Origin of the sequence: Crystallibacter degradans, from assembly GCF_012952295.1 — a bacterium.
GTDB classification, from domain to species: domain Bacteria; phylum Actinomycetota; class Actinomycetes; order Actinomycetales; family Micrococcaceae; genus Crystallibacter; species Crystallibacter degradans.
Map to the genome: position 1 here is coordinate 1 of NZ_JABBCH010000005.1, position 57,671 is coordinate 57,671.

General features: G+C 63.8%; 50 protein-coding genes, 1 tRNA gene and 1 rRNA gene (1 of these 52 running past the window's edge). 39 read left to right on the forward strand and 13 right to left on the reverse strand.

Going from position 1 to position 57,671, the window contains the following annotated elements:
• The 12 genes from rrf to HGO92_RS10305 all read left to right on the forward strand — a co-directional run.
• Window positions 1-73 (forward strand): 5S ribosomal RNA (gene rrf / locus HGO92_RS24735); the annotation flags it as partial.
• 382 nt (window positions 74-455) lie between these two features.
• On the forward strand, window positions 456-1,328 hold the full coding sequence (locus tag HGO92_RS10255; protein ID WP_169994465.1) for a hypothetical protein: 873 nt from the start codon (window positions 456-458) through the stop codon (window positions 1,326-1,328).
• Window positions 1,329-1,468: 140 nt separating this feature from the next.
• Complete coding sequence (locus HGO92_RS10260) at window positions 1,469-2,284, forward strand: tetratricopeptide repeat protein (protein ID WP_346768914.1); 816 nt, start codon at window positions 1,469-1,471, stop codon at window positions 2,282-2,284.
• A 4-nt stretch (window positions 2,285-2,288) separates the two neighbouring features.
• Window positions 2,289-3,272: an HAD-IIA family hydrolase gene (locus HGO92_RS10265; RefSeq protein ID WP_169994467.1), complete on the forward strand. Its 984-nt coding sequence runs from the start codon at window positions 2,289-2,291 to the stop codon at window positions 3,270-3,272.
• Between the two features lie 44 nt (window positions 3,273-3,316).
• Window positions 3,317-3,538: a hypothetical protein gene (locus tag HGO92_RS10270; protein ID WP_169994469.1), complete on the forward strand. Its 222-nt coding sequence runs from the start codon at window positions 3,317-3,319 to the stop codon at window positions 3,536-3,538.
• Between the two features lie 7 nt (window positions 3,539-3,545).
• Window positions 3,546-4,400 carry a TlyA family RNA methyltransferase gene (locus HGO92_RS10275; protein WP_169994470.1) on the forward strand — a complete coding sequence of 285 codons (855 nt, stop codon included), beginning with the start codon at window positions 3,546-3,548 and terminating at the stop codon, window positions 4,398-4,400.
• A complete protein-coding gene (locus tag HGO92_RS10280; protein ID WP_169994472.1) occupies window positions 4,397-5,389 on the forward strand; it encodes an NAD kinase in 993 nt (330 codons plus the stop codon). Before HGO92_RS10275 ends, HGO92_RS10280 begins: the two co-directional genes overlap by 4 nt.
• On the forward strand, window positions 5,386-7,110 hold the full coding sequence (gene recN / locus HGO92_RS10285; RefSeq protein WP_169994474.1) for a DNA repair protein RecN: 1,725 nt from the start codon (window positions 5,386-5,388) through the stop codon (window positions 7,108-7,110). The genes HGO92_RS10280 and recN overlap by 4 nt, the downstream gene beginning before the upstream one ends.
• A 124-nt stretch (window positions 7,111-7,234) precedes the next feature.
• Window positions 7,235-8,941 (forward strand): CTP synthase, encoded by a 1,707-nt coding sequence (gene pyrG / locus HGO92_RS10290; RefSeq protein WP_169994476.1) that lies wholly within the window; start codon window positions 7,235-7,237, stop codon window positions 8,939-8,941.
• Window positions 8,942-8,943: 2 nt separating this feature from the next.
• Window positions 8,944-9,627 (forward strand): NUDIX domain-containing protein, encoded by a 684-nt coding sequence (locus tag HGO92_RS10295; protein WP_169994478.1) that lies wholly within the window; start codon window positions 8,944-8,946, stop codon window positions 9,625-9,627.
• Between the two features lie 6 nt (window positions 9,628-9,633).
• A complete protein-coding gene (gene xerD, locus HGO92_RS10300) occupies window positions 9,634-10,614 on the forward strand; it encodes a site-specific tyrosine recombinase XerD (protein ID WP_169994480.1) in 981 nt (326 codons plus the stop codon).
• A gap of 39 nt (window positions 10,615-10,653) precedes the next feature.
• Window positions 10,654-11,142, forward strand: a complete 489-nt coding sequence (locus HGO92_RS10305) for an 8-oxo-dGTP diphosphatase (RefSeq protein ID WP_169994482.1) — start codon at window positions 10,654-10,656, stop codon at window positions 11,140-11,142.
• A gap of 94 nt (window positions 11,143-11,236) precedes the next feature.
• On the opposite strand, the gene HGO92_RS10310 is transcribed toward HGO92_RS10305, so the two are convergent.
• From HGO92_RS10310 to HGO92_RS10325, 4 genes are read right to left on the reverse strand one after another with little or no spacing between them, the layout of a single operon-like run.
• Window positions 11,237-12,379 carry a bifunctional 2-methylcitrate synthase/citrate synthase gene (locus HGO92_RS10310; RefSeq protein ID WP_169994484.1) on the reverse strand — a complete coding sequence of 381 codons (1,143 nt, stop codon included), beginning with the start codon at window positions 12,377-12,379 and terminating at the stop codon, window positions 11,237-11,239.
• A 30-nt stretch (window positions 12,380-12,409) separates the two neighbouring features.
• A complete protein-coding gene (gene prpB / locus HGO92_RS10315; RefSeq protein WP_169994486.1) occupies window positions 12,410-13,315 on the reverse strand; it encodes a methylisocitrate lyase in 906 nt (301 codons plus the stop codon).
• Window positions 13,316-14,851, reverse strand: coding sequence for an MmgE/PrpD family protein (locus HGO92_RS10320; protein ID WP_169994488.1), 1,536 nt, complete (start codon window positions 14,849-14,851; stop codon window positions 13,316-13,318).
• Window positions 14,848-15,504, reverse strand: a complete 657-nt coding sequence (locus HGO92_RS10325; protein ID WP_169994490.1) for a GntR family transcriptional regulator — start codon at window positions 15,502-15,504, stop codon at window positions 14,848-14,850. The genes HGO92_RS10320 and HGO92_RS10325 overlap by 4 nt, the downstream gene beginning before the upstream one ends.
• A 167-nt stretch (window positions 15,505-15,671) precedes the next feature.
• On the opposite strand from HGO92_RS10325, the gene HGO92_RS10330 reads away from it, so the two are divergent.
• Window positions 15,672-17,588 (forward strand): acetate--CoA ligase, encoded by a 1,917-nt coding sequence (locus HGO92_RS10330; RefSeq protein WP_346768929.1) that lies wholly within the window; start codon window positions 15,672-15,674, stop codon window positions 17,586-17,588.
• Window positions 17,589-17,605: 17 nt separating this feature from the next.
• Here HGO92_RS10330 and HGO92_RS10335 read toward each other — a convergent pair whose 3' ends face one another.
• Both HGO92_RS10335 and HGO92_RS10340 read right to left on the reverse strand, forming a co-directional pair.
• Window positions 17,606-18,319 carry a response regulator gene (locus tag HGO92_RS10335; protein ID WP_169994492.1) on the reverse strand — a complete coding sequence of 238 codons (714 nt, stop codon included), beginning with the start codon at window positions 18,317-18,319 and terminating at the stop codon, window positions 17,606-17,608.
• The gene (locus HGO92_RS10340; RefSeq protein WP_169994494.1) at window positions 18,312-20,006 is read right to left on the reverse strand and encodes a sensor histidine kinase; all 1,695 of its coding nucleotides are present in this window, start codon (window positions 20,004-20,006) and stop codon (window positions 18,312-18,314) included. The genes HGO92_RS10335 and HGO92_RS10340 overlap by 8 nt, the downstream gene beginning before the upstream one ends.
• Window positions 20,007-20,130: 124 nt before the next feature.
• Here HGO92_RS10340 and HGO92_RS10345 point away from each other — a divergent pair, with 124 nt between their 5' ends.
• The 14 genes from HGO92_RS10345 (at window position 20,131) to HGO92_RS10410 (ending at window position 32,281) form a co-directional block, all read left to right on the forward strand.
• The gene (locus HGO92_RS10345) at window positions 20,131-21,531 is read left to right on the forward strand and encodes a cation:dicarboxylate symporter family transporter (RefSeq protein ID WP_240974557.1); all 1,401 of its coding nucleotides are present in this window, start codon (window positions 20,131-20,133) and stop codon (window positions 21,529-21,531) included.
• Between the two features lie 266 nt (window positions 21,532-21,797).
• The gene (locus tag HGO92_RS10350; protein ID WP_139007443.1) at window positions 21,798-22,685 is read left to right on the forward strand and encodes a ParA family protein; all 888 of its coding nucleotides are present in this window, start codon (window positions 21,798-21,800) and stop codon (window positions 22,683-22,685) included.
• Entirely contained in the window at window positions 22,685-23,602 is a 918-nt protein-coding gene (locus HGO92_RS10355; protein WP_169994496.1) for a segregation and condensation protein A, read from the forward strand. The genes HGO92_RS10350 and HGO92_RS10355 overlap by 1 nt, the downstream gene beginning before the upstream one ends.
• Window positions 23,599-24,231 carry an SMC-Scp complex subunit ScpB gene (gene scpB, locus HGO92_RS10360; protein WP_169994498.1) on the forward strand — a complete coding sequence of 211 codons (633 nt, stop codon included), beginning with the start codon at window positions 23,599-23,601 and terminating at the stop codon, window positions 24,229-24,231. Before HGO92_RS10355 ends, scpB begins: the two co-directional genes overlap by 4 nt.
• A gap of 31 nt (window positions 24,232-24,262) precedes the next feature.
• Window positions 24,263-25,375: a pseudouridine synthase gene (locus HGO92_RS10365; protein ID WP_169994500.1), complete on the forward strand. Its 1,113-nt coding sequence runs from the start codon at window positions 24,263-24,265 to the stop codon at window positions 25,373-25,375.
• 3 nt (window positions 25,376-25,378) lie between these two features.
• On the forward strand, window positions 25,379-26,497 hold the full coding sequence (locus HGO92_RS10370) for a prephenate dehydrogenase (RefSeq protein WP_169994502.1): 1,119 nt from the start codon (window positions 25,379-25,381) through the stop codon (window positions 26,495-26,497).
• A complete protein-coding gene (gene cmk / locus HGO92_RS10375; protein ID WP_169994504.1) occupies window positions 26,494-27,198 on the forward strand; it encodes a (d)CMP kinase in 705 nt (234 codons plus the stop codon). The genes HGO92_RS10370 and cmk overlap by 4 nt, the downstream gene beginning before the upstream one ends.
• A 126-nt stretch (window positions 27,199-27,324) precedes the next feature.
• The gene (gene der, locus HGO92_RS10380; RefSeq protein ID WP_169994506.1) at window positions 27,325-28,881 is read left to right on the forward strand and encodes a ribosome biogenesis GTPase Der; all 1,557 of its coding nucleotides are present in this window, start codon (window positions 27,325-27,327) and stop codon (window positions 28,879-28,881) included.
• Between the two features lie 88 nt (window positions 28,882-28,969).
• Window positions 28,970-29,043: transfer RNA gene (locus tag HGO92_RS10385), tRNA-Pro, on the forward strand.
• Window positions 29,044-29,248: 205 nt separating this feature from the next.
• Complete coding sequence (gene gcvH, locus HGO92_RS10390; protein WP_139007436.1) at window positions 29,249-29,635, forward strand: glycine cleavage system protein GcvH; 387 nt, start codon at window positions 29,249-29,251, stop codon at window positions 29,633-29,635.
• Window positions 29,636-29,715: 80 nt separating this feature from the next.
• Complete coding sequence (locus HGO92_RS10395; protein WP_169994508.1) at window positions 29,716-30,198, forward strand: FHA domain-containing protein; 483 nt, start codon at window positions 29,716-29,718, stop codon at window positions 30,196-30,198.
• Between the two features lie 21 nt (window positions 30,199-30,219).
• The gene (gene ftsR / locus HGO92_RS10400; protein ID WP_169994849.1) at window positions 30,220-30,951 is read left to right on the forward strand and encodes a transcriptional regulator FtsR; all 732 of its coding nucleotides are present in this window, start codon (window positions 30,220-30,222) and stop codon (window positions 30,949-30,951) included.
• Between the two features lie 11 nt (window positions 30,952-30,962).
• Window positions 30,963-31,469 (forward strand): bifunctional nuclease family protein, encoded by a 507-nt coding sequence (locus HGO92_RS10405; protein ID WP_169994510.1) that lies wholly within the window; start codon window positions 30,963-30,965, stop codon window positions 31,467-31,469.
• A gap of 221 nt (window positions 31,470-31,690) precedes the next feature.
• Window positions 31,691-32,281 (forward strand): MerR family transcriptional regulator, encoded by a 591-nt coding sequence (locus tag HGO92_RS10410; RefSeq protein ID WP_169994512.1) that lies wholly within the window; start codon window positions 31,691-31,693, stop codon window positions 32,279-32,281.
• A 102-nt stretch (window positions 32,282-32,383) separates the two neighbouring features.
• Here the strand turns inward: HGO92_RS10410 and HGO92_RS10415 are convergent, their stop codons facing one another.
• On the reverse strand, window positions 32,384-33,223 hold the full coding sequence (locus tag HGO92_RS10415; protein ID WP_169994513.1) for an AAA family ATPase: 840 nt from the start codon (window positions 33,221-33,223) through the stop codon (window positions 32,384-32,386).
• A gap of 305 nt (window positions 33,224-33,528) precedes the next feature.
• On the opposite strand from HGO92_RS10415, the gene HGO92_RS10420 reads away from it, so the two are divergent.
• Complete coding sequence (locus HGO92_RS10420) at window positions 33,529-36,954, forward strand: pyruvate carboxylase (protein ID WP_169994515.1); 3,426 nt, start codon at window positions 33,529-33,531, stop codon at window positions 36,952-36,954.
• A gap of 18 nt (window positions 36,955-36,972) precedes the next feature.
• Entirely contained in the window at window positions 36,973-38,388 is a 1,416-nt protein-coding gene (locus HGO92_RS10425) for a mycothione reductase (RefSeq protein WP_169994517.1), read from the forward strand.
• 24 nt (window positions 38,389-38,412) lie between these two features.
• Here HGO92_RS10425 and HGO92_RS10430 read toward each other — a convergent pair whose 3' ends face one another.
• The 3 genes from HGO92_RS10430 to HGO92_RS10440 all read right to left on the reverse strand — a co-directional run bounded on the left by HGO92_RS10430 (window position 38,413) and on the right by HGO92_RS10440 (window position 41,654).
• Window positions 38,413-40,227: an AMP-dependent synthetase/ligase gene (locus HGO92_RS10430; RefSeq protein ID WP_346768915.1), complete on the reverse strand. Its 1,815-nt coding sequence runs from the start codon at window positions 40,225-40,227 to the stop codon at window positions 38,413-38,415.
• Window positions 40,228-40,402: 175 nt separating this feature from the next.
• A complete protein-coding gene (locus HGO92_RS10435) occupies window positions 40,403-40,888 on the reverse strand; it encodes a hypothetical protein (RefSeq protein ID WP_169994519.1) in 486 nt (161 codons plus the stop codon).
• Window positions 40,881-41,654, reverse strand: a complete 774-nt coding sequence (locus HGO92_RS10440) for an alpha/beta hydrolase (protein WP_169994521.1) — start codon at window positions 41,652-41,654, stop codon at window positions 40,881-40,883. Before HGO92_RS10440 ends, HGO92_RS10435 begins: the two co-directional genes overlap by 8 nt.
• A gap of 157 nt (window positions 41,655-41,811) precedes the next feature.
• On the opposite strand from HGO92_RS10440, the gene HGO92_RS10445 reads away from it, so the two are divergent.
• Entirely contained in the window at window positions 41,812-42,768 is a 957-nt protein-coding gene (locus HGO92_RS10445; protein ID WP_169994523.1) for a 1-acyl-sn-glycerol-3-phosphate acyltransferase, read from the forward strand.
• A gap of 103 nt (window positions 42,769-42,871) precedes the next feature.
• Window positions 42,872-44,257: a class II 3-deoxy-7-phosphoheptulonate synthase gene (locus HGO92_RS10450; protein WP_169994525.1), complete on the forward strand. Its 1,386-nt coding sequence runs from the start codon at window positions 42,872-42,874 to the stop codon at window positions 44,255-44,257.
• Between the two features lie 27 nt (window positions 44,258-44,284).
• Here the strand turns inward: HGO92_RS10450 and pknB are convergent, their stop codons facing one another.
• A complete protein-coding gene (gene pknB / locus HGO92_RS10455) occupies window positions 44,285-46,339 on the reverse strand; it encodes a Stk1 family PASTA domain-containing Ser/Thr kinase (RefSeq protein WP_346768916.1) in 2,055 nt (684 codons plus the stop codon).
• Between the two features lie 99 nt (window positions 46,340-46,438).
• Entirely contained in the window at window positions 46,439-47,995 is a 1,557-nt protein-coding gene (locus HGO92_RS10460) for a lytic transglycosylase domain-containing protein (RefSeq protein ID WP_169994527.1), read from the reverse strand.
• A 218-nt stretch (window positions 47,996-48,213) separates the two neighbouring features.
• On the opposite strand from HGO92_RS10460, the gene HGO92_RS10465 reads away from it, so the two are divergent.
• The gene (locus tag HGO92_RS10465; RefSeq protein ID WP_169994529.1) at window positions 48,214-48,567 is read left to right on the forward strand and encodes an Rv2175c family DNA-binding protein; all 354 of its coding nucleotides are present in this window, start codon (window positions 48,214-48,216) and stop codon (window positions 48,565-48,567) included.
• A 69-nt stretch (window positions 48,568-48,636) separates the two neighbouring features.
• On the opposite strand, the gene HGO92_RS10470 is transcribed toward HGO92_RS10465, so the two are convergent.
• Window positions 48,637-49,746 (reverse strand): polyprenyl synthetase family protein, encoded by a 1,110-nt coding sequence (locus HGO92_RS10470; RefSeq protein WP_240974558.1) that lies wholly within the window; start codon window positions 49,744-49,746, stop codon window positions 48,637-48,639.
• A gap of 167 nt (window positions 49,747-49,913) precedes the next feature.
• Here HGO92_RS10470 and dinB point away from each other — a divergent pair, with 167 nt between their 5' ends.
• The 7 genes from dinB to HGO92_RS10505 all read left to right on the forward strand — a co-directional run.
• On the forward strand, window positions 49,914-51,182 hold the full coding sequence (dinB, locus tag HGO92_RS10475; protein ID WP_169994857.1) for a DNA polymerase IV: 1,269 nt from the start codon (window positions 49,914-49,916) through the stop codon (window positions 51,180-51,182).
• 179 nt (window positions 51,183-51,361) lie between these two features.
• Window positions 51,362-51,742, forward strand: coding sequence for an SCO2097 family morphological protein (locus HGO92_RS10480; protein WP_169994531.1), 381 nt, complete (start codon window positions 51,362-51,364; stop codon window positions 51,740-51,742).
• Between the two features lie 335 nt (window positions 51,743-52,077).
• Window positions 52,078-52,509, forward strand: coding sequence for a division/cell wall cluster transcriptional repressor MraZ (gene mraZ / locus HGO92_RS10485; protein ID WP_074703443.1), 432 nt, complete (start codon window positions 52,078-52,080; stop codon window positions 52,507-52,509).
• Between the two features lie 200 nt (window positions 52,510-52,709).
• A complete protein-coding gene (gene rsmH / locus HGO92_RS10490; RefSeq protein ID WP_205834383.1) occupies window positions 52,710-53,699 on the forward strand; it encodes a 16S rRNA (cytosine(1402)-N(4))-methyltransferase RsmH in 990 nt (329 codons plus the stop codon).
• On the forward strand, window positions 53,696-54,424 hold the full coding sequence (gene ftsL / locus HGO92_RS10495) for a cell division protein FtsL (protein ID WP_169994535.1): 729 nt from the start codon (window positions 53,696-53,698) through the stop codon (window positions 54,422-54,424). The genes rsmH and ftsL overlap by 4 nt, the downstream gene beginning before the upstream one ends.
• Before the next feature lie 36 nt (window positions 54,425-54,460).
• A complete protein-coding gene (locus HGO92_RS10500) occupies window positions 54,461-56,239 on the forward strand; it encodes a peptidoglycan D,D-transpeptidase FtsI family protein (protein WP_346768918.1) in 1,779 nt (592 codons plus the stop codon).
• Window positions 56,239-57,671, forward strand: partial view of a UDP-N-acetylmuramoyl-L-alanyl-D-glutamate--2,6-diaminopimelate ligase gene (locus HGO92_RS10505; protein WP_169994537.1) — the 5' portion only. The gene runs 214 nt beyond the window's last position; only the first 1,433 of its 1,647 coding nucleotides appear in the window; its start codon is at window positions 56,239-56,241; the stop codon falls past the right edge of the window. The genes HGO92_RS10500 and HGO92_RS10505 overlap by 1 nt, the downstream gene beginning before the upstream one ends.

Below are 57,671 nucleotides of genomic sequence, written 5' to 3' on the forward strand. Positions count from 1 at the left end.
CCCGGAAGCTAAGACCCACAGCGCCGATGGTACTGCACCCGGGAGGGTGTGGGAGAGTAGGTCACCGCCGGACATCTTTTGAAAGTGAAGGGCTCCACCATGACGGTGGAGCCCTTCACCCATTTAAACGGCACATGAGATCGGTCGACCCCGTCCGATGGCCGGAGCTGTGATCCGCCGTCGTAAGTGGTATCACAGCCCAGTCAGCCGGCGGCGTTGGCGGTCTGCACTAGACTGGTCTGGTGGCACATGACGTGTTGCATCCTGACCAATAGATCAACAAATCACCAGATAAATAGAGATGGCGGCTGAAGGCTCCTTTGAGGGGTGCCAGGCCCGCACTGAGAGGAGCTCCGGCATGGCTGATTTCCGTGGTCGTGGGGAACGAGACGACAAGGGCGGTGCCGGACGAGGCAACTTCGGCGGCCGCTCAGGATCCGACAAACCTGCTAGACGTGGCGAGGGTCCACGCCGGGACAGCGAAGCACGCGGCCAAAGCGGCGCCTACCGCGGCACAAGCAATTCGGGTGGAGACCCGCGCGGCTTCCGTGCACGCGACGATCGCCGTGGCAGCAGCGGTGAAGGCGCAGCAGGTCGGGATCGATCCGGTCCTCGTCGCGAGTATGGCGATCGTCCGCGTCAGGATCGCACTGATGGTCCTCGTCGTGAGTACGGTGATCGTCCGCGTCAGGATCGCACTGACGGACCGCGGCGGGAGTACACCGATCGCCCACGTCAGGACCGTGGCGCCCCTCGCGGCTCTAGCCAGGGCGGCGAGGGTTATAAGCCTCGTCGTGAGTACACGGATCGTCCACGTCAGGATCGCGATGGCTCTCGTGGGGCTGAAGGTTATAAGCCGCGCCGTGAGTATGGTGATCGCCCGCGTCAGGACCGTACTGATGGTCCTCGTCGTGAGTACACGGATCGTCCACGTCAAGATCGTGGCGCCGAGGGCTATAAGCCGCGCCGTGAGTATGGTGATCGCCCGCGTCAGGACCGCGCTGATGGTCCTCGTCGCGAGTACACCGATCGTCCACGTCAAGATCGTGGCGCCGAGGGCTATAAGCCGCGCCGTGAGTATGGTGATCGCCCGCGTCAGGACCGTACTGATGCTCCTCGTCGCGAGTACACCGATCGTCCGCGCCAAGACCGTGGCGGTTCCCGCGGCGCTGAAGGTTACAAGCCGCGCCGCGAGTACGGCGACCGTCCGCGCCAGGACCGTGGCTCCGACCGCGGCGCTGAGGGGTTCAAGCCGCGCCGCGATGGGGAAGAGCGCTTCGGCGAACGGAAGTATGGTTCTGGCCGAGGCGATGGCCAGCCTCCGCTGAAGAATGCGCAGGATCTGCGCAGCTCTAACAGGGCCGATCGTCCCCGCTCACCCCAGATCGACGAGGACGTTACCGGACAGGAGCTGGACCGCGTCATCCGTGCACAGCTCCGGACGCTGGAATCAAAGAGCGCAGAATGGGTGGCCAAGCACCTGGTGATGGCCGCGCGGCTGATGGACGAGGATCCCGAGCTTGCGTTCCAGCATGCCCTGGCTGCCAGCCGTCGTGGCGGCCGGATGGCTCCGGTCCGCGAAGCTGTAGGACTGACTGCCTATGCTGCCGGCCATTACGGTGAGGCCCTGCGGGAGTTCCGTACCTACAGGCGCATCAGTGGCTCCAATGCGCACCTGCCCGTGATGGCGGACTGTGAGCGCGGGCTTGGCCGCCCGGACCGCGCCCTCGAGATGATTCGTTCCGAGGAAGCTACGGACCTGGACGCTGCCGGCAAGGTGGAACTGGCGATTGTGGCGTCGGGCGCACGGATGGATCTGGAGCAGCATGACGCTGCCGTGGCCGCGCTCGAGATTCCGCAGCTCGACAAGAACCGGGCATTCTCATACAGCCCCAGATTGTTCCGGGCCTACGCCGACGCACTTGAGTCCGTCAACCGTGCCGAAGAAGCCGAGCAATGGCTTCGCCAGGCGCGGCTGGCGGAGAGCGCGTTGGGTGTAGGAGAGTTTGCCGAGCCTGAAATCTTCGACCTCGTTGATGAAGATGAGGAGCCGGGAGCCCGGCGTCCGCGCGACGTGTCCAACGGACACGATGCGGTTCCGCGTGAGGCAACAGGCGTCGCCGGACCAGCTGAAGAGGCTTCAGGCCTTGTGGAAGCCGATACCGCGGGCAGCGACGTAGGACCGCGGGTTTCCGAGGCAGCGCTTGAGGACGAAGACCTCCATGAAATCGAGGACCCGGCTACAGCGGAACAGGACGTCAAGCACCCCGGAGACGAAGACTGAACCGATGTTGATTGACGGTTATGACGCTCTGCTCTGCGACTTGGACGGGGTGGTTTACGCCGGTGCCGGTGCCATAGAAGGAGCGACTGAGGCTCTCGACAGGCTGCCGGCTGCCGGCGTCAAACTGGGCTACATCACCAACAACGCGTCCCGTTCCTCCGAACAGGTCGCGGCCCACCTTCGCGAACTGGGCGCGCCGGCGCGGGCCGACCAAGTATTTGGCTCCGCGCGTGCCGGCGCCGCTCTGCTGGCAAAGCATGTGCCGCCGGGAGCCAAGGTTCTGGTGACCGGGAGCCGTACATTGGTCCAGGAAATCGAAGCTCTGGGTTTTGTCCTGGTGGACTCTGCCGACCAACGGCCCGACGCTGTCATCCAGGGGTTTGATCCTGCGGTGAGCTGGCTGGATCTGGCCGAGGCATCGTATGCGATAGCAGCTGGTGCCTTCTGGGTAGCCACCAATACGGACCTGACGATTCCCCGCGCCGAGGGGATAGCACCGGGAAACGGTTCGCTGGTGGCTGCTGTCCAAACCGCCACTGGGGCGACGCCGCTGGTGGCGGGTAAGCCTGAGGCGGCTCTCTTCACGACGGCGGCGCAAAGCCTCCAGGCGCAGACACCGCTTGTCGTTGGAGACCGTTTGGACACTGACATCCTTGGCGGCAACAACGCGGGCATGGATACGGCGGTGGTACTGACCGGCGTCGATACCCTGGAAACGATCCTCGCCGCCCGGTCAGCCGAAAGGCCGAGGTACCTGCTGGCCAACCTGGGCGATCTGTACCAGCCGTATCCGCAGGTAACTTCTGCCGATGGAATTTTCACCTGCGGCAGCTCGAGCGCTACGGTCGAGAACGGCGTTGTCCGTTATAGCGGTGACCGCAACGAGCTCGACACCTGGCGGGCCGCCTGCGCCGCATGGTGGAACACCCACCCCGAAGCGGCAGCCCCGTTCATGCCGGAGCTGGCGGCGCACGCGTCGATAGACTGAAGCAGGTCCGGCGAACAACCCTTGATGGTGGAAGGAACTGACCGATGGATCCGATGACCGACCTGATCACTTCCGATGGACAGCCCTCGCCGAAATCAGCCGTTACACAGTGGCCGGTCTCCGTTGCGTCCACCGAGGACGAGAGCGTGGATGAAATCATCGAGCCGTTGACGTCGCTGCCGCAAGTCCCGGTAACCGAACATGCTGCCGTCTTTACCTGCATGCATGATGGCCTGCTGGCTGATCTGGATGCTGGAGCAGACTGAGGCAGGAATGAAAAGACTGGATCAGGAACTGGTAGCCCGCGGACTGGCAAGGTCCCGGACCCATGCCGCAAAGCTTATCTCCGCCGGCTTGGTGAGCCGCGAGGGGACTGTCGTACGGAAGGCCGCCGCCGCCGTGGGAGCCGATGACAAGCTGGAGGTGGAGACCGGGGGCGAACCTGAATACGTCAGCCGGGCCGGACATAAACTGGCCGGCGCGCTCCGTGCCTTCCCGGCGGTAGAGCCCGAGGGCCGCCGATGCCTGGACGCCGGGGCGTCCACCGGCGGCTTCACCCAGGTGCTCCTTGAAGCCGGCGCCCGGGAGGTAGCCGCTGTCGACGTCGGCCATGGCCAGATGGTGCCGCAACTGCGCGCCGATGAGCGGGTCCATCTCTTCGAGGGCGTGAACGCCCGGTATCTAGACAGCGCCAATATCGGCGGGCCGGTCTCGCTGACGGTTGCGGATCTGTCCTTTATCTCGCTGACCTTGGTGATGGCGGCCCTCAGCGCGGCCACTGAGCCCGACGGCGACATGGTGCTGATGGTGAAGCCCCAATTCGAGGTGGGACGTGAGTCATTGGCGAGCACCGGCGTCGTTAGCTCGGAAGCCGAACGGCGGCGGGCGGTGGAAAAGGTGGTGCGCAGCGGGCTGGAGCACGGACTGCACATCAAGGGGCTGGCCCGCAGTCCGCTGCCCGGCCAGGACGGTAATGTTGAATTCTTCCTGTGGATGAAGGTGCCCGCTATGCGCGCCCCGGCTAGGATCGGAACGGAGCTTGATGCCGCCGTCCGCAACGCTATGGAACAGTATCCGGTACCGCCGGATGCGGAACAGCCCAACGAACTACCGGGAGTAAACGCATGAGCAGACGGATTCTGGTTTTGGCCCACACCGGGCGCCACGACGCTCTGGCCGCCGCCCAGGAAACGTGTGCCCAGCTCCATGCCTCCGGGCTGGTTCCGGTGATGCGGCGCAAAGAGGCGGAACACATCCGCCAGGTCTATTCCCACCTCGCGGCCCCCCTCGAGATCCTGGACGAAGACGTGAAGCTCAAGGACGTGGACCTTGGCATGGTGCTCGGTGGGGACGGTACCATTCTGCGCTCCGCCGAACTGGTCCGGGACTCCGATGTGCCCTTGCTGGGCGTCAACCTGGGCCACGTGGGCTTCCTGGCTGAAAGCGAACGTGCGGACCTTGCCCAGACCGTCCATTGGGTGGTAGAGCGCCAGTACACCGTTGAAGAACGGATGACCATCGACGTGCAGGTCTGGCTGGACAAACGCAAGATCGGCCACACCTGGGCGCTGAACGAGGCCACCGTGGAAAAGGGGGACCGCCAGCGGATGGTTGAGGTCGTCGTCGAAGTCGACGCGCTGCCCATCAGCTCCTTCGGCTGTGACGGGGTGGTGATGGCCACGCCCACCGGCTCGACGGCGTATGCTTTCTCGGCCGGGGGACCGGTGGTCTGGCCCGAGGTGGAGGCCCTGCTGATGGTCCCGATCAGTGCCCATGCGCTGTTTGCCAAACCGCTGGTGGTGGCCCCGGACTCGGTCATGGCCGTGGAATTGCTGAACCGCACGGATGCCAATGGGGTCCTCTGGTGCGACGGCAGGCGCAGCCTCGATCTGCCGCCCGGTTCCCGCGTCGAGGTAACCCGCTCTGACAAGCCGGTCCGATTGGCCCGGACCAGGCGCACGCCCTTTGCCGAACGGCTGGTGCGCAAGTTCGAGTTGCCGACCAAGGGTTGGCGCGGTCCGATCAGCGCGGACGAGGCGCAGCCGCAGACGACGCCGCTGGATACCATCCGGACGGTCGAACCGCACCACACCCCGCCCGAGGAGGAGCGTCGATGATTGAGGAAATCAGAATCAGCAACCTCGGTGTCATTACCGATGCCGTGCTGCCGCTGGGTCCCGGGCTTTCCGTGGTCACGGGTGAAACCGGTGCCGGAAAGACCATGGTGGTGACTGCGCTGGGGTTACTGCTCGGTGCCCGTTCGGACGCCGGGGCAGTGCGCACCGGTGCTTCCTCCGCCGTCGCCGAGGCGGTGGTCCGGCTTGCCCCGGACAGTCCCGCCATCGCCCGCGCGCAGGATGCCGGTGCGGATATTGAAGAGTACGACGGCGAAGCAGAACTGATGCTGGCCCGTACCGTTAACGCTGACGGCCGCAGCCGGGCGCATGTCGGCGGCCGTTCGGCTCCGGTGGGTACCCTGGCTGAAATAGGTGAACAGCTGGTGGCGGTCCACGGCCAGTCGGAACAGCTGCGGCTGAAGAGCCAGAGCGCCCAGCGGGAAGCCCTGGACAAGTTCGGCGGGCCCAAGCTGGCCAAGGCGCTGGCGGCGTTCCGCCAGTCCTATGACCGTTGGCGGCAGGCGGCCGGGGAACTGCAGTCGCTGCGGACCGAGGCCCGTGAACGGCTGCGCGAAGCGGAATCATTGCAGCTGGCCCTGGAAGAGATCGACGGCGTCGACCCCCAGGCGGGTGAAGACCTGGCGCTCAAGGCGGAGGCCACCAAGCTGGCCAACGTAGAGCAGCTGCGCGCTGCGGCACAGCTGGCGCACCAGGCGTTGATCGCGGAGGAATTCGCGGACGCCGGCGATGCGACATCGCTGGTGGACGCGGCCAAACGCTCGCTGGAGCAGGTCCAGGCGGATGATCCGGAACTGGGCAAGGCCGCGGGCCGGCTCGCAGAAGTCGGCTACATTCTGGCCGACGTTGCTGCCGATCTGGCCAGCTACTCCGCATCACTGGACAACGAAGGCCCCGAACGGCTGGCGGAGCTTGAGGCGCGCAGGGCCAGCCTCGCCGGACTCGTGCGCAAGTATGCGCCAAGCATCGACGAGGTGCTGGACTGGAGCGCAACCGCCCGCCAGCGCCTAGACGAGCTGACTGACGATTCCAGCCGGATCGAGGCGCTGGAAACGGAAATTGCGGCGCTCGAAACGGAACTCACCGAAACCGCCGGCAAGATCACCGCCATGCGCGGCAAGGCCGGCGGCGAGCTCGGCCGCAAGGTGGGCAAGGAGCTGGCGGCACTGGCCATGCCGGACGCCGAACTGCACATCCAGCTCGAACCTGCCGAGGAGCTGGGGCCACACGGGGCGGACAACATCGCCTTCCTGCTGAAACCGCACCCCGGAGCACCGCCGCGGCCGCTGGGCAAGGGTGCCTCCGGCGGCGAGCTCTCCCGGGTCATGCTTGCCATCGAAGTGGTGCTGGCCGCGGTGGATCCGGTACCGACGTTTGTCTTCGATGAGGTTGATTCCGGCGTCGGCGGCAAAGCAGCGGTGGAGATCGGGCGCCGGCTTGCCATGTTGGCCAAGTACGTCCAGGTCATTGTGGTTACGCACTTGCCGCAGGTTGCGGCCTTCGCGGACCAGCACATCCGCGTCTACAAAACCTCGGCCGCCGCGGCCAAGAATTCCGAAGGCGTTACGGCCAGCGACGTCACCTTGCTCTCGGATGAAGAGCGGGTGACGGAGCTGGCCCGGATGCTGGCCGGCCAGGAAGAATCCGAACTGGCCCGTGCCCATGCACAGGAACTGATCGAAGGGGCCAAAGGAAGCCGCTAAGCTGTACGATCGGCTGGAGGAAAAGACTTCCGCCGCCGCGGTATTGGCGGCGGGAAGCTGAGGCTGTGTCATCCAACACGAAAGGGTGGCCGTAGCGGTTCTGGCAGTCGGAGCCGTTGGAAAGGTGATAGGCTCGAATTCCGTGGTGCAGCGAACTAATTCCCGGTTTTCCAAGTCGTCCAAGACGACCAAACATATCTTCGTCACCGGTGGCGTGGCGTCTTCTCTCGGGAAGGGTCTGACAGCTTCCAGCCTCGGACACCTGCTCCGGGCGCGTGGACTCTCGGTGACCATGCAGAAGCTGGATCCCTATCTGAACGTGGATCCAGGCACGATGAACCCCTTTCAGCACGGCGAAGTCTTCGTGACCGACGACGGCGCCGAAACGGACCTGGACATCGGACACTACGAGCGCTTCCTGGACGAGAACCTGGACGGGCTGGCCAACGTGACAACAGGCCAGATCTACTCCACGGTCATCGCGAAGGAACGCCGCGGCGAGTACCTCGGGGACACCGTACAGGTCATTCCCCACATCACCGATGAAATCAAACGCCGGATGCGCCTGCCCGCCGAGGGCAAGAAGGCACCGGACGTCATCATCACCGAAATCGGCGGCACCGTCGGCGACATCGAGTCCCAGCCGTTCCTCGAGTCCGCCCGCCAGGTCCGGCAGGACGTCGGGCGCAACAACGTCTTCTTCCTGCACGTCTCACTGGTGCCCTACATCGGCCCGTCCCAGGAACTGAAGACCAAGCCGACGCAGCACTCCGTGGCGGCGTTGCGCTCCATCGGCATCCAGCCGGATGCCATCGTCATCCGTTCGGACCGTGAAGTTCCGGAGGCCATGCGGGAGAAGATCGGCCGCATGTGCGATGTTGACGTGGACGCCGTGATCGGCTGCCCGGACGCCCCGAGCATTTACGATATCCCGAAAACCCTGCATGCCCAGATGCTGGACGCATACATCGTCCAGCACCTCGACCTGAAGTTCAAGGACGTGAACTGGACCAAGTGGGACCGGTTGCTGGAGGCCGTCCACAATCCCAAGCACGAGATCGAGATCGCGCTGGTCGGGAAGTACATTGACCTGCCGGACGCCTACCTCTCCGTGACGGAGGCGCTGCGTGCCGGCGGCTTCGCCAACCAAACCAAGGTCAAGATCCGCTGGGTTCCCTCGGATGACTGTGCCACTGCGGAAGGTGCGGCCAGGTCGTTGGCCGGCGTCCACGCCATCTGCGTTCCCGGAGGCTTCGGCATCCGCGGCCTGGAAGGGAAACTGGGCGCGCTGAAATACGCCCGCGAACGCAAGCTGCCGACGCTGGGCCTGTGCCTGGGCCTGCAGTCCATGGTGATGGAATACGCCCGTAACGTGGTCGGGCTGGAGGACGCCTCGTCCACCGAATTCGACCCCGATACCAAGCACCCGGTGATCGCGACCATGGAAGAACAGTTGGACATCGTCGAGGGCAAGGGCGATCTTGGCGGCACCATGCGGCTGGGGCTCTACGAGGCTGCGCTCAAGGGCGGCTCCGTGGTGGCCGATACCTACGGCTCCACCAAGGTCAGCGAACGCCACCGCCACCGCTATGAGGTGAACAACAAGTACCGGGAACAGCTGGAAGCGGCGGGCCTCGTGTTCTCCGGAACGTCGCCGGACGGCAAGCTGGTGGAATTCGTCGAGCTGCCCAAGAAGGTGCACCCGTACTACGTGTCGACCCAAGCGCACCCGGAACTGAGCTCCCGTCCGACCCGGCCGCATCCGCTCTTCGCAGGTCTGGTTGCCGCTGCGCTCAACCACGGCAAGCCGGTCCCGAAAGCCGGAGCATAGCCATGTCCGCTGCCGGTCCGAAGGTGTTTGCCGACCAGCCTGATCCGCGCACGCTAGTTGCTTCCGAGACGCTGTACGAGGGCCGGATCTGGAACGTCGTCAGCGATACCTTCAGCCTCACCGGCGATGCCGAGGATGTCCTGGTCCGCGACTACATTGCCCACCCGGGTGCGGTAGCCGTTGTGGCCATGGACGACCGCGGCCGCATCCTGCTTCTGAAGCAGTACCGGCAGCCGGTCCGGATGTCCCTGTGGGAGATCCCGGCCGGTCTGCTGGACGTCGAGGGCGAGGACTTTGTGGTTGCGGCTGCCCGGGAGCTGGCTGAGGAAGCGGATCTCGCGGCCGGACGTTGGGACGTGCTGGTGGATTTCTTCAACTCGCCGGGCTCATCAAGCGAAGCCATCCGCATCTACCTGGCCAGAAACCTGACGGAAGTTCCCGAAGCAGACCTGCACACGCGGACGGACGAAGAAGCGGAAATCGAGCACCTGTGGGTGGATCTTGACGAGGCCGTTCAGGCTGTCATGGCAGGCCGTCTGCACAACCCATCGGCCGTGGCTGGCGTGCTTGCTGCCGCCGAAGCGTCCCGGCAAGGGTTTGAAGGACTGCGTCCGGCTGACGCACCTTGGCCGGAACATCCCTCACAGCAGAACCACCCGGCGCCGGCCGCCGGAACGGGGCAGTGAGCTTGCATGGCCGGAAGCGTGCAGGCCGCCACCACGGCCGGTGATCTAGGGGCGACGGCGCTGGGCAGGGCTATATCGGACTACCTGCTGCACATGGCGGTCGAACGCGGACTGGCGGCCAATACGGTGGCCGCCTACCGCCGGGACCTGAAGCGGTACCAGCACTTCCTGGAACAGCGGCTGGTCGATGACCCGGGGAAAATCACCAGGCATGACGTCACCGCGTTCGCGCAGGTTCTCTCCGACGGATCGGATGGTGCGTCGGCACTGAGCGTCCGTTCCGCGGCACGGACGATCGTCGCGGTGCGTGGCCTGCACAAGTTCTGGAGTCTGGAGGGGATCAGCGCCACGAATCCGGCCACCGACGTCCACCCGCCGATGCCGGGCAAACGCCTCCCCAAAGCCATCTCGGTCGGGGAAGTCACCCGGATCCTGGAAGCGGTCAGCACCGAGACGCCCGCGGGTCAGCGAGACCGCGCGCTGCTCGAATTCCTCTACTCAACCGGGGCACGGATCAGCGAGGCCGTCGGGCTCGACGTCGATGACGTGAGCGTCGAAACCATCGACGAGGGACCCGCCGTCGTACGTTTGCTGGGCAAGGGGTCGAAGGAGCGGCTGGTGCCGCTGGGATCCTTCGCTGCCAAAGCCATTGACGACTATCTGGTCCGCGCCCGGCCGGGCATTGCCGCCAAAGGCCGCGGCACGCCTGCGCTCTTCCTGAACGCCCGCGGCGGACGGCTGAGCCGCCAGAGTGCCTGGACCATCCTGAAGACGGCGGCCGAGAAGGCAGCCATAGGCCGGGACGTCTCACCGCACACGCTGCGGCATTCGTTTGCGACCCACCTGCTCGAAGGCGGCGCGGACGTGCGCGTGGTGCAGGAGTTGCTGGGGCACGCTTCGGTCACCACCACACAGGTGTACACCCTGGTCAACGCGGACACGTTGCGCGAGGTCTATGCTGCGGCCCATCCCCGCGCCCTGGGCTAGCATACCCGGGCTGCACTAGAGGAAGGATAGACTCGGCTCATGACTGAAGTGGCCGTGGCTCTGTGCTTCCTGGTGCTGGAAAAGGACGGCGGACTTGCGGTCCTGCTGGGCCACAAGAAGTCCGGCTTCGGCACCGGAAAGGTCGTCGGTGTCGGCGGAAAACTCGAGCCGGGGGAGACAGCACCGGAGGCTGCCTGCCGCGAAGTCATGGAAGAGACGGGCGTGACGGTCCGGCAGGAGGACCTGGAACCTGCGGGACGGATCCTGTTCGACTTTCCGTCACAGCCGCTCTGGAACATGGATGCAGCGCTTTTTGTCGCGCGCCGCTGGTCCGGCGAACCGGCGGAGTCCGAGGAGATAGCGCCGAAATGGTTCGGGCTGGACGCGCTGCCGCTGGGACTCATGTGGCACGACGCCGGCACGTGGCTGCCCATGGCACTCACTGGCGGGATGCCCAACTTCCGCATCGTGCTCAACGACGACAATGAAACCGCGGCCAGATTCGACCCCCTGGAACCCCTCCCATAGAGCTCGGCGCTCTGCGTAGACGCCGCACAGAGGCCCGCAACGCAGGATGCCTGCCGGAAGTACGGCGGGCATCCTGCGTTACGGGTTTTATCGGTCAGAGCGAACGCTGGTCCGGTCCGTTGTACTCGCTCAGCGGACGGATCAGGGAGTTGGCTTCGCGCTGTTCCATGATGTGTGCTGTCCAGCCGGTGATGCGGGCGGCGACGAACAGCGGAGTGAACGTCTGGGTATCGAAGCCCATCAGGTGGTACGTCGGTCCGGCCGGATAGTCCAGGTTCGGCTTGATGTTCTTCTTCTCGGCCATGGCCGATTCCAGCGCCGTGTACAGCTCGGCCAGGTCCGGCCGGTCGTAGTAGGCGATCATCTTGTCCAGGGCGGCCTTCATGGTCGGGACGCGCGAATCGCCCTTCTTGTAGACACGGTGTCCGAACCCCATGATCTTCTTCTTGGTGGCCAGGGCATCCTCCAGCCACGCCTGCGCGCGCCGGGTGATGTCCCCGCCTTCGGTGCCGATCTCTTCAAAGGTGTCCATGACGGCCTCATTGGCGCCGCCGTGGAGCGGGCCCTTGAGCGCCCCAATGGCCCCGGTGACCGCGGAATGAAGATCCGCCAGGGTTGAGGTGATGACGCGCGCCGTGAAGGTCGAGGCGTTGAACGAGTGCTCGGCGTAGAGGATCATCGAGACGTTGAAGGCTTCGATCACCTCGGGGGCGGCTTCCTCGCCGAAGGTCATGTAGAGGAAGTTGGCCGAGTAGTCCAGATCCTCGCGGGGCTCGACGACGTCCTGGCCGCGCCGGCGGCGCTGGTCGTAGGCGACAACGGCGGGGAACGCGGCGAAGAGGTCCTTGGCCTTGGCCAGGTTCGCTTCCGGGGACGAGTCCTCCGAGCGCGGATGCCTTGCCCCGATGACGCTCGCCGCAGTCCGGCACACGTCCATGGGGTGGGACGATGTTGGCAGCGTATCGATGACGGACTTGACCACCGGGTCCAGCGCCCGCCCGGAGCGCTCGTGAGCGGTAAATTCAGCCAGCTCCGCGTTGGTAGGAAGTTCGCCGTGCCAGAGCAGATAGGCAACCTGCTCGAAACTGCACTGGGCTGCCAGATCCTGGACCGGGTAACCCCGGTAGAGGAGGGAATTTGTGTCCGCGTTGACTTTGGAAATGCGGGTGGTGTCGGCGACCACGCCGGCAAGTCCCTTATGTATCTGCGGTGCTTCTGTGGTTGCTTCGCTGGTCATAGCGACTCCTTTATCAAGACAGCGATGCCGTCAGTGTTGTCCGGGTACCTGGAAGTTGAAGACCGAAGTGTCGAAGTGGTTATAAGCTTCATAATCCACCAATTCGTACAAACGTGCACGGGTCAGCATGTTTTCCACGTCGGTTTGCTGCGAACCCTTGGCCTGGATGGTGTCCAAAGTGCGTTCCGCGGCACCCATGGCGCTGCGCAGCAGCGTTACCGGATAGATGACAATGTTGACGCCGGCAGAGGCCAGTTGCTCGGTGGTGAACAGTTCGCTCTTGCCGAACTCGGTCATATTTGCCAGCACCGGTACGTCCACCGCGTCGCGGATAGCCTGGAACTCCTCCAGGCTGCGCATTGCTTCCGGGAAGATGGCGTCGGCACCCGCATCCACCAGCGCCTTGGCACGATCTTGCGCTGCCTCGATGCCGTCCACGGCCCGGATATCGGTCCGGGCCATGATCAGGAAGTTGCGATCGCGGCGGGCATCGGCGGCGGCCCGGATGCGCTTGGTGGCCGTGTCCAGATCCACCACGTTCTTGCCGTCCAAGTGGCCGCAGCGCTTCGGATTGAACTGGTCCTCGATATGGCAGCCGGCCAGCCCGGCGTTTTCGAGTTCTTGGATGCTGCGGGCCACGTTCATGGGCTCGCCGAAGCCGGTGTCGGCGTCGACGATGGCAGGTAGCTCGGTCATCCGCGCGATCTGTCCTGCGCGGGTAGCCACTTCGGTCAGCGTGGTCAGCCCGATGTCCGGCAGGCCCAGGTCATTGGCCAGGACGGCGCCCGAAATATAGACACCGTTGAAGCCCTTCTCTTCGATCAGGCGGGCCGACAGCGGGTTGAAGGCACCCGGAAACTGCTGGATGGTGCCTGAGGCCAGGCGTTCGCGCAGCGCTACGCGCTTCTGCTCGGGGGTGGTTTTGGCGTAGAGCATTTAGAAAATCCCCTTCGGTCCGGCGCTCAGGTCGATCACGCCGTCGGCCGCAGCAATGTTGAGCTGGTCCAGCTCGCCCGCGCCAAGTTCAGGCAGACGTTCGACGGCGGCGAGGAACCTATCGATCTCAGCCTCCTCGACCAGGCGGTTGCCGTTCTGGCCGGCAGCCAGCGTGCGCAGTTTATTGATGTACTGCTCGCGGGCAAACGGGCGGGCACCCAACGGGTGGGCGTCGGCAACGGCAATCTCATCGACAATGGTGCTGCCGTCCTTGAGCGTGATCTCCACGCGGCCCCCGAAGGCCTTTTCGCTGATGTCCAGCGAATGGTAGCGGCGGGTCCATTCCTGGTCTTCTTCCGTAGTCACCTTGTGCCAGAGGTCCACGGTGTCGGAACGGCCGGCGCGTTCCGGGCTGTAGGAATCGACGTGGTGCCACTTTCCGTCCTGCAGGGCGACGGTGAAGATGTACGGGATAGAGTGGTCCAGCGTTTCCCGCGAGGCCTTCGGATCGTACTTCTGCGGGTCGTTCGCACCGGAGCCAATGACATAGTGTGTGTGGTGCGAGGTGTGGATGACAATCTTGTCCACGTTCGCCGGGTCCGTGGCTTCCGGGTGCTCAGTGTGCAGCTTGCGGGCCAGGTCAATCAAGGCCTGTGCCTGGTATTCGGCCGAGTGCTCCTTGGTGTAGGTATCGAGGATGGCTCGCTTGGCTTCCCCGTCGGCGGGCAGCGGCACCTCGTAGGCGGCCTCCGGACCGTCGAGCATCCAGGCAATCACACCGTCTTCGCCTTCGTAGATCGGCACCGGCGAGGTCTGCCCGCGCATGGCCCGGTCAACGGCTTCCACGGCCATCTTGCCTGCGAAGGCCGGTGCGTGGGCCTTCCAAGTGGAAATCTCGCCCTTGCGGGACTGGCGGGTCGCCGTCGTCGTATGCAGGGCCTGGCCCACGGCCTGGAAGATGGTTTCGACGTCGAGACCCAGCAGGGTGCCGATGCCGGCTGCGGCGGACGGGCCGAGATGGGCGACGTGGTCGATCTTGTGCTTGTGCAGGCAGATGGCCTTCACCAGATCCACTTGGATTTCGTAGCCGGTGGCGATCCCGCGCACGAGCTCGCGTCCGTTGGCGCCGGTGTGCTGCGCGACGGCGAGAATGGGCGGAATGTTATCGCCCGGGTGGGAGTACTCGGCGGCGAGGAAGGTGTCGTGGTAGTCCAGTTCGCGCACGGCGACGCCGTTGGCCCAGGCCGCCCACTCCGGCGAGGTCTTGCCGGCCACGCCGTAGATCCCTGCTCCGTTGCCGTTCACCGAGACCGGATGGCTCAGTGCCTGGGAGCGGGCAGCAACGATCGGGCCGCGGTTCAGCGAGGCAACAGCCACGGAGGCGTTGTCGATGATGCGGTTGATGACCATATCGGTCACGTCGTCGCTGACTTCCACCGGATCGACGGCGACCTTGGCGATCTTGTAGGCAAGCTGGTCCTGCCTCGGAAGGTTCTCTTCACTGCGGTAGACACGGACTTTATGGTTGACGGTCATGAGGCTGTCCTCTCGGCTGACGGTTGGGTGGTTTTGAGATGTTCAAGGCTTTGGTACAGATGTACTGCGGTGGCCGCGGCAGCGAGCTGCCCGTCCCCGGCGGCGATGGCCCCGGCGATGTTGGCGTGCTCAGTGGCTGCTGCCAGCAGGCGTTCGGGATTGTCCTTGGCCAGCCGGCGGATCCGGACCAGATGCACCCGCAGGTTTTTCAGGGCCTGCAGCAGGTAGGCGTTGCCGATGGCTTCGTCAATGGCCCGGTCCAGCCGGCCCACGAGTGCGTAGTAGTCATGGCGGGCCGGATCATCCCCGCGCAGTAGCTGGGCCGCCGAGGCGAACTCCTGCTGCAGGCGATTGAAGACGGACGGATCCCCACGCCGTGCCGCCAGAGACGCGGCCTGGCACTCCAGCGCGGTGCGGAGTTCGAAGAGTTCGGCAGCGGTATCCAGCGAGATGGCTGTGACGACGACGCCGCGGCCGCTGTGCGGGGCAGCCAGGCCTTCGGCAGTCAGCCGTCCTAGCGCTTCACGCAGGGGAGTGCGGGAGACCCCGAGCCGCTCGGCCTGTTCCACTTCGCCGAGGACAGTGCCCGGCGGCAGCCGCCACTCGACGATGTCTTCGCGCAAGGCCCAATAGGCACGTTCGCTGGCACGCATTGGCACCTCCCGTTCTGCAGGTCGTGGTGAATTCGACTACAGCACCAGTGTATACACAGCAGGGCGGGAATCAAGGGTTCATGGGAATTTCTTGGTGAAACAGCGCAAAAATGTATACAGAGGTCTTGTTTGCCGCCGGTTTGGACCGATAGTATGGCGAGCATCACATCGAAGCTTCGAAAGGGATCAGCGTGGACAGTTACCGCACTATGTACGAGGCCAGTTGCGATGAGCCGGAGAAGTTCTGGCTGGACGCAGCCTCGGCCATCCAGTGGGACCAGGCGCCTGCCCAAGCGCTCGACAATGGCAACCCACCGATCTACCGCTGGTTTCCGGACGGCGAGCTCAACACCAGCGTCAACGCCCTGGACCGCCATGTTGCTGCCGGCCGCGGCGGGGATACCGCCCTGATCTATGATTCGGCGATGCTGGGGCTGCAGCGCAGCTACACCTATCAGGAAATGCTGTCCGAGGTAGAGCGCTTTGCGGGGGTGCTGCGCGGCCGGGGAGTGGGGCGCGGCGACCGGGTCATCATCTACATGCCCATGATTCCCGAGGCCGCCGTGGCCATGCTGGCGGTAGCCCGGCTCGGTGCGATCCATTCAGTGGTGTTCGGCGGATTTGCGGCACAGGAACTCGCCGCCCGGATTGATGATGCACGCCCCTCGGCCATTGTGACCACCAGCGGCGGAATCGAACCGTCGCGCAGGATCGAGTACCTGCCGGCGGTCGCCGAGGCCATCGCGCTGGCAGGTCACACCGTTGCCGATGTGATCGTCAAGGCACGGGAAGGTTTCAAGTACGGCGTCGAGGACTTCATGGCCGCCGGCACCGTATGGCATGACTGGGACGCGCTGGCGGCAACAGCCGAGCCGGCCGGGCCGGTATCCGTCAAGGCGACCGATCCGCTTTACATTCTCTATACCTCCGGCACCACCGGGGCACCAAAGGGCGTGGTGCGGGACAACGGCTCCCATGCGGTGGCCATGACGTGGTCGATGAAGAACATCTACAACGTTGGCCCGGGCGACGTCATGTGGACCGCATCCGACGTCGGGTGGGTGGTGGGGCACTCCTACATCGTTTATGGACCCCTGATCGCCGGGGCCACCACAGTGCTGTACGAAGGCAAGCCGGTAGGTACCCCGGATGCCGGCGCATTCTGGCGCGTGGTCCAGGACCATCGTGTGGATGTTCTCTTTACCGCCCCCACTGCGCTGCGGGCCATCCGGAAGGCTGACCCGGCCGCCGAGCGGGTCAAGGACTATGACATCTCCTCCCTGCGGACGCTGTTTGCGGCGGGGGAGCGGTTGGATCCGGAGACCTACGAGTGGATTTCGGCTGCCCTGCAGGTGCCAGTGATCGACCACTGGTGGCAGACGGAGACCGGCTGGGCGATCGCCGCGAATCCGCTCGGCGTGGAACAGCTTCCGGTCAAGGCCGGATCGCCCACCGTGCCGGTGCCGGGGTACCGGCTGGAAATCGTCGACGCCGGCGGGCAGCCGGTGCCGCCCGGCACTGAAGGCAACATCGTGCTGCGGCTGCCGCTGCCGCCGGGAACCCTGACAACGCTGTGGGGCAACGACGAGCGGTATATCCGGTCCTACCTGGATATCTTCGACGGGTACTACACGACGGGGGACTCAGGCTATCTGGACGAGGACGGCTATCTGTTCGTGATGGGCCGCACCGACGACGTCATCAACGTCTCCGGCCACCGGCTTTCCACCGGGGCCATGGAACAGGCCGTGGCGCGGCACCCGGTGGTGGCCGAATGCGCCGTCGTCGGTATCGCAGATGACCTCAAGGGGCAGCGTCCCAGCGGGTTTGTGGTGCTCAAAGCCGGGAGCGAGATGGAGCAGGACCAGCTTCAACGGGAACTGGTGGACCTGGTGCGCTCGCAGATCGGGCCGGTGGCGGACTTCAAGGAGATACGGATCGTGGCCGCACTTCCGAAGACGCGGTCAGGCAAGATCCTGCGCAAAACCATGCGGCAGATCGCCGACGGCGAGGCGTACACGGTGCCCTCCACCATCGAGGATCCGCTGGTGATTGACGACCTGGTGCGCCTGCTGCGTTCCTAGCCCCGCGCTCGCCGGCATCACGCCCGGCGCCAGGTGTATTCGAATTCCGGGCGCCCCCGCGTGCCGTAGCGGGGAGACCGGACGGCAGCGTTCTGCTCCGCAAGGTGCTCCAAGTAGCGGCGTGCGGTCACCCGCGACATACCCAGCTGTTCGGTAACCTCAACCGCCGAGATGGGGGACTGGCTGCTTTTCAGCAGCGTGATGACGCTTTGCAGGGTCTCTTCGGAAAAGCCTTTGGGCAGGGTGGCCGCGGCCGGGGTGCGCAACGCGGCGAACGCGCGGTCCACAGCCTCCTGGGTCGTGGCGCTGCCGTGCTGGGCTAGGCTGTCCCGGAACTGCCGGTAGTGATGGAGTTTGTCGCTGAAGGCAGCAAAGGTGAACGGCTTGATCAGGTACTGCGCAATGCCGGAAGAAATCGCCTTGCGGACAATCGGCAGCTCCCGGACCGCGGTCACGGCGATGATTTCCACGGGTAGGCCGGAACCGCGGATTCTGCGCAGGATGTCCAGTCCGTGCATATCCGGCAGGTTCATGTCCAGGAGCACCAGATCGACGGCGACGGCGGACTCCTTCTGCCGTCCGGGGGACAGCCCGAGGAACCCCAGGGCCTCCGAACCCGTGCGCGCCACACCGGCGAGCTGGAAGCCAGCGATCCGCCGGACGTACTCCGCGTGGGCTGCGGCTGCCACGGATTCGTCTTCGACCACGAGGACGCGGATCGGATCAGGCATTCGTGCCTCCTGTTTCCTCGCCCGTGGCCGGCCGGACCGGATGCAGCGGCAGCGACACGGTGAATACGGCGCCTTCCTCATTGTCCACGGTCAGTTGCCCGCCCAATCTCCTTACGGCTTGGCGCACCAGGGCCAGGCCCACGCCGCGGCGCCTGCCGCCGTCGGCCTTGGAGCTGAAGCCAAGGCTGAAAATGTTTTCCAGTTCCGATTCCGGAATCCCCGGCCCACTGTCGTGAACCTCGATCCATAATTCTTCGGAGGTGCTGAGGAAGTCTATCGAGACTTCCCGGTGCTCCGCCCCGGAGACGGCGTCAAAGGCGTTATCGAGCAGGTTTCCAACAATGGTGACAAGCGCGGCCGGATCGAGGCCGGCGCGGGCACCGGCGGGCACCGTCTCGGCGCCGAAGGCCGTGTCCGCCGTGATGTTGAGCTCGATGCCGCGCTCATTGGCCTGCGCTGCCTTGCCCACCAGCAACGCAGAGATGAAGGGTTCGTCGACGGCTGAGACCACCTTGTCGGTCAACTGCTGCGACTGCTGCAGGTCGCGCGCGGCGAATTCGATCGCATCGCTGTCCCGTCCCAATTCGATCAGCGACACGATGGTGTGCAGCCGGTTGGAGTGCTCGTGCGTCTGGGCCCGGAGCGCGTCGGTGAGGGTGCGCATGGACTCGAGCTCGCCGGCCAGGGACTGGACCTCGGTCCGATCGCGCAAGGTCGCCACCGTTCCCAGCGGCGCGGCCGGTTTTGCGGCACGGCTTCCTGCCGCGGCACCGGCGGTCCGCGTCCGCTGCGGCGGCCGCACGGCAGGGTCCTGGCTGACCACCAGCACCTGGTCGTCGGTCACGAGCACCTCTTCCCGCGCAACGCGGCCGCTGAGCAGCAGCTCTTTCAAGGGCTCCGGGATCTTCAGGGCGGCGATGTCCAGGGCGGGGCCTCCCGGCGGTCTGGGCGGCAGGTTCAGCAGCCGGGCCGCCTGATCGTTGTAGAGCACCAGCTGTCCGCCGGGATCGACCAGGACCACGCCCTCACGGACCGAATGCAGGACCGAATCGTAAAAGATGAAAATTCTGGACAGCTGCTCCGGGCCCCAGCCCAAGGTGGCCCGGTTCAGGTAGCGGCTGAGGAGCCACGAGGCCACCGACGACGCCGCCATGACGGCCACGGCAGTGAGGATCACGAAGGGGAGCCGGGCAGCAATGGCCACCGAGACATTGGTGACCGTGACACCGGTGGCCACCATGCCATGGACGGTGCCGTCCTCGTCCTGGATCGGCACAATCGCCCGGACCGACGGGCCCAGCGTGCCGGCAACTGTTTCGGTCCAGATCTCGCCCCTGAGCGCCTGCTCGGTGCTGCCGATATACGTTCTGCCTATCTCGCCGGGATCCGGATGGGTGAAGCGGGTCCCGTCGGGGGCCATGATCGTGATGAAGTCCACCGAGGCATCGTGCATGATGTCGCGTGCATACGGCTGCAGGGCCGAGGTCGGATCGGGCGACTGGACCGCTTCGAGGACAAAGGGGCTGGCTGCGATGGTCACGGCGACGGAGCGCATGCGCTGCTCGGCGCGGCTGTAATTCTGGTCCCGCGCGTCGAGGAACAAAACCGTAGCCACCACTGCCGTCAGCACCGTCAGGAAAATGAGCTGGCCGGCGAATATCCGCGCCGCGAGGCTCCAGCTCTTCATGCGATTTCCTTTCGGTCTGCGAACAGTATGAACGTAATGGTGATGACAGTCACTGTGACCGGCAACATGGTTTCGAACGCTCCGCCAGCCCCGGCGGCACCTCATCTTCCAAAAGGAGTAACCCATGGCATCGACGCTGAAGGTTCCCCAGACTAAGCCAAAGCCCAAGAAGGACAAGACGCACTTTCTCTACATCGCGGTTATCGTAGCCGTTGTGCTCGGTGCCGTGATCGGCTTGGTCGCACCTGACTTCGCCCAGTCGCTCAAGCCCATCGGCACCGCGTTCATCGGACTGATCAAGATGATGATCGCCCCGGTCATCTTCTGCACCATTGTGCTGGGCGTCGGTTCCATCGCCAAAGCCGCTACGGTCGGCAAGGTCGGCGGCATGGCCCTGGGATACTTCATGATCATGTCCACCTTTGCCCTCGGGCTCGGCCTGGTCGTCGGCAATCTCATCCACCCGGGCGAGGGCCTGGATATCTCGGGCACCGGCTACGAGGTGGAAGCCACCGAGAGCCACGGCACCGTGGACTTCCTGCTGGGGATCATCCCCACGACCCTGCTGTCCTCGCTGACGGCAGGCAACATCCTGCAGACCCTGTTTGTCGCGTTGATCGTCGGCTTCGCGCTGCAGAAGATGGGCCCTGCGGGCAAGCCGATCCTGCGCGGAATCGGACACATCCAGACGCTGGTGTTCCGCGTCCTCATCATGGTCATGTGGCTGGCTCCGATCGGTGCTTTCGGTGCCATTGCAGCAGTTGTCGGCGCCACTGGGGTCCAGGCCATCATCAGCATGGCCACCCTCATGATTGGCTTCTACATCACCTGTGTCCTCTTCATCGCCGTGGTGCTGGGCCTGATCCTGAAGCTGTGCACCGGAGTCAATATCTTCAAGCTGATGAAGTACCTCGGCCGCGAGTACCTGCTGATCTTCTCCACTTCGTCTTCCGAGGCCGCGCTGCCCCGCCTGATCGCAAAGATGGAACACTTGGGCGTTTCCAAGCCCGTGGTCGGCGTGACGGTTCCTACCGGCTACTCCTTCAACCTGGACGGCACCGCAATCTACCTGACCATGGCAGCTCTCTTTGTGGCCACAGCGATGGGCAAGCCGCTTGAGCTCGGGGAGCAGATCTCGCTGCTGGTCTTCATGATCATCGCTTCCAAGGGTGCTGCCGGTGTTACCGGTGCCGGCCTGGCGACCCTTGCCGGCGGCCTGCAGAGCCACCGGCCGGACCTGGTCGACGGCGTGGGTCTCATCGTCGGCATCGACCGCTTTATGTCCGAAGCCCGCGCCCTGACCAACTTCACCGGCAACGCCGTGGCCACCGTGCTGATCGGCACCTGGACGAAGGAAATCGACCGCCCCAGGGTGGACGAGGTTCTGGCCGGACGGATTCCCTTCGACGAAGAGACGATGAACGCCGACCACGCGTCGGAAGAGATTGCCGAAGACCTTCCGGAACCCGTCCGAGAGGCCGTGGAACCGGCACGCGTTTCAGAATTGGCCGTCTCCCGCCAGTAGTAGTTCTGCCCCACAGAGCCCGCGACCTGGGTTCGTCCACGACGGCGGTACGTGCCTTCCCAGCGCGTGCCGCCGTCGGTGTTTCGCCGTAGGGTCCTGACGATCCGGCCGTTTCCACAACGGTCAGGGAGTGTAAACCTTAGACCTCTACTTGAAGCTAAAGGCTCGCCGGTGACGCATGGCATATTCGGGAAATGACAGCATCGTGACTGTAACCTTGTCTGGAAGAAGAACAGCCGCGAAACGATGGAAGCTGGGATAGATACGTGAGTAGCGAACAGGGTTCGACGACTCTGCAGGAAGCGGAAGACGCGGTCATGGGCCCCACCGGCCGGCCGCTCACTGAATTTCCCGAGCCACCCGTGCTGACTTCACACGGACCTGCCCGGATCATCGCCATGGTCAACCAGAAGGGCGGCGTCGGCAAGACCACGTCGACCATCAATCTGGGCGCCGCGCTGGCCGAGGCCGGACGGCGTGTCCTGCTGGTGGATTTCGATCCCCAGGGAGCCCTTTCCGCGGGGCTGGGCACTAATCCGCACGAACTGGACCTCACCGTTTACAACGTGCTGATGGACCGCAAGGCGGACATCCAGGAAGCCATCCAGAGCACCGACTTCGAAAACATCGATCTCCTGCCCGCCAACATCGACCTCTCCGCGGCGGAAGTCCAGTTGGTGAACGAGGTCGCCCGTGAACAGGTGCTGGACCGGGCGCTGCGCAAGGTTGAAGATGATTACGACGTCATTCTGATCGACTGCCAGCCCTCGCTGGGCCTGCTCACCGTCAACGCCCTCACCGCCGCGCACGGCGTGATCATTCCGTTGATCTGCGAGTTCTTCGCCCTGCGGGCCGTGGCACTGCTGGTGGAGACCATCGAGAAGGTCCAGGACCGGCTGAACCCGCGCCTGCAGATCGACGGCGTGCTCGCCACCATGTATGACGCCCGCACGCTGCACAGCCGCGAGGTCATCGGCCGGCTGCTGGAGGCCTTCGGCGACAAGGTTTTTGAGACCGTTATCAAGCGCACCATCAAATTTGCCGACGCCACGGTAGCCGCGGAGCCGATCACCAGCTATGCCGGCAACCACGCGGGGGCCGGGGCCTACCGCCAGCTGGCCAGGGAGCTGATCGCCCGCGGCGGCGCACCCTGATGACTGACGCGGGACCGGCGGCGGAAGCGCCGGCGGAACCGCAGGCCGAGGGCCGCCCCGGTTTCGAAGTCCGGCTGGACAATTTCACCGGCCCCTTCGACCTATTGTTGGGCCTGATCTCCAAACATGAGATGGATATCACCGAGGTTGCACTGGCCCGTGTCACGGACGAATTCATTTCCTATACCCGTCGTCTGCGGGAGTCCGGCCAGGACTGGGCGCTGGACGAAGCCAGCGAATTCCTGGTTATCGCCGCAACCCTGCTGGATCTCAAGGCAGCACGGTTGCTGCCCACCGGCGAAGTGGAGGACGACGAGGACATCGCCCTGCTCGAAGCCAGGGACCTGCTCTTTGCCCGGCTGCTGCAGTACAAGGCGTTCAAACAGATTGCGGCGCTGATGGGTCGCCGGCTTGAAGAGGAAGCCGCCCGATACCCGCGCCAGGTCAGCCTGGAGCCGCAGTTCGCCGCGCTGCTGCCTGAGTTGATCTGGCGGACGTCCCTGGCGGACTTCGCCAAACTGGCGGCCAAGGCGCTGGAGCCGAAAGCGCCAAAGCCCACGGAGGTGGGGCTGGCGCACCTGCATGCTCCTGCCGTCAGCGTGAAGGAGCAGGCCGCGATCATCGCGGAGCGGCTCCAAGACGGCGGGCCGCTGTCCTTCGGGGCGCTGACGGCGGATGCTGCCGACACAACAGTGGTGGTCGCCCGCTTCCTGGCCCTGCTGGAAATGTTCCGCGACGCAGTCATCGCCTTTGACCAGGCGTCACCGCTGGGGGATCTGACGGTGCGCTGGACAGGCCCCGAACGGGACTGGAGCACCGAACGGCTCAGCGAGGAATACGATGACGTGCCGGTGCCCGCGGCCGTCCCCGGGGACGGACCCGAGCCAGCCGAGGCCGGAGAGGAGGGGGCAGGATGACTGACGGTGCCGACGCCGCGCCGCTGCCCGCAGACGAACCCGGCGCGGATCTACAGTCCCTCCCCGGCGGGCCTCGAGCTGCCCTCGAAGCCGTACTGATGGTCATCGACGAGCCGGCCACCGACGTCGAACTTGCCACCGCCCTGGGCCTGCCCGTAGCCGCAGTCCGGACGCTGCTGGAAGAGCTCCAAAGGGATTACGACGGCGGGGGCTCACCTGACGGCACACCCCGGGGCTTCGAACTGCGCAGCATTGCCGGCGGCTGGCGGATCTTCTCACGCAGTGATTTTGCCGACATCGTATCCGGCTTCATTCTGGAGGGGCAGACTGCCCGGTTGACCCAGGCCGCGTTGGAGACGCTGGCTGTGATTGCCTACCGCCAGCCGGTGTCCAGAGCGCGCGTTTCGGCCATCCGCGGAGTGAATGTGGACTCGGTGGTGCGGACCCTCGTCCAGCGTGGTCTGATTGAGGATGCGGGCACGGATCCGGAGACAGGAGGCCTCCTGTACCGGACCACCTCGTATTTTCTGGAAAGATTGGGTATAGGAAATGTTTCCGAGCTGCCCAAACTGGCCCCGCACCTGCCGGGCCTGGAAAATTTGGCAGACATCGACGATTCCGATATCTAAGACTGACTATCGCTAGTTCTAAGGACAGACCATGACACAGGCGCCCCGATCCGGTTCCGGCCGCAACAATCCACGCGGCGGCGGCAAGGGCCCCCGGCAGTCAGGCAAACCCGGCGGCGGTTTCTCCGGCGGCGCCGGCAAGGGCCGCTCCGGGAAGTCCTTCGGCAAGCCGCAGGACGGACCTCAGGCGGACAAGCCGCGTCCCGGACAGTCGGCCGGCGCTAAGCCGGGCGCAGCCGCAGGCCGCAAGCCCGGTGCCCCCGCTGGCCGAAAGCCTGGTCCCAACGCCGCGTCCGGCGGGCCGCGTCCCTACGGCAAGGAGCGTTTCGGCCAGAACCTCGGTCCGGTGAACAACCGCCCGAAGAAGGCCAAGACGCCCAGGACCGGACACGGCGAGACCTCCGATCTGCATGATCCGCAGGGCGTGCGGCTGCAGAAGGTGCTCGCCGGTGCCGGCGTTGCTTCGCGCCGCGTGTGCGAAGACATGATCGAGGCCGGCCGCGTGGAGGTCGACGGCGTTGTCGTCACCGAGCTCGGCGTCCGGGTAGACCCCGCCACGGCAGTTATCCACGTGGACGGGATGCGGATCCAGACCGACGAGTCGCTGGTGTACTACGTCTTCAACAAGCCCAAGGGCGTCGTCTCGACCATGGAGGATCCGGAAGGCCGTCCCTGCGTCAGCGATTACCTGAAGAAGAACAAGGACCAGCGCCTGTTCCATGTGGGCCGGCTGGACCAGGCCACTGAGGGTCTGCTGCTGCTGACCAACGACGGCGAACTGGCCAACCGCCTGACCCACCCGTCCTACGAGGTACCCAAGACCTATCTGGTCCAGGTGCGCGGCCCGATGGCCCACGGCATCGGTGCCCAGATGAAGGACGGCATCGAACTCGAGGACGGCGTGGCCAAGGTGGATTCCTTCCGGCTGGTGGATTCGACACCCGGCCACGTTCTGGTGGAAGTGGTGCTGCACTCGGGCAAGAACAGGATTGTGCGCCGGCTTTTCGACGCCGTCGGACATCCGGTGGTGCGGCTGGTACGTACCCAGGTGGGCCCGATCAGGCTGAACGACCAGCGGCAGGGCACCATCCGCGCCCTGGGCAGGACGGAAATCGGTCACCTGCTGGCAACGGTAGGGATGTAGAGCTTGAACCCTGCACACCTACAGGCCACCCATCTCTCGGGTCCGGTTCTGGTCATCGGCACCGGTCTGCTCGGCGCCAGCATCGGACTCGGTCTGCGCGCCCGCGCCGTCGACGTCGTCCTCTCGGATCCCTCGCCCTCGGCACAGGCCGTGGCCCAAGACATCGGCGCCGGACGGGCGCTGGAGCCGGGGGAGGAGCTGTCCCCACAGCTTGTCGTCGTCGCGTCCCCTCCGGACGTGACCGCCCGGGTGGTCTCGCAGGCGTTGCGGGACTACCCGTCCGCCGTCGTCGTTGATATTGCCAGCGTCAAGGCCGCCATACTGACCGAACTGCAGCAGGACCAGGCGCTGGAACCCGCGGATCTTGCGCGCTATATCGGCACGCATCCGATGGCGGGACGGGAGAAGTCAGGTCCGGTGGCGGCCCGCGGCGAGCTCTTCACATCCATGCCGTGGGTGCTGTGCCCCCACGAGCAGAGCAACGCCGTCGCCTTGAAGACGGCGCAGGCGCTGGCCATTGACCTCGGCGCGGTGGTCTCGAGGATGTCCGTGGATGAACACGATGCCTCGGTGGCACTGATCTCGCACCTGCCGCAGGTGATGTCCTCGCTGCTGGCCAGCCGGCTGCAGGACACCGAACCGCATGCCCTGTCCCTCGCCGGGCAGGGGCTGCGCGACGTCACCCGCATCGCCGCCAGCGACCCTGCCCTCTGGGTGCAGATCCTGGGCGCCAACGCCGCGAAGCTGGTCAAGATCCTGTACGGCGTGCGTGAGGACCTGAACCGGCTGATCGGCACCCTGGAGCATCCGGAGGCTACCGGTTCGCGGCTGGACCTGGCGCAGCTGATCAGCGAAGGCAACGCGGGCCAGGCCCGGATTCCGGGCAAACACGGCGCGCCGCCGCAGTCATTCGCCTGGCTGACAGTGCTGGTTGATGACCGGCCCGGGCAGATTGCACAGCTGCTGACGGAAATCGGCGAGGTGGGCATCAACCTGGAGGATCTGCGGCTGGACCACTCCTCCGGGCAGGATGTGGGCATGGTGGAGATTTCCGTTCTGCCCAGCAGGCGGCAGGAACTGATCGACTACTTGGATTCGCACGGATGGAAGGTACTGCAATGAGCTCGGCTGCTACGGATATGAGGCACTACCGGCTGGGGAAACCACTGGTGGTGGCCATCGATGGGCCGTCGGGTTCGGGCAAATCCAGCGTCAGCCGGGAAACTGCCCGCCGGTTGCATGCCGCGTACTTGGACACGGGCGCCATGTACCGCGCGGTGACCTGGCATTGCCTCGATACCGGTGTGGACCTGCAGGAAGCCGCCTCCGTCGAGAAGGCCAGCCGTGAAGTGGACCTGAAGATCAGCACGGATCCGAACCATGAGCTCGTCAGCGTGGGCGGCACGGATGTGACTTTGGCCATCCGTGAGCCCAGCATCTCCTCGGCGGTCAGCGCCGTGGCCACCACGCTGGGTGCCAGGGCCGAGCTCATCCGCCGCCAGCAGCAGATCATCGCGGATTCAGGGCGGCGGATCGTTGCCGAAGGCCGTGACATAACCACCGTGGTAGCCCCGGACGCCGAGGCGCGCATCCTGCTCACCGCCAGCGAGGAAGCCCGGCTGCGCCGCCGCGGTATCCAGCTCGGCGGAACCCAGAGCGAATCGCAGCTGCAGGAACAGGTCCTGACCCGGGACGCGAAGGACTCGACCGTGGTGAACTTCCATGAAGCCGCCGACGGCGTGTTCACAGTGGATTCCTCCGATCTGGACTTCGAGGAAACCGTCGAGGCTGTCCTGGCCGCGGTCCGCAGCGCCGCGCACTGACCTACCCTAAAACCGGTCCTGACGGCAGCCCCGGGGACATACACCGTCACGGTTGAATCTGCCAGCGTGTTTCAATGGACACTGCGGCAGAACCGATCTACATGCATTAACAGAAGGACAGCGACCATGAGCGCCACACAATCCGGCACCGGGCCAACCGAAGACGGATACACCGGCAGCGAGTACGAGCCCGCCGGCGAAGACAACATCGCCGAGCGTCTCGAGGAAATCGACGACGCCGAGGCCGAGCAGCGCGCGCAGTCCCTGCGTGCCGGGTTGTCGGACTATGAGCTGGACGAAGAGGACGCCGCCCTTCTGGCCGGAATGGACCAGGACTTCGACGAGGATGCGCCAAAACGCGTAGATCCCGTCCTCGCCATCCTCGGTCGCCCGAATGTGGGCAAATCCACCCTGGTCAACCGCATTCTGGGCCGCCGCGAGGCCGTCGTGGAGGACACCCCCGGGGTTACCCGCGACCGGGTGACGTACGCAGCGCATTGGGGTGGGCGCAATTTCACTCTCGTCGACACCGGCGGCTGGGAGCACGATGCCAAGGGCATCCACGCCCGGGTAGCCGAGCAGGCTGAGATCGCCGCGGACATGGCTGACGCCGTGCTGCTGGTGGTGGATGCCAACGTCGGCGCGACGGCTACGGATGAGTCCGTGGTCCGCATGCTCCGACGCAAGAAGAAGCCCGTCATCCTGGTGGCCAACAAGGTGGACGACATGGCCCAGGAAGCCGATGCCTCCACCTTATGGGGGCTGGGATTCGGGGAGCCGTACCCGGTATCGGCACTGCACGGCCGCGGCACCGCCGACATGCTCGATGCCGTCATGGATGTCCTGCCTGAGTTCTCCGCATACGGCGGACTGGAACGCACCGGAGGCCCGCGCCGGGTGGCCTTGATCGGCCGGCCGAACGTGGGCAAGTCTTCGTTGCTGAACAAGCTTGCCGGCAGCGAACGCGTTGTGGTGGATCCGCAGGCCGGCACCACCCGCGACCCGGTGGACGAGATGATCGAGCTCGGCGGACGGACCTGGCGGTTCGTGGACACCGCAGGTATCCGGCGTCGCGTCCACATGCAGCAAGGTGCGGACTTCTACGCCTCCCTGCGGACGCAGTCCGCGTTGGAGAAGGCGGAGGTCGCCGTCGTTCTTCTGGCCGTGGATGAGGTGCTCAGCGAGCAGGACGTACGCATCCTGCAACTGGCCATCGACTCGGGCCGGGCCTTGGTGCTGGCGTTCAACAAATGGGATCTGCTCGACGACGAACGACGCCGCTACCTGGAACGCGAAATCGAGCAGGACCTGGCACACGTGGACTGGGCGCCGCGAGTCAATATTTCCGCGAAGACCGGATGGCACAAAGACCGCTTGGTTCCAGCCCTCGACACTGCACTGGAGTCATGGGACAGGCGCATCCCGACCGGACGGCTCAATGCGTTCCTCGGCGAACTGGTGGCCGCCCATCCGCACCCTGTGCGCGGCGGCAAGCAGCCCAGGATCCTCTTCGGCACCCAGGCCTCGAGCCGGCCGCCGAAGTTTGTGCTGTTCACCACAGGGTTCCTGGATCCCGGATACCGGCGCTTCATCACCCGCCGCCTGCGTGAGACGTTTGGCTTCGAGGGCACGCCCATCGACGTCGCCATGCGTGTGCGCGAAAAGCGCAGCCGCCAACGTTAAGTAACGCCGCGCACGGGTGGTAATCGCACGCCAAAAAATGCTGTAAGGTATTTGAGGTAGTTCAGCCGGGCAGGCCCCGGAGGGACAACGGGTTGTGGCGCAGCTTGGTAGCGCACTTGACTGGGGGTCAAGGGGTCGCAGGTTCAAATCCTGTCAACCCGACAGTAAGTACAAAGTCCCGGTGATCGACGATCACCGGGACTTTTTTCATGCCGGTGGGAGCTTGCGCGGTGAGCGGCGGCGCCTGCCGACATGTGTCGCCTCTGGCTGTCGGCAGGCGAATTTCTGTGCCTATACTTTCAGCTGTGGCCCGTTGCCGTCGGCAGCACCGGCCCAGAGGATCCAGCGGCGCAAGAGAGGCATTTACATGAGCAACGTTCCAGCAGACCTTCACTACACCGCCGAACACGAGTGGGTGACCGCTGCCGGCACCGAGGGAGTTGTCCGTATCGGCATCACGGATTTTGCCCAGGACGCACTGGGTGACGTCGTCTACGTGCAGATCCCGGAAACCGGAACCACGATCACCGCCAACGACGTTGTGGGCGAGGTCGAGTCCACGAAGAGCGTCAGCGACATCTATGCACCGGTCACCGGCGAAGTAGTGGCTTCCAATGATGCGCTCGAATCGGATCCGGCCCTGATCAACTCCGATCCCTACGGTGAAGGTTGGCTGATGGAAATACGCCTCGCTGATGCCTCGGCAACCGAATCGTTGCTCAGTGCTTCGGAGTACGAACAGCAGGTAGGCTAGAGCTACCGGTACCGTAGTTTTTTGAACGGTCAACCGGTCACTGACCGGTTGACCGCTATTTTTGCAGGGGAGGACGTTTAATGGTGGGCGAAGAGCACAACGCAAGAGGCACCGGACATGACCATGGTGCTTCGGAGGCTTCTGCCGAGACCACTTCCATCAGTCTGCCCCCGCAGGCAAAGACTTACCTGCCGAAGCCGCAGCTGACCACGGAAGAGGAAGCTGCGGTATTGGCGCTGCCGGCCGGTTCGGCCCTGCTGATCGCTCATAGCGGCCCCAACCACGGCGCCCGCTTCCTGCTCGATCAGGATGTGACTACCGCTGGCCGGCACCCGGAAGCGGACATCTTTCTCGACGACGTAACCGTATCCCGCAAGCATGTCGAGTTCCGCCGCACGGGTGAAGGATTCACCGTGGTGGACTCCGGCAGCCTGAACGGCACATACGTCAACAACGACCGCGTCGACAGCTTGGCGCTGCGGACCGGTAACGAGGTGCAGATCGGAAAATTCCGGTTGACCTACTATGCCGGCAGCGGGGCCGCTGGAAAGGTCCAGGACTAGGCGGTGCCCGCATCGCAACCCATACGGCGTCCGCTCGGCACCGGCAGGGACACGTTCCGCAGCAGCGTCCTCAACATCGGGGAAGTGCTGCAGGAACTGAATGCGGAATTTCCCCAGATCAGCGCCTCCAAAATCAGGTTCCTGGAAGAAAAGGGCCTCATTTCCCCGCAACGGACGCCGGCGGGATACCGCAAGTACACGAGCCAGGATGTGGAGCGTCTACGCTTCGTACTGGCTCTGCAGCGGGACCAGTACCTCCCGCTCAAGGTCATCAAAGACTATGTTGACGCGATCGACCGGGGGGAGCGGCCCGAGGCGCTGCCTGGCGGCATGTCGCTGACCCCGCGCATGGTTTCCGGCCGGCTGGCCGAAGAGCTCAACGGGCGGGCGCGGTCCCTGACCCTGGCCGAGCTGCGGGATGCGGCCGGTGCCTCGACGGCATTGGTCCAGGAATTGGTCAGCTTCGGACTCATCCAGGCGACGGATTCCCGTTATGACGAGCACGCACTTAAGGTCGTCAAGGCCTGCGTGCAGCTCGAAGCCCACGGCATAGAGCCGCGGCACCTGAGGCCCTTTCGGACTGCCGCGGACCGCGAACTCGGTCTCGTGGAGCGTGCCGTGGCTCCCATCTCGTCGCGGCGGGACGTGGCTTCCAAAGCTCGTGCAGCCGAAACCGCCAAGGAAATCAGCGATCTTTGCCTGAACCTGCACAGCGCTTTGGTCAATGGACATATCGCGCGAATGGACCGCTGATCGGAGGAGCCATGCTCGAAGTCGAGGTTGTCGGGGTGCGGATTGAACTTCCCTCCAACCAGCCGCTGGTCCTGCTCAAGGAAACCGAGGGCGAACGCCACATCCCGATCTGGATCGGCGCTCCCGAGGCCAGCGCCATAGCTTTTGCCCAGCAAGGCATCAAGCCTCCGCGCCCCATGACGCACGATCTGCTGTGCAGCGTTGTCCAGGAGCTCGACAGGACGATCACCGAGGTACGCCTCGTTTCCGTTCAGGACACCGTCTTCTACGCTGAGCTGGTGTTCGACGGCGGCAAAACCGTCAGTTCCAGGGCGTCGGATGCCATCGCTGTGGCCCTGCGTGTTCCCTGCCCGATCTACTGCGCGGAAGAAGTCATGGAAGAAGCCGGCGTACAAATTGCCGAAGCCTCCGAGGAGGAAGAAGGCGAAGCCGGACCCGCAGAGGAAAATGCTGAATCGCAGCTGCGCGAGTTCCGTGAGTTCCTGGCCGACGTCGAGCCGGAGGATTTCGAGAAATAGTGCCGAGGGTGCAACGGCAACGATGCGGAATTGCGCGATCCCAGCCGACACGCCGAAGCCAAAAAAGCCAGCGTCTTTGACCGAAGCGCCCAGCCGTTCTAACGTCGAAGCATACAGTTCCCATTGCATGGCCGGATAACTCAGGGCAGACTTAGAGCAAACCCTGAGAGTGTTGGCGGTGCCGACTTCCCCCTAGGGAACTTTCGACAAGGAGGGTTCACGTGAGTCCTAAAGGTGATGCGGGCGAGTTGTCGCACGCCGTAACGCCGGGTGCCGCGATTCCCGCTAGTGCACAAGGTTTGCTGTTCACCGAGGACCTGCCGGTTCTGGATGAAGACGCCGGTTACCGTGGCCCTACGGCCTGCAAAGCCGCAGGAATCACATACCGGCAGCTGGACTACTGGGCCCGCACCGGTTTGGTGGAGCCGGCCGTACGCGGGGCTTCAGGCTCCGGCTCGCAGCGGCTCTACAGCTTCCGGGACATTCTGGTCCTGAAGGTAGTCAAGCGTCTGCTGGACACCGGCGTTTCGTTGCAACAGATCCGTACCGCAGTGGAACACCTGCGGGAGCGCGGGGTGGAGGACCTGGCCCAAATCACGCTGATGAGTGATGGCGCAAGCGTGTACGAATGCACGTCTGCGGACGAGGTTATAGATCTGGTGCAGGGCGGCCAGGGTGTGTTCGGCATCGCGGTCGGACGCGTTTGGCGCGAAGTCGAAGGCAGTCTCGCCGAACTGCCCAGCGAACACGTTACAGAACAAGATTTCCCCGAGGATGAACTGAGCCGACGCCGGGTCCGCAAGATCAGTTAGCGCCGGCAATCCGGGGCGGCACGCGCACGTCGTGCTCGAAAGACAACGAAAGAAGGGCACCCATCCGGGTGCCCTTCTTTCATAATCTTCGGGAGGAGCCGGTCAGCTGGGAGTCCGGCGCAGGACGCGATTGCGCATACGGCCGGAGTCCGTCAGGTTCTTCAGCAGCTCGTCGAAGAGGCCCGCGGCCTGGCGCGCCGATTCCCCGGGCCAGTGGTGGATGGCGTGTGCGGCACCTTGGATCTGCTGCCAGTTGGCCTGCTCGGCGATGGTAGGAGCCAGGAGCAGCTCGCCGAACATGGACTTCATCTCTGCCAGACGGAACGTGTGTTCGTTGGAACCGGAGCGTACGCGGTTGGCGACGACTCCCGCCGTTGTGAGGTTTGGCGCGTATTCATCGCGGAACAATTCAATGGCCCGCATGGTGCGTTCCGTTCCGGCAACGGAGAAGAGGCTCGGTTCGGCAACCAGCAGCACACGGTTGCTTGCCGTCCATGCCATGCGGGTGAGGCCGTTGAGGGAGGGCGGGCAGTCGATGAGTACCAGCGAGTAACCTTCAACCCGGGAGAGGACCGTGGAGAGCCGGCGCAGGTCCCGGCGGCCGAGGTCGGGCCGGTCATAAATCCCGGTGAATGCAGAGCCGACGGCGACGTCGAGGACACGCCGGCCCACAGAATTCTCCCCGTTGGCAGCAGCGGTGGCGACCCAGCCGCTGGGGGCAACGTTCGCCGCCAGATCCGCCCGGCGCGCGTTTTTCAGCAGGCGGCCGATATCCGTCTGGCGCGAAGGCCGGACGCCGAGACCAGTGGTCGCGTCGGCGTGCGGATCCAGATCTACGACCAGTGTGGGAATTCCTGCCGCCAGTGCCGCGGATGCCAGGCCCAAAGTAACTGACGTTTTTCCGACGCCGCCCTTGAGACTACTGATGCTCACTACTTGCACGTGTTAAACCAATACCTAACATGTCTTGTCATGACGGCTGCCCGCTGCTGGTGAACCAGTCGGGACCGGCCGAGAACCAAAAATCCCTCCACCATCATATGTTGCCTGCCCGTCGATAAATGATTCCGACCTCTTTCCCGCCTGTCGGCCCCGCCGGCTGTGGTCCGGGTACGCCGGGTTCCCGCTATCATTACGTTCCAAGTGGTTGCATTTCGTGATGTGCGCAACACTGGCTTGCCATGCGCAATAGCAGTACTTGAGACTTGCACCACAACCCCAACCGATCGCAATGACGCAGGAGCGACATGTTCTCAAAAATCCTGGTGGCCAACCGTGGTGAAATCGCCATCCGTGCCTTCCGCGCTGCCTATGAGCTGGGCGCAAAGACCGTGGCTGTTTTCCCTCACGAGGACCGGAATTCGATCCACCGCCAGAAGGCCGATGAGGCATATCTGATCGGCCAGCAGGGACACCCGGTACGGGCGTACCTCGACGTCAACGAGATTATCCGTGTTGCTAAGGAATCCGGCTGCGACGCCATCTACCCCGGCTACGGCTTCCTGTCCGAGAATCCGGATCTGGCCCGTGCAGCCGCCGGGGCTGGAATTACCTTCGTGGGCCCGCAGGCTAACGTCCTCGAGCTTGCCGGCCACAAGGTGCATGCCTTGGACGCTGCCCGCAAGGCCGGGATTCCGGTGTTGAAATCCTCTGCTCCGACTGCCGACAAAGATCAGCTGCTTGCAGCGGCCGATGAAATCGGCTTCCCCATCTTCGTCAAGGCGGTCGCCGGCGGCGGCGGCCGTGGCATGCGCCGTGTGGACACCCGTGAGGCACTGCCTGAGGCTCTCTCGGCCGCCATGCGCGAGGCTGACACGGCCTTCGGCGATGCGACGATGTTCCTGGAACAGGCTGTGCTGCGCCCCCGGCACATTGAGGTCCAGATCCTCGCCGACGGCGAGGGCAACGTCATGCACTTGTTCGAGCGGGACTGCTCGCTGCAGCGCCGCCACCAGAAGGTTGTGGAGATCGCTCCGGCGCCGAACCTGGACGAGAACATCCGCCAGGCTCTCTACCGGGATGCGGTTAAGTTCGCGGAGGCGCTGAACTACACCAATGCAGGTACGGTCGAGTTCCTCGTGGACACGGTGGGCGAGCGTGCGGGCCAGCATGTGTTTATCGAGATGAACCCGCGCATCCAGGTTGAGCACACCGTTACGGAAGAAATTACGGATGTGGACCTGGTCCAGGCGCAACTGCGCATTGCCTCCGGCGAGACGCTCGCGGACATCGGTTTGAGCCAGGATACGGTGATGATCAGGGGCGCCGCGCTGCAGTCCCGCATCACCACGGAAGACCCCTCGAACGGCTTCAGGCCCGACGTCGGAAAAATCACCGGTTACCGCTCTGCGGGTGGCGCCGGTGTACGGCTCGATGGCGGCACTGTCTATGCGGGTGCCGAAATCAGTCCCCACTTCGACTCCATGCTGGTCAAGCTGACTTGCCGCGGCCGCGACTACGCCACGGCTGTCGCCCGCGCGCGCCGGGCACTGGCAGAGTTCCGCATCCGCGGCGTCTCCACTAACATTCCGTTCCTGCAGGCCGTCCTCGATGATCCGGAGTTCATTGCCGGGAATGTTGCCACTTCCTTTATCGACGAACGTCCGGAGTTGCTCCAGGCGCGTGTCTCCGCCGACCGCGGAACGAAGCTGCTGACCTGGCTGGCTGATGTGACGGTCAACCAGCCCAATGGTGCTCTGACGGCGAAGACCGCCCCGGTGGACAAGCTTCCCCAGGTCGCGCGCGAAGCGCTCGAATCCACCGCCGCCCTGCCGGTGATTCCGGCGAAGGGAACCCGGCAGTCGCTCCAAGAACTCGGGCCGGAGAAGTTCGCCGCGGCGCTACGCGCGCAGCAGGCTGTCGCGGTCACCGACACCACCTTCCGCGACGCCCACCAATCGCTGCTGGCTACCCGCGTGCGCACCAGGGACCTGGTCACTGCAGGTCCGGCCATTTCCACCCTGACTCCACAGCTGTTCTCCGTGGAGGCCTGGGGTGGCGCGACGTACGACGTGGCCCTGCGCTTCCTCGGCGAGGACCCGTGGGAACGGCTGGCCGCCCTGCGCAAGGCTATCCCGAACATCTGCCTGCAGATGCTGCTACGCGGACGCAACACCGTGGGCTACACGCCTTACCCGGAGGAAGTCACCACTGCCTTCGTGAAGGAAGCAGCAGCAACCGGCATCGACATTTTCAGGATCTTTGATGCCCTGAACGATGTCTCGCAGATGGAACCGGCCATCCGCGCCGTACGCGAGACGGGGACCGTTGTGGCGGAGGTGGCCCTCTGCTACACCGGAGACCTGATGGACCCGGCGGAGGACCTCTACACACTTGATTACTACCTGGACCTGGCTCAGCGCATTGTCGACGCCGGCGCGCACATCCTCGCGATTAAGGACATGGCCGGCTTGCTGCGTCCTGCGGCAGCCCGGAAACTGGTGGCTGCGCTGCGCGAGCGTTTTGATCTGCCTGTTCACCTGCACACGCACGATACGGCAGGCGGCCAACTGGCAACCCTGCTTGCGGCGGTGGACGCGGGCGTGGACGCCGTCGATGTTGCCAGCGCAGCCATGGCCGGCACCACCAGCCAGCCCTCGGCTTCCGCACTGGTCGCCGCCTTGGCGCATACGGAGCGCGACACCGGTCTGGACCTTGCGGCCGTAGGCTCGCTCGAGCCGTACTGGGAAGCGGTCCGACGCGTGTACGCACCCTTCGAGTCCGGGCTGCCCGGCCCCACCGGCCGGGTTTACCAGCACGAGATTCCGGGCGGACAGCTTTCCAATCTGCGCCAGCAGGCAATCGCTCTTGGGCTGGGCGAGCAGTTCGAAGACATTGAGGACATGTACTCGGCGGCAGACCGGCTCCTCGGCCGCCTGGTTAAGGTCACTCCGTCTTCGAAAGTCGTGGGTGACCTGGCTCTCCAGCTCGTGGGCTCCGGTGTGGACCCAGCCGATTTCGCCGAGAATCCGCAGAATTACGACATCCCGGACTCTGTCATCGGGTTCCTCTCCGGCGAACTCGGCGATCCTCCCGGCGGCTGGCCTGAACCCTTCCGAACGAAGGCACTGCAGGGCCGGAAGGTCAAGGTCCGCGACGTCGAAATCAGTGCCGAGGACTCGGCCGCGCTCCAGGCCGATGCCGCCACCCGGCGCAGCACTTTGAACCGGCTGCTCTTCGCCGGTCCCACAAAGGACTTCGAAACGACCCGCGAGACATACGGTGACGTGTCTGTGCTCGATACCCGCGACTATCTCTACGGACTGCAACGCGGCACCGAGCATGTTATGGAATTGGAGAAGGGCGTCCGGCTCATCGCTACGCTCGGTGCAATTTCCGAGCCCGATGAGAAGGGCATGCGGACGGTTCACTGCACGCTCAATGGCCAGCAGCGCAACGTGGCTGTGCGGGACAGAAGCGTTGAATCCCAGGCCAAGGTTGCTGAAAAGGCGGATCCGAACGTTCCTGGCCAGGTTGCGGCCCCCTTCGCCGGTGCCGTGACGGTGACGGCCAAGGTCGGCGACAGCATCGCGGCGGGCGATACCATTGCCACCATCGAAGCCATGAAGATGGAAGCAGGAATCACCAGCCCCGTTGGCGGAACGGTGAAGCGGCTGGCGATCTCCTCCGTGGAGCAGGTCCAGGGCGGTGACCTGCTGCTCGTCATTGAGTAGCGGCTAAACTGGTTGTCCGTGACTTACTTCGATTTGGCCATCATCGGCTCCGGTTCCGGCAACTCCCTGATAACTCCCTACTGGGACGACAAAAAGGTGGCCATAATCGACGGCGGGACGTTCGGCGGAACGTGCCTGAATGTCGGTTGCATTCCGACCAAGATGTTCGTCTACCCGGCGCAGCTGGCTTCCGCAGCCAAGGAAGCGGCTGCGCTGGGGGTGGACATGGCGGTCAAGGACGTGCGTTGGCAAGAGGTCCGGGACCGTGTCTTCGGCCGGATCGATGCCATCTCCGAAGGCGGGCGACGCTATCGTGACGAGGAACTGGACAATGTCACGCTATATCCCGAATACGCGAAGTTCACCGGCCCGAAAACTTTGGTGACGGCAAGCGGCCAGAGCATTGAGGCCGAGCGGATCGTTATCGCCGCCGGTTCGCGTGCCCACCTGCCGGATGTTCCCGGAATCGATCTGCCGCAAGTACACACCTCCGACACGGTCATGCGGATCGATGAGCTGCCAGGACGGGTGCTCATCGTCGGCGGCGGTTTCATCGCTGCCGAGTTCGCGGCAGTTTTCTCCGGCTTTGGTTGCGAAGTAACGCAAATTAACCGGTCGGCTCCCTTGCTGAAGTCCGAGGACAGGATCGTTTCGGAGCGCTTCACCGCCGCGGCTGCTGCCCAATGGAATTTGAAACTCGGCTGGACGCTTTCGCGAATCGAAGAGACTGATTCAGGCGTGCGGGCCACCCTCGCCGGCACTGACGGCGGCGAAGCTGTTGTGGACGCTGACATCGTCCTGGTGGCGACCGGAAGGCTGACGAATGCCGATTCTCTGGATGTTGAGGCTGCCGGTTTCGACTTGGAACAAGACGGTCGGCTTGCTGTTGATGAATTCCAGCGCGTGCTCGCCGGCGGCAGTCCAGCCGACGGCATCTGGGCCTTGGGGGATGTCAGCAGCCCCTACCAACTCAAGCACGTGGCCAACCATGAAGCACGGGTGGTTACGCACAACCTTGAGCACCCCGATGACCTGCGCCGCAGCGACCACCGGTTTGTGCCGTCTGCGGTCTTTACCCGTCCGCAGATTGCCAGCGTGGGCCTAACTGAGGAACAGGCGCGGCATGATGCCGAGGTGAGCGGCGCCCAGATTGTCACGGTCATTCAGGAGTATGGAACCACGGCTTACGGGTGGGCGATGGAAGACTCAACGGGGTTTGTAAAGCTCATTGCCGACAAGGCCACAGGGCACCTGCTCGGCGCCCACATCATGGGCCACGAGGCCTCTATCCTGATTCAGCCCCTGATACAGGCGATGTCCTTCGGCTTGGACACGTACACCATGGCGAGCGCGCAGTACTGGATCCACCCGGCCTTGACCGAAGTTGTTGAAAATGCCCTGCTGGCGCTGGGAACGGACGCACCGTCCACCTAGCGCCAGCAGGGCGCCCGGCCCTAGCTAGCGCCGGGAACCGGCTGGTGAATAGATTTCCTCCACGATCGGTGCGTAGTCCTGCATGACCTGCGCGCGCTTGATCTTCAGTGACGGTGTCAGGTGCCCCGAGGCTTCGGTGAAGTCCGTTGGAACTATCCTGAAGGCTTTGATGGCTTCGGCCTGTGACACCGACTGATTGGCATGGTCAATGAGCGACTGGATTTCAGCCCGGACCTTTTCGTGTTCAGCCGCTTCGGCGACCGTAGTGCCGGCTGGCATCCCGTGGCGTTCCAACCAGCCGGGGAGAGCCTCTTCATCCAAAGTGATGAGCGCTGAAATGAACGGCCTCTGGTCGCCGACCACCACGCACTGGGACACCAGGGCGTCGGCACGGATCTGGTCTTCCAGCAAGGCCGGGATGACGTTCTTCCCGCCTGCGGTAACGATGATTTCCTTTTTGCGGCCGGTGATTTTCAGGAAGCCGTCCTCGTCCAGTTCGCCGATATCACCGGTGCGGAGCCAACCGTCGGTGAAGGTTTCCTCGGTCAGGTCGGGACGGTTGAAGTAGCCGCGCATGACGCAAATACCCTTGGTGAGGATCTCGCCGTCGTCGGCAATCTTGACCGCATTGCCCGGCAGGGGAGCGCCTACCGTGCCGATCTTCACGAGGCTGGGGGTGTTGACGGATATGGGCGCCGTGGTTTCGGTCAAACCATAACCTTCCAGGACCAGCAGTCCGATGCCATGGAAAAAGTGGCCAAGCCGTTCACCCAGTGGACCGCCGCCGGAAACCGCATACCGGACGCGTCCGCCCATGGCCTCGCGGATTTTGTGGAAGACGAGCTTGTCGAAGAGCTTGTGCTTCAGGTTCAGCAGTAAGGGGACTTTGCCGGCCTGCTCCGCTTTGGACCAGGCGATCGCTGTGTCCGCGGCCGCGTGGAAGATCTTGCCCTTGCCGCCGTCCTCGGCCTTGAGCATGGAACTGTTGTAAACCTTTTCGAAGACCCTGGGTACCGCGAGGATGAAGCTGGGACGGTAGCTCTGCAGATCCGGCAGCAGGTTCTTGACGTCCGGGGTATGGGCTACTGTGGCACCGCAGCTAACGCACAGGACCGAGATGAAGCGCGCGAAGACGTGGGCCAGCGGCAGGAACATGATAGTCCGGGCCCCCTCATGGGCAACGGCCGGCAGCGCTGCGGCGCCGCTAGCCGAAAGCTCCACGAAGTTGCCATGGGTCAGTTCGCATCCCTTGGGCCGGCCTGTGGTGCCGGAGGTATAGATGATGGTCGCCAGGTCATCCAGTCCAGCGATTCCGCGGCGTTCCTCGATGACGGCATCGTCAAGGTCAGCACCGGCAGCGCGGAGCGCATCCAGGCCAGTGCCATCCAGTTGCCAGACGTGCTTGACTGCATCCAGTGACTCATTCGAAACCGCTTGACGCACCACGTTCTCGTGCGACGCGCTTTCGACAAAGGTACCGACGGCACCGGAATCGCCCAGAATCCAAGCAACCTGGCTGGGAGAGGACGTTTCGTAGATGGGCACGGAAACGCAGCCCGCAAACCAGATGGCAAAGTCCACCAAGGACCATTCATAGCGGGTACGCGCCATAATCCCGATGCGGTCCCCGGGAGCAATCCCGGTGGCAGCCATGCCCTTTGCGAGTAATAGAACGTCGGCAAGGAATTCGGTGGCATGGATGTCCTGCCATGTCCCGGAAGCATCCTTGCGGGAAAACAATGCGGGGTCGGAGGCTTTGGCAGCCTGCTTGACCACGAGATCAGTGATGTTCGAGTTCCGGGGAACATCCACCATGGCAGGGACGCTGTATTCGCGCACGTAGACTCCTTTGATATCAGGCAAACCACCCCAACGGGTTTCGCCTTAGCCTATAACCTAAATCACATTGCTGTACTCACTGGTAACCTACGAATCGATAACGGAGTGCCGCCCGCCTGATCGCTGCAACGATTCCAGCCCCTTCGGGCGCCCTGCCTGGCTGCACCTGCGGTTTTCAGACCTGCGCACCGTCGTCGCCGCTGTCCCTTTCGCCGGGCAGCCTCGAGACGAGGTACGCGCCGGCCGCAATGATCATGACGATTAAACCGACGACGGCGGCAAAGGGCGCGCTGCGCCAGAACATGGCCATGAGCAGCAAGGCTATGGGGCCGCCGACGGCTCCGCACCATGCCAGCACCAGCAGAGGTTCACCCGTGCCCAGCGGCGCAGGCTCGGGCGGTACGAACTCGTCGTCTTCAGGCTCGGCCGCGTAGTAGTCCCTGGGGCCCGCGACGGGTAAGGCGTCTTCCGGCGGGCTTTCCGCCGCGAAGTTGGCGCCAGGCAGGCCTCTCGAAGGTGGATTGCCGGCGTCAGCAGGCCTGGGTTTGTCCTGGCCTGGGGTGTCCTTGTCCTGCGGATCCGGCGCTGCTTCGGCCGACTCGAGGCGGGCGACAAGATCTTGCCAGACAGCATCGTCCTGCGACGGTTCACGCTCAGACATTCGTGGCGTTCCTTTCGCCGGCATTTTCCAGGATGAACCGGGCAGAGTGATCAAAGATCTGTTCAGCATCATTATCCATGGTGGCGACATGGTAGCTGTTGCCGAGTTCTACGACCGTCAGATGCCGGGAGCCGATCTGCCTGCGTATCAGTGCCGTGCTGGACTCTGGGACGACGTGGTCTACGGTAGAGCGGAAAATCAGCGCCGGAGCGCCCACTCGTGGCAGCGAGGCCGTGGTATCGGCGAAGAGCCGGCTCAACTGGTGCACAGCGGCCACCGGGGTGCGGGCATACGCCTGTTCATCCTGCCCTGGCTTGCTGATGTCGTTTGCGATGGCGGGGGTGGACCTGACGATGTACTTGAGCACGCCGGCAAACCGGGCAACAGGGTTGGCAAAAGTAAGTCCCGGGTTGACCGCAACGACGCCGGCCACCGGACGGTACGCCGCCAACCTCAGGGCCAGTGCTCCACCCATGGAAAGACCGGCGGCGAAGACCGTGCTGCGTTCCCGCGCGAGTTCGTCATAGGCCTGCTCGATCGCGCCGTACCAGCGCTCCCATGGGGTCTTGGCCAATTCCTGCCACGTCGTGCCGTGCCCGGGCAGCAGCGGCAACCTCACGGCGAACCCCGCTCCAGCCAGATATTCGGCCCAGTTTTGCAGACTGCGGGGAGAGCCGGTGAACCCGTGGCTGAGCACCACGCCGATCCGTGAATTAGGGCCGTGGCCATTGCTCGCAAAGGGCCGAGGCGGCTCCAAGGTGGTCATGACACTATGTTGTCATCTGGTACCTATAATCTTCTATCCGTCCTGCCGTTGCCGTCGAGACGGGGGAGTCTGTGCGGGCTGCGGATTACCTAGAGTAGAGTCACAAACGGAAATCGAAGAGACCGGCGCTGCGCTCGGCTCAACTGGAAGGGCTCACGTGTTCTATTGGGTGATGAAGACGATCTTCATTGGACCGGTGGTCCGGCTCCTGTTCCGCCCATGGATCAAGGGCCTCGATAACATTCCAGACGGTCCTGCAATCCTGGCCAGCAACCACATGTCCTTTTCCGACTCGATCTTCCTGCCGCTGGCCGTGCCCAGGCCGGTCGTGTTCCTGGCGAAATCGGAGTACTTCAACGGTCGTGGACTAAAAGGCAGGATGACGGCTGCCTTCTTCCGGCTTACCAACCAGTTGCCGATGGACCGCTCAGGCGGAGCCGCGTCGGCGTCGTCGTTGTCCGGGGGAGCAGATGTCCTGAACGCGGGCGGACTGCTCGGGATTTACCCGGAGGGCACACGCAGTCCGGATGGCCGGCTCTACCGGGGTAAAACCGGTGTCGCCAAACTGGTTCTGAGTACCGGAGTACCGGTCGTCCCGGTTGCCATGATCGGTACCGACAAGGTTCAGCCCATTGGCCGTCGCATCCCGAACATCCGACGGGTAGGAACGATTATTGGCAAGCCGTTGGACTTTTCAAGATACAAGGGCCTGGAGAACGACCGCTTCATTCAACGTTCCGTCACGGACGAAATCATGTACGAGATCATGCGGCTCTCCGGCCAGGAATACGTTGACGTTTATGCCAACACGGTGAAGGCGCAGCAGGCAGCACGCAAGTCCGCCAAGGCCGGGCAGGACCAGCGTAAGGCTGAAGCCGTGGGCGCGGTCGGCGAGGCCCTGCAGAAGCCGGGCACTGTCAAAGCACCGGGAGCCATCACGATCATCGGTAACCCGGAATCGCTTCCCACGGCATCCGGCGCGGGGCACACAGAGCATGCGCCCAGCGCGCAGCCAGTTGCCGGTGCCTCAACATCCGGCGCAACGGACAGTGCCGGCGATGACGACTCCGGGCAGCCGGGCGGGGGCCGGAAACCGCACAATCCCGGCGCCTGAGCCGGGCCGAGCCAAGGGGGAATAACGCGGTCTATGTGACTCATTCGGCCGCACGCATTACGGCGGGGCAGAAACGAGAGTTCAAGGGGTCTAGCATTGATGTGTGACTGAACTTAGTGCATCTGCCCCTGTATCCACTCCGCAGCCCGGTGCCGCCGAATATCCTGGCCTGGATGCTTGGCGCGATCTGCCTGTTGTCCAGCAGCCGACCTGGCAGGACAGCAAGGTGTACGAGTCTTCTCTAACGGAACTGTCCACCCTTCCGCCGCTGGTATTTGCCGGGGAAGTCGATGTACTGCGCGGACGGCTGGCCGAAGCCGCCGAAGGCAGGGCGTTCCTCTTGCAGGGCGGCGACTGTGCCGAAACATTCGAAGGCGCTACTGCGGATAAGATCAGTGCCCGAGTGCGCACCATCCTGCAGATGGCAGTGGTCCTGACCTACGGTGCTTCCCTGCCCGTGATCAAAATGGGTCGGATGGCAGGACAGTTCGCAAAGCCGCGCTCGTCCAACGATGAAACCCGGGACGGTGTTACGCTGCCCGCCTACCGCGGCGACATGGTCAACGGGTTTGACTTTACCCCCGAGACCCGCGGCCATGACGCGTCACGGCTGGTTCGCGCCTACCACACGTCCGCCTCTACCCTGAACCTGATCCGTGCCTTCACCCAGGGCGGCTTTGCCGACCTTCGGCTGGTGCACCATTGGAACAAGGGCTTCACCGCCAACCCAGCGCATTCGCGGTATGAATCCCTGGCCCGCGAAATCGACCGCGCCGTGCGGTTCATGGATGCGTGCGGTGCGGATTTCGAGGCGCTCAAGCGGGTGGAGTTCTTTGCCAGCCATGAAGCCCTCGTCCTCGATTACGAACGTGCCCTAACCCGGATTGATTCCCGTACCGGGCTGCCGTACGACACCTCCGGCCACTTCCTTTGGATCGGCGAGAGGACCCGTCAGATCGACGGCGCACACGTAGACTTTCTGTCCCGGGTCCGCAACCCCATCGGAGTGAAGCTTGGCCCCACCTCCACGGCGGATGACGCCCTGCGGCTGATCGACAAACTGGATCCGGAGCGTGAGCCGGGCCGGCTGACCTTTATCACCAGAATGGGCGCCGGTAATATCCGGGAGAAGCTTCCCCCGCTGGTGGAAAAGGTTACGGCCAGCGGAGCCAAAGTGCTGTGGGTGACCGATCCCATGCATGGCAACACCGTGACCTCGCCGAACGGTTACAAGACCCGCAACTTCGACGATGTCATCGATGAAGTCCGCGGCTTCTTCGAGGTGCACAAGGGTCTGGGTACTTTCCCGGGCGGCATGCACATGGAGATGACCGGCGACGACGTTGCCGAATGCCTAGGCGGTGCGGACCCGATCGATCAGGACGCGTTCCTGGACCGATACGAATCGGTGTGTGATCCGCGCCTAAACCACATGCAGTCCCTGGAAATGGCGTTCCTGGTAGCGGGAGCGTTGTCCAAGCGCTCCTGATTCCTGCCGTAAGGCTCCGCCGTCCGCTTAGACTACGGTCAGCGTGATGACGGAGCCTTCGGGTACGGACTCGTCAACGGGATCCTGCACTCGGACGGTGCCGAAGAACCCGCCCAGAATCTCGTTAATCTCGACCTCGAAACCCAGCTCCTCGAGCTGACGCCGGGCATCGTCCGCCTGCTGGCCAACGAGATTCGGAACGTGAACCATGCGCGGGCCCTTTGACAGCGTAAGCGTCACGGTATCGCCACGGATGACATTGCCTTGTGCCGGGTTCTGTGCGGCAATCTTACCCTCGGGAATGTCCCGATGGAATTGAGCCTCCGGAGCAAAATCGACAGTCAGGCCGGCATCCTCCAGAGCCGCGGTTGCCTCGTCCCGGGACAATCCGGTGACATCGGGTACCGCAAACGGCTCTGGTCCCTTGGACACCGTCAGATCCACCGGGGTGTTTCGGCGCAGCTGCTCCTCGGCCGCAGGTTGCTGTCCGATGACCTCGCCGGACGGAACCTCTTCGTCGAAAGCTTCGGTGACATCGCCGGCGGCCAGATTCGCTTTGGCCAGTTCGGCCTGGGCCTGTTCGACGGTCATTCCGGTGACGGAGGGTACGGCGAATAGCTGGGGCCCTTTGGAGACGAGCAGAGTCAGCGTCTCAAACCGCCGGATCTGCTCCGGCGCCGGCGGATCGGTTCCGATCGCCACGCCGGCTTCGAGGTCCTCGTTGAAGGCTTCCTCAATCCGGAAGTTCAGACCGTGATCCTGCAGTATGGACTGGGCCTCGCCGGCAGGCTTGCCTGAGACTCCCGGAATTTCCACCGGTGCTCCCGGCCCCAGGCCGAAGAACCAACCAGCGGTCGCGACAAGTACCGCGAGTATTCCCAGCACGATGGCCCAGAGCAGGCCTCGTCTACGGGGATGCCTGCGCAGGGATTGCTCGGGTCGCCGTGCCTGCCGGGACAGCTCCTTCGAGCGCGCTTTGGCCTCTCGTTTCGTCAGCGGTGTGGCCGTACCGGACACCTCGGAAGAATCCGTCGCTTGCCTGTGGCCGTTTCCGGCATTCACCGCACCCTGCGGCCGGGTCAAGGCCTGCGTGTGCTGGTACGACGGGGCAATCACCGTGGTCCGGTTTTCGTCCTGGCCGATGACTTCGGTCGGCGGGCCTGCCGGGTTGGGAAGGCTCTGTTCGTCCGGCGTGGCCGCAATGCCGGTCGTACCCGCCTTCGGCAAATCGAGATCCGTGTCGCTCAGCGTGGTGCGGATATGTCGCAGCTCGCCGAGGAGGGCGCCGGCATCGACCGGACGCTGTTCGGGGTCGGACGAAGTACACCACAGCACCAGTTCATCAAGATCCGTGGCCAGGCCGGGCACCAGCGTGGACGGTGCGGGCACGCTGGAGTTCACATGCTGGAAGGCGACATGAATGGGAACCTCGCCGGTAAAGGGCTGCCGGCCGGTGAGCATCTCGAAGAGCATGATCCCTGCCGAGTAGATATCGCTCCTTGCATCCGCGGGCGCCCCCGTCACCAGTTCCGGCGCAAGGTACGCCACGGTTCCGATCAGGGTCCCCGTGTTCGAGGTGGTGGATACCGCGCGGGCGAGCCCGAAGTCGCCGACCTTGATCCGGCCGTCGGAGGCGATCAGCACGTTCTCGGGTTTCACATCCCGATGGACAAGATCCGCTTCATGCGCGGCCGCCAGCCCCTCGATGACTGGATCCAGCAATGCCAGGGCCAGCCGCGGAGTCAACGCGCCCTTGTCATTGAGGACATCGCGCAACGTGTGTCCCGGGACACATTCCATCGCTAGGTAGGCAACGTGACCGTCGAACCCTTGGTCCAGGACACCAACCACGTGGGGGTGCGAGAGCTTTGCGGCGGACTTGGCTTCACGAACGAAGCGTTCCAGGAAACTGGCGTCCTCGGCCAGATGCGGATACATGATTTTCAGCGCCACATGCCGGTCCAGCCGGGTGTCGGTGGCCAGGTAGACAGTGGACATGCCTCCGCGCGCGAGGCGCGAAAGAATCAGGTATCGCCCGTCCACTGTTGCGCCGACCATTGCATCCGTAACCCGTTCCTGCACTCTTCGATCCTAAGTCCTAACGCGGCGAGGGCCCGGATCAACACAGATCCGGACCCTCGCCGCTGCCGCTGACGCCCTTGGCGCACCCGCGTACTGCTGCTAGAAATTCTTCATGTGCGCCTTAATGGCCTTCACATACGTCTTGGTGTCGTCGAACATGCCGTGGGTCTTGACCGAGTACTGGCCCTGGTAATACGACGCAATCGCGTCGTCGAGATCGTCGCTGGTGCGCACGAGCGAGCGGATGATCGCCACGCCGGCAGTGGCGTTGTCGTAGGGATCCAGCAGGTTCAGTTTCCGGCCAACCAGATCCGAAGCCCAATCGCCCGAGGTCGGAATCACCTGCATGGCGCCAATGGCGTTGGCAGGGGAGACCGCGGTCTGCTGGAAGCCGGATTCCTGATAGGCATGAGCCAACGCAAGAGCCGGATCAACGCCCATGCTGCGTGCCGTGTCCGCAATGATTGCCTTCATCTGCGACTGGCTGGGCTGCGGGGTGGAGAGCAGCAACCGCTTGTTCTCGTTGGCCTTCGCGACCACAGCCTGCGGGTACGAGTAATGCAGGAAGGTGCTCGGCACCAAGGGTTCTGCCGTTGCCGCGTTGACCTCCGCCTGACTGCTGCCGGAACCGGATACCTTGATCTTCTGGCCCGGATAGATGACCGACGTCGATTTCAGCCCGCTTGACTGAAGAAGCTTGCTCAGCGTGATGTTGTGCTTGATCGCAATGCCGTAGAGCGTATCGCCGGCCTTGACGGTGTAGGAGGAGCCGGAGCCCGAGGCCGCTGTCGATGAGGTAGTGGCGGGCTGCACCGAGGCAGCTGAACCGGCGACCTTGATCTTCTGGCCCGGATAGATCGTGGAAGTGGCCTTGAGACCGTTGAGCGAGAGGATCTTGCTCAGGCCCATGCTGTGGCGGGCGGCAATCCCGGACAGGGTGTCGCCGGATTTGACGGTGTAGGACCCGCCGGAGCTCGACGACGTCTTTGTCGATGAGGTCGTCGCTGTCGGCGTCGAGGATGCAGCCGAGCCGCTGACCTTGATCTTCTGGCCCGGGTAAATGATGGAGCTGGCCCTAAGTCCGTTGAGCGAGAGGATCTTGCTCAGGCCCATGTTGTGGCGGGCGGCAATCCCGGACAGGGTGTCGCCGGATTTGACGGTGTAGGAGCCGCCGGAGGACGAGGAGGAGCCCGATGATGACGTGGCGGCCGTTCCGGAGGAAGCGCTGCCCGAGAGCTTGATCTTCTGGCCCGGGTAGATGATCGAACTGGGCTTCAAGCCGTTGAGGCTGAGGACTTTCGAAGTTCCCAGGCCATAGCGAGCAGCGATGCCACTGATCGTCTCGCCCGACTTGACCGTGTGGGCTGACGGAGTCGGCTTCAGCGCCGGACGCAGGGTGGACGGAAGCTGGAGTGCGACATCTGAAGCCGGAACCAACTTGGACGGCAGCACCTGGAGGTCCGGGCCGGCCAGCTTGGGCTGCAGTGCCATGCGGGGAGCTTGCTCCGCTGCTTGGGCCGGAAGCGCAAAAGCAGCGGAGGAAAGTACGACGGCGGGAATCGCCGCGGTGGCCGCGGCGGTCAGCAGCTTGCGGGAAGGCTGGGCTGCAGTCCGTCCCTGGGCGCGGCTGCTGGAGTACGGGCGCTGGTCAGTCATGGACATTCCTCATCAGTGGTCAGCGGCATATGCCGTAGGCCCGTAGGCTGTTGAACGAGTTGCGAGTGTTTCAGTTGTTATTAAAGTGAAACTTGTGACTTGAGTGAATCTACACTAATTCCGCATAACACAAAAGCGAAATTTGGAGCCCGGATATCCGGGGCGGCGTGTCGAGTTCGGAAGTGGTTTGAAAGGCCCGCTCATGGCACGCTTATTACGTGAGTGAACTCGAAGAATTAATTACCGAATGGTTGCCGTTGCCCGATGTGGCCGAACGTCTCGACGTGTCAATCAAGAAGGTCCATAGCCTTATTGATGAAGGAGCCGTGATTGCTGTTCGGGTCGGAGAGCGGAATATCCGGTCCGTTCCAGCCGCATTCATTGTTGAAGACCAGATCCTTGACAGCCTTAAGGGAACAATTGCAGTTCTCGGGGATTCAGGCTTTGGCGACGAGGAAATACTGCGCTGGCTCTTTACCGCCGATGAAACACTCCCGGGCCGCCCGATCGACGCGCTGCGGGAGGGCCGCAAGACCGAGATCCGGCGCCGCGCCCAGGCCCTCGCCTGGTAGGGCTCTCTTGGGGGCGCGCCGGCCGGCCTCGTAGCTGGGCCGGCACCCTCTACCAGACGTAATTTTGAACTATGCGGTTCGCCGCACCGCGCGGTCGGCGAGGTATTGCAGGGCCTCGCCGACAACGGAGTCCACAGGCAGCAGTTCCAAGGCCTCAAAAGCAGCAGCACTGCGTTCGGCAATCATCGCTTCAACTGCTCCGAGGGCTCCCGACTGTTCGATGATCCCGCGGAGCCCGTCGATTTCCGCTCCCGTGAGAGCCGGTGAACCCAGATGCTTTTCGAGATAGGCACGCTCCGAAGCGCTGCAGTTGTTGAGCGTCAATCCGATCAATACGGTCCGCTTGCCTTCGCGCAGATCGTCGCCGGCGGGCTTGCCTGTTGTTACAGGGTCTCCGAAGACGCCAAGGACGTCATCGCGGATCTGGAACGCTTCTCCCAACGGGAGTCCGAATGCGGAATAACGGCTGATCAGTCCCGAGTCGCCTCCGGCTAAGGCGCCGCCCAGGCAGAGTGGATGCTCCGTTGAATACTTGGCGGACTTGTAACGAAGAATCTTCAGCGCCCGGTCAACCGCCTGCTCCAGTGGCCGGCCGGGGCCGGCTACTTCTTCAAGTACATCCAGGTACTGTCCGGCCATCACCTCGGCACGCATTCTGTTGAAGATCTTCCGGGCCTTTGTTCCGGAGACGCCCTCCGAACCGATCCCGGCGAAGACTTCTTCGCTGAAGGACAAACAGAGGTCGCCCGCGAGGATAGCGGCGGCCTCGCCGTAGCGTTCGGCGTCCAGGGACCACCCGCGTTGACGATGCCGGAGTTCAAAGCCACGGTGTACGCTCGGCTTTCCCCTCCTGGTATCCGAACGGTCAATGATGTCGTCATGGATCAGTGCCGCAGCCTGGAAAAGTTCAATGGCGATACCCGCTTGAACAGCCTGTCCGGCCAACTCGGCACCGCCGGCTCCGCGCCATCCCCAGTAGGCGAGCAAGGCACGCAACCGTTTTCCGCCGTCAGCCAGAGCCGCCACGGCATCTATCAGCTCAGCGGCGTCCTCGGAGATCTCCTGCAACTGCGCGCGTTGTTCACCGAGGAACTCCTGTAACCCGGAGACGAGGCTGATCTGGAATTTCTCCTGCTCCGCTGTCGAACGGTTTCTGTTGACAGATGTCTCCATGTTCATCGGCTTTCCACAGAAAGGGGTGATCCGGGCCGGTGATATTGCAGCAAGACATACTCCTCGACGGGCAGGCGGGTACCTGACCAGTCTAGCCACGGTGGAGTGCCGTCAGGCCCAGCGGAACTTACCATTGAGAGGTGAGCGAGGCACGGCAGCAAAACTGCACCATCATGCATGTCGACATGGACGCGTTTTTCGTCGCCGTCGAACTCCTTGAACGTCCGGATCTGGTCGGCCGGCCGGTGATTGTCGGATCGCCATCGGGAAGGTCGGTTGTACTCTCAGCTTCGTACGAAGCCAGGGAACATGGCGTTCGATCCGCAATGCCGATGTCGCGTGCCCAGCGCTTGAGTCCGCATGCCGTCATTATCGAACCGCATCAGTACAAGTACCACCGGATGTCCGAAAAGGTCATGGAAATCTTCCGGAACATCACCCCCGAAGTTGAGCAACTGAGTGTGGACGAAGCATTTCTTGACGTCAGTGGTTCGATTCGCAGACTGGGACAACCACTGGAGATCGGCGCGCTCATCCGGCAGACCATCCGGTCGGAGCTGGGAATCACCGCCACGGTTGGGATTGCCTCGAGTAAGTTTGTGGCGAAGATCGCCTCCACTCATGCCAAGCCTGATGGTTTGCTGCTGATTCCGCAGGAACGCACGGTCGAGTTTCTGCACACGCTACCGGTGGGAGCACTGTGGGGTGTGGGGGCGAAAACCGGCGACATTCTGGCCAGGCTGGGCATCCATACGGTCGCGGACTTGGCCCACACACCCCAACAGACACTGCGTCGCATTCTTGGCACGACCGGGGACCACGTGTACCGGCTGGCCTGGGGGATCGACGACCGGAAAGTGACGCCGGAAAGGCTGGAGAAGAGTGTCGGCGCCGAGGAGACTTTTGCGACCGATGTCTCGGACACCGCGCAGTTGCAGCGCGAACTGCTGCGTCTTGCGCACCGTACCGCTGTGCGGCTCAGGGCGTCCGGAATGCAATGCAGGGGAGTGGCGCTGAAACTTCGCTACGCGGACTTCACTACTTTGAGCAGGTCCCGGCGCCTTGCGGAGCCCGCCGACAGCGCTCACCAGCTGTATGCGGCGGCTGTGGCACAGCTCGCCGGCCTGGGTGAGCGGCCGATGCCTGTTCGGCTGATAGGCCTGCGCGCAGAGCAGCTGGAGCCATCGGCCGGCGCGGGGCAGCAGCTGACCATTGACGGCACCGAGGATAACTGGCGGACCGCTGAGGAGGCGCTGGACAAAGTGAATTTGAAGTTCGGCCGTGGCGGAGTCATGCCGGCCGCCCTGTTGCCACCAGCCCAAAGGGGCACCAGCCCTGGGCGGAATCAAGTTTCGACGGGCGGTACGAGCGGCGAAGCGGGGCTTGCAGCGGGTGCCCGGCAGAACGCGGAGACGGGTCGGAAGGACGACAGGACCGGATAAACCGTGATGAGCGCTGGATGAGCCGTCAATAAGGACATGCAGCTTTCGAATGGGCCGTTTGCAATCTATCCTTAGTAGTAAGGAAATGAAGTTTTTACGGGAAGTTCGAGGAACTCTTTTCCCAGCACGTCCGTTTCATAGGTACGCGGACTACGGGGGACAGGAAGAAGGAGGTTCAGATGCCACTCTCAGAGCATGAACAGCGGCTGCTGGATCAGCTGGAGCAGCAACTGCATGCTGATGACCCCAAATTTGCCAGCCACATGGAGTCGGCCTCGGGCCGGTCGCTGTCAACGAGGCACATTGTTGTCGGCTCGTTGATCGCGGTGGCGGGCATTCTGGTGCTGTTGATTGGTATCTCCAACCAAATCATTGCCTTGGGTGTTCTGGGATTCATTGTGATGGGGGCCGGGGTCTACTGGGCTACGAGCAAGCGGTCAGGAGGAGGCAAAGACGCTTCGTCCACATCCGGCAAGTCTTCTCCGCCATCCAAGGGAGGGTTTATGTCCAACCTGGAGAACCGGTGGGACGAACGCCGCCAGGGCGAGGACCGCCAATGACCACATCGCCATGAGGACCACCTAGCTAGCCAGCCTCCTTGCTCCACTTTCCTCCACGCGGCGGAAACCAGAGCTAAAAGAAAGACCCGTCCAGGACGGGTCTTTTCTTATTTAACGGCTTCTGGCCGCTCCCGCGTACCAATCTGGGCCAATTCCCTCCACCTTCCACCACCTCCTCCATTTCCTGATCTGGCGCGGAATACAGCCGAAGAGAAATACCCCTAACTCCGCTTTATGTGTTGACTGTGGTGAATTGTGGAGTAAAGTGGAGGACATCAGAGGGTAGTGGTGAACGCAGGAGGTTGACTAACTCCTTTATCGGCAAGGCGGTGGCGATGTTCCTCGGAACACATACGCCGCGGCTGGACGAAAAGGGGCGGTTGATTCTCCCGGCCAAGTTCCGTGAGGAACTGTCCGACGGACTCGTGCTCACACGGGGACAAGAGCGTTGCATCTACGTCTTCAGTCAGCGGGAATTCGAACGGGTGCATGAAGAAATGCGCAAGGCACCCATATCGTCACGGCAAGCCCGTGACTACGCTCGGGTTTTCCTGTCCGGAGCCTCTGACGAGGTACCTGATAAGCAAGGCCGGGTTACGATTCCGTCCGCGCTTCGTGCTTATGCAGGCCTGGACCGGGAACTCGCCGTTATCGGCGCCGGAACGCGTGCAGAAATCTGGGACGCGCAGGCTTGGAACGAGTACCTGACGGAGAAGGAAGCCGCCTTCTCCGAAACAGATGAAGATGCAATACCTGGAATCTTCTGACCTAGGTCGGAAACAGCACTACCGCCGGATTCTTGAATGAGATCTCCAGCCGCCCAGCACGACCACCTGAATCACCTTCCCCGGAATCAGGCGGAGAGGCTAGGCGCGGATGGGGATCTGGTCCAAGAATCAATCGGTTTAAAGGACTTGCAGGAAACAGAAGAACCCAAGCAACAAAAACAACCGGAGGAGCAGGCTGGATGAGCGAGGATCGCCCGACAGAGGACCGTCACGTCCCCGTGCTGCGCGACCGCTGCATCAACCTCCTGGCTCCGGCAATCGAGAAGGCCATTGAAGCCACCGGACGTGCCGTTGTCGTTGACGCCACCCTGGGCATGGGCGGCCATTCCGAGGCTCTGCTCCGGCGGTATGAGCAGCTGCACCTGATCGGCATAGACCGGGACGAGCAGGCTCTGGGCCTCGCGGGCAAGCGGCTGGCTGAATTCGGCAGCAGGACAGACTTGGTGCACGCCGTCTATGACGAGATTGCCGACGTCGTCCGTGATCTTGGCATAGACACCGTGGACGGAGTGCTTTTTGACCTGGGCGTCTCATCGATGCAGCTCGACGAACGGGACCGTGGCTTCGCCTATTCCTACGACGCGCCGCTGGACATGCGTATGGACACCAGCCGGGGACAGACCGCGGCAGACGTAGTGAACACCTACAGCCAGGACGAGCTGGTGCGCATTATCCGCAAGTGGGGCGAGGAGAAGTTCGCCGGCAGGATCGCATCCGCCATTGTGGCAGCCCGCGATGAAGCTCCGCTCGACACGACGGGGCAGCTGGTGGACGCAATCCGCAAAGTGGTCCCGGCATCGGCGGCACGCACCGGCGGGCACCCGGCGAAGAGGACCTTTCAGGCGCTGCGGATCGAAGTCAATGAAGAGCTGGAGGTGCTTGAACGCGCCATCCCGGCTGCATTGGAGGTCCTGGGGATGGGCGGCCGGGTAGTGGCCATGTCCTACCACTCCCTGGAGGACAAAATCGTCAAGGGCTTCTTCGCCGCCGGCTCGCGGTCATCGGCGCCCGTCGGGTTCCCCGTGGAGCTGGAAGAGCACAAGGCCCAGTTGAAAACTTTGACCAAGGGCACCGAGGTGCCGACTGAAGCAGAGATCGCAGAAAACCCGCGGGCGGCTTCGGCCAGACTGCGGGCGGTAGAACGGATTCGGAACAGGAGCTCCTCATGAGTGCAACAGCTCGGAACACCAGGCCGGCAGTTCAACCCTTGGTGGAGGGCAGCACCGCCCGGGACGCCCGGTATGCCCGCGCGCTGCCCGAACGGAGCGCGGCGCCCCGCACACCGCTGTCGCTAGTACCATCCGGTCCGGCGCGCAAGCGCGTGCCTTTTGCCGTGTTCTGCTTCGCCGTGCTCGTTGCCGCCCTCGGATGCGTGCTGGTACTCAATATCTCCGTGTCCGGAGGACAGTACGACATCGTGAAGCTGCGCGGCGAACAGGTCGCCTTGGCCCAGCAGAACGAAAAACTGACACAGCAGCTGGAAAACCGCCAGGCTCCACAGAATCTGGCCGCGGAGGCTGCACAATTGGGAATGGTGGTTTCGCCTTCGGTCGGTTCCATTGATTTGGAGACGATGAAGGTCAGCGGGGATCCGCAGGCGGCAAAGGAAGGCTCTGCGCCGTCACAGTTGGTGGATCGTCCGGAACTCCCGGCGCAGGCACTGACGCCCGCTGAGGCCGCTGAAGCCGAGTCTGGCGCTGAAACCGGAGCCGAGGCTCCGGTTGAGGCCGAAGCTCCGGCAGCAGCGGAAAAGGCAGTTGAGGCAGACCAGCCGCCGGCAAAACCGAAGCGGGCAGCCGAACAGGCGTCAGCCGGGGGCAGTGAGAAGATATTCAGCCCCGAGGAGCTGAACGGCGGAACCATCCCGGCACCGAAGCAAAAAACAGGGCAGTAACAACCAATTGCCCGGTGAGACGAACGAGGATCCCTAGTGGCAAGAACCAAGGCCCAAGTCCAAAGCAACCGGCGGGCCGAAGTGACGGCCCGAAGGCTCCGCGCAGGACTCGCCGTGGTGCTGGTCCTGCTGGTCATCCTGGGCGGACGTCTTTTCCAGCTACAGGGCCTCGATACCGCCGGGATGGCTCAAGCCGCGATCGACAAGCGCCTGCGGACCTCGGAAATACCCGCCCTGCGAGGCGAAATCCTTGACGCCGAAGGGACCGTGCTGGCCCGAAGCGTGCAACGTTTCGACATCGTCGTGGACCAGCGCCTGGTCGAGGATTTCCAGCGCTTCAACCCGGAAACCCGCCAGGTGGACGACGTGCAGATCGAGGGCGAAATCGAGAAGCTCGCGAACATCCTGGGCCAGGATGTGACCACGGTGCGGGACGCCGTCGTCGGTGATAAGCCGTTCAACTACGTAGCGAAATCGGTCACGCCCGAAATCCAGGAGAAAGTCGAGAACCTGGCCTTTCCCGGCCTGCAGTCGCGCGAGACCACTACCAGGACCTACCCGGTGGGTGAGGTTGCTGGCTCGGTAGTCGGCTTCCTGGGGTCCGACGGCACGCCCCTCGAAGGCATTGAAGCCACGCAGCAGGAAGTGCTGGCCGGCACGCCCGGTGAGCGCACCTTCGAAATCGGCGCGGACGGAATCCGCATCCCGGTGGCAACCAACGAAGAGCTGCCTGCCCAGGACGGCCAGAGCGTGAGGCTCACCCTGAACTCGGACCTGCAATGGTACGCCCAGGAAGCAATCGCCGCGGAGGTCAAGGAATACGACGCCGAGTACGGCACCATTGTGGTGATGAACGCCAAGACCGGTGACATTATCGCCCTGGCGGATTCCACCACGCTGGATCCCAACGATCCCGGAGCCACGCCTGACGGAAAGCGGCAGTCCTTCGCCGCGACGAAAGCCTTCGAACCCGGCTCGACGACGAAGATGATCACCATGGCTGCGGCGATCGAAGAGGGGATCACTACGCCGAGCACCAAATACACAATTCCGCCCGAATATACGGTCAACGGCCAGACGTTCATCGATGCCCGGCCGCACGGTACCAAGACGCTGACCACGGCGGGCATCCTGGCGAATTCCTGGAACACGGGCACCGTGATGATCGGCGAACAGCTGACCAGGCAGCAACGCTACGACTACCTGCGCAGGTTCGGCACCGGCCATAAGTTCGACATCGGGCTCCACGGGACCACCGCGGGCCTGCTGGCACCGCCGGAGACCTGGGACGGCCGGCAGGAGTTCACGGTCCTCTTCGGCCAAGGCCTCGCTCAGACCGCCCTGCACACCGCCGTCGCCTTTGCCACCATTGCCAACGACGGCGTCAGGATGGAGCCGCGGCTGATCGATGCCTATATCGACCCCGACGGTACCGAGCATCCGGTGGCCAAGGAGGAAGTCGGGCGTGCAGTCTCCTCCGAGACCGCGAACCAGGTCCAGGACATGCTGGAGACCGACTCGCACGTTGCCAGTGGTCTGCCGGGTAATATCGAGGACTACCGCATCGGTGTGAAGACAGGTACGGCCGAGGCGCCGTCCGACGACGGCGGGTTCAGCGGCTATACGATTTCCTACGCAGGCATCGCCCCCATGGAGGACCCTGAGTATGTTGTCGTGGCGACCATCCAGCAGCCGGAGGGCGGCGTGTTCTCGCTGACCGCCGGTCCGGTTTTCAAAAAGGTCATGAGCCAGGTGCTCAACACCTACAATGTGCCGCCGTCCACCACCAAGCCGGTTAAACTTCCGCTCGAGTAATGATTCTGGAGAACTTTGTGAGCACCACCCCCCGACAGCCGCACAGGTCTGCCTCGCCAATGCGGCCGGAACTTGTCGAGCCCGTCACCCTGCAGGAACTTCAGCAGGTCCTGGCAGACGCCGGCTTGCCGGCCATGGCGTCGGCTGCAGGAACGGACTGGGACACTGCCGTGAGCGGGCTTACGATCGACTCGCGCGCCGTGGAGCCGGGGGACTTCTACATCGCTTTGCCGGGAGCCAACCGGCACGGGGCCGAGTTCGCTGCGCAGGTCGCCGCAGCGGGTGCAGCGGCAATTCTTACCGACGACGCCGGAACCCATTTGCTTGCGAGGGAAGACTTGGGCACGGTGCCGGTGCTGGCCGCCCCGGACCTGCGGGCTCTCGTTGGACCGCTCTCGGCCAGGGTCTACAACAGCCAGCCCGCAGGGACCCGGCCAAGTCTCTTCGCCGTCACCGGTACCAACGGAAAAACCACCACCACCTACTTCGTGAACTCCCTGCTGAAGGCACTGGACCAATCCACTGGCCTGATCGGGACGATCGAAATCACCGCGGGCAGCGATCCGATTCCCAGTGCGCTCACCACGCCTGAGTCTCCGGAAGTCCACGGCGTCCTCGGCCTGATGCGCGAACGCGGTCTGGATGCGGCGGCGATGGAAGTGTCCTCACACGCCATCTCCTACCGGCGGGTGGATGGAGTCCGCTTTGACGTGGCAGGATTCACCAATCTGACGCAGGACCATCTCGATCTGCACGGCAGCATGGACGAGTACTTCCAGACGAAGGCCGAGCTTTTCACACCCCGGAGGGTCCGCCGCGCCGTAGTCTGCGTAGATGATCCCTGGGGACGCCGGCTGGCTGAAAGTTCCGACGTACCGACCATCTCGCTCAGCACCACCGGTGCCCCTGCCGACTGGCGGGTTGAGTCCATTCGGCGCGCAGGACTGGGTCACACGTTCGAGCTGCACGGTCCGGGCGGAGTGCTGCGGCTGCATACCGGCCTGCCGGGGGACTTCAACGTGTCCAACGCCGCCCTGGCAGCAGTCATGGTGCTCGCCTCCGGTGTGGACGTCCAACGACTCCAGGCGGCGCTGGATGCGAGGGACCCGTTCACGGTGGATGTTCCCGGACGGATGCAGCTGATCAGCGAGCAGCCGGCAGGAATTGTTGATTTTGCCCACAATCCCGACGCACTGGAGCGCACTCTCGCGTCCGTGCGCCGGCCCGAAGCCGGCTCCCGCGTCATTATCGTCTTTGGTGCGACAGGGGACCGCGACCAGACCAAACGCCCGCTGATGGGAGCCATCGCAGCCCGGGGCGCCGACGTCGTTATTGTCACCGATGATGATCCGCACGGCGAAGACGAAGCCGCCATCCGCCAGGACGTCCTGAAGGGCACCATTGCGGCGAAGCAGGACGAACAGCTGGACAC

Coding starts and splice junctions, on each gene's coding strand:
- HGO92_RS10265 (WP_169994467.1), top strand. CDS start 2,289: ATGTTGATTGACGGTTATGACGCTCTGCTCTGCGACTTGGACGGGGTG.
- HGO92_RS10270 (WP_169994469.1), top strand. CDS start 3,317: ATGGATCCGATGACCGACCTGATCACTTCCGATGGACAGCCCTCGCCG.
- HGO92_RS10275 (WP_169994470.1), top strand. CDS start 3,546: ATGAAAAGACTGGATCAGGAACTGGTAGCCCGCGGACTGGCAAGGTCC.
- HGO92_RS10280 (WP_169994472.1), top strand. CDS start 4,397: ATGAGCAGACGGATTCTGGTTTTGGCCCACACCGGGCGCCACGACGCT.
- recN (WP_169994474.1), top strand. CDS start 5,386: ATGATTGAGGAAATCAGAATCAGCAACCTCGGTGTCATTACCGATGCC.
- HGO92_RS10295 (WP_169994478.1), top strand. CDS start 8,944: ATGTCCGCTGCCGGTCCGAAGGTGTTTGCCGACCAGCCTGATCCGCGC.
- xerD (WP_169994480.1), top strand. CDS start 9,634: ATGGCCGGAAGCGTGCAGGCCGCCACCACGGCCGGTGATCTAGGGGCG.
- HGO92_RS10305 (WP_169994482.1), top strand. CDS start 10,654: ATGACTGAAGTGGCCGTGGCTCTGTGCTTCCTGGTGCTGGAAAAGGAC.
- HGO92_RS10310 (WP_169994484.1), bottom strand. CDS start 12,379: ATGACCAGCGAAGCAACCACAGAAGCACCGCAGATACATAAGGGACTT.
- prpB (WP_169994486.1), bottom strand. CDS start 13,315: ATGCTCTACGCCAAAACCACCCCCGAGCAGAAGCGCGTAGCGCTGCGC.
- HGO92_RS10320 (WP_169994488.1), bottom strand. CDS start 14,851: ATGACCGTCAACCATAAAGTCCGTGTCTACCGCAGTGAAGAGAACCTT.
- HGO92_RS10325 (WP_169994490.1), bottom strand. CDS start 15,504: ATGCGTGCCAGCGAACGTGCCTATTGGGCCTTGCGCGAAGACATCGTC.
- HGO92_RS10335 (WP_169994492.1), bottom strand. CDS start 18,319: ATGCCTGATCCGATCCGCGTCCTCGTGGTCGAAGACGAATCCGTGGCA.
- HGO92_RS10340 (WP_169994494.1), bottom strand. CDS start 20,006: ATGAAGAGCTGGAGCCTCGCGGCGCGGATATTCGCCGGCCAGCTCATT.
- HGO92_RS10345 (WP_240974557.1), top strand. CDS start 20,131: ATGGCATCGACGCTGAAGGTTCCCCAGACTAAGCCAAAGCCCAAGAAG.
- HGO92_RS10355 (WP_169994496.1), top strand. CDS start 22,685: ATGACTGACGCGGGACCGGCGGCGGAAGCGCCGGCGGAACCGCAGGCC.
- scpB (WP_169994498.1), top strand. CDS start 23,599: ATGACTGACGGTGCCGACGCCGCGCCGCTGCCCGCAGACGAACCCGGC.
- HGO92_RS10365 (WP_169994500.1), top strand. CDS start 24,263: ATGACACAGGCGCCCCGATCCGGTTCCGGCCGCAACAATCCACGCGGC.
- cmk (WP_169994504.1), top strand. CDS start 26,494: ATGAGCTCGGCTGCTACGGATATGAGGCACTACCGGCTGGGGAAACCA.
- der (WP_169994506.1), top strand. CDS start 27,325: ATGAGCGCCACACAATCCGGCACCGGGCCAACCGAAGACGGATACACC.
- gcvH (WP_139007436.1), top strand. CDS start 29,249: ATGAGCAACGTTCCAGCAGACCTTCACTACACCGCCGAACACGAGTGG.
- HGO92_RS10395 (WP_169994508.1), top strand. CDS start 29,716: ATGGTGGGCGAAGAGCACAACGCAAGAGGCACCGGACATGACCATGGT.
- HGO92_RS10405 (WP_169994510.1), top strand. CDS start 30,963: ATGCTCGAAGTCGAGGTTGTCGGGGTGCGGATTGAACTTCCCTCCAAC.
- HGO92_RS10420 (WP_169994515.1), top strand. CDS start 33,529: ATGTTCTCAAAAATCCTGGTGGCCAACCGTGGTGAAATCGCCATCCGT.
- HGO92_RS10435 (WP_169994519.1), bottom strand. CDS start 40,888: ATGTCTGAGCGTGAACCGTCGCAGGACGATGCTGTCTGGCAAGATCTT.
- HGO92_RS10440 (WP_169994521.1), bottom strand. CDS start 41,654: ATGACCACCTTGGAGCCGCCTCGGCCCTTTGCGAGCAATGGCCACGGC.
- HGO92_RS10460 (WP_169994527.1), bottom strand. CDS start 47,995: ATGACTGACCAGCGCCCGTACTCCAGCAGCCGCGCCCAGGGACGGACT.
- HGO92_RS10470 (WP_240974558.1), bottom strand. CDS start 49,746: ATGAACATGGAGACATCTGTCAACAGAAACCGTTCGACAGCGGAGCAG.
- dinB (WP_169994857.1), top strand. CDS start 49,914: ATGCATGTCGACATGGACGCGTTTTTCGTCGCCGTCGAACTCCTTGAA.
- HGO92_RS10480 (WP_169994531.1), top strand. CDS start 51,362: ATGCCACTCTCAGAGCATGAACAGCGGCTGCTGGATCAGCTGGAGCAG.
- mraZ (WP_074703443.1), top strand. CDS start 52,078: ATGTTCCTCGGAACACATACGCCGCGGCTGGACGAAAAGGGGCGGTTG.
- rsmH (WP_205834383.1), top strand. CDS start 52,710: ATGAGCGAGGATCGCCCGACAGAGGACCGTCACGTCCCCGTGCTGCGC.
- ftsL (WP_169994535.1), top strand. CDS start 53,696: ATGAGTGCAACAGCTCGGAACACCAGGCCGGCAGTTCAACCCTTGGTG.